This window comes from Streptomyces sp. SID8374 (genome assembly GCF_009865135.1).
In the GTDB taxonomy this organism is placed as follows: Bacteria; Actinomycetota; Actinomycetes; order Streptomycetales; family Streptomycetaceae; genus Streptomyces.
Map to the genome: position 1 here is coordinate 1,261,235 of NZ_WWGH01000002.1, position 57,671 is coordinate 1,318,905.

A 57,671-nucleotide genomic window follows, 5' to 3' on the forward strand; every position below is an offset into this window, starting at 1 on the left:
GAAGCCCGGCGTCGGCTACGGGGCCGCGCCCCTGCCGGTCCTCGGCCTGCGGGCCGACGAGGCCGCCGTACTGACGAAGGCGCTCGGCAAGGGGAAGGCCGAGGTCTCCTGGAAGGCCACCGCCGTCAGCCCGTTCGTCTACAACCTGTCCTTCCCGGAGAAGGGGCAGGTCACCTCGGACCGCACCTACAAGGTCCGGGACAGGAAGCTCGGTTCGGTCGTCTCCACCCATGAATCCATGGGCGTGGCCGCCGACTTCGTCGATACGCTCCTGGTCTCCCGGCCCTACGGCGCGACGTTCGGCGCGTCCGGCACGGACGTGGTCGCCGCACCGGGCAGGCGCACCGAGTTCTACACGGCGGGCGACACCGTCTGGCAGAAGATGCTCTCGTCCAGCTTCCCGTGGGGCGAGCTGATGACGGGCAAACCCCGTACGTACCAGGCCGGTCGGACCGCGACCGAGGCGTGGTACCGGGGCCTCATCGTCCCCGGCGCCCCACGGGACGCGGAGGGCGGGGAACTGCTCGCCGGTGAGCGGCAGGACAACGTGATCGGTGTCGCACCGGCGTTCATGACCGACACCGAACACATCGGTCAGCAGGGCTCGTTCGGCGACATCGGCAACGTAGAGCTCAGCCGGAACGGCGAATCCGTCGGGAGCAGCGGCTACCCGTTCGGCGCCTTCACCGTGCCCGCCGAGGACGCCGCGTACGAACTCACCCTGACCACCGCGAAGATCGGCTCGCCCGCCGCCGTCTGGAAGCGGTCCACCCAGACCGAGACCACCTGGAAGTTCCGTTCCGAGCGGAAGCCGGAGGTCGAGTCGCAGGGGCTCCCGCTGCTCTTCCCGCGCTACGACGTTCCCGCCGACGGGATGAAGACCGTCCCCGCGCAGGACGGTCAGCGCATGGGCCTCACCGCCACCGGCCACGCGGGCTACACGCCCGGCAGGCTGACCAGGGCCGCGGTCTCCTTCTCGTACGACGGTGGCGAGACCTGGCACGCGGCCGCCACGGCCCAGCAGGGCGGCCGGTGGACGGCGACCGTGGACCACGCCGGGGCGGCGGGGCGGACGGTCACGCTGAGGACCGAACTCACGGACGCGCACGGCAACTCCGTCGTGCAGACCGTGAACGACGCCTACGCCGTACGGTGATCCACCGATCCGACCAGCCGCTGAACCGGTGATCCGCTGATCACACCGACCGGTCCGCCGGGCGTCCTTCCCGTGGGGGGTGGGGCCGCCCGGCGGACCTCATTTCCGGGCCACTTTTTCCGGATGCCCCGTTTTCGGGCGGGGTCCGCGGTGGACAATAAGGGCATGAGTCAGCAGGGGGAGAAGCCCGCCGCCCATGAGGACGACTGGTGGCGGAAGCTGTACGACGACACCGCGCCGGACGCCGGTCCGAGCAGCGCGCCCGACAGCCTCGACGACCGCTTCGACTCCGTGTCGGACACGGTGAGCCAGGCGGTGGGCCACCAGCGGGAGACCGCTGGCGCCACCACCGACCGGGACGCGTACGCGGGGCCGGCTCCGGAGCGGAGACCGGAGCCGGTGCCGCGGGTGGAGGAGGAGCTGAAACCGGACTCGGAGGAGGAACTGCCTCCGGCGTCGCAGCCGGAGCTGAACCCGCAGCCGGAGCTGGACCCTCAGGCGGAGCGGAGACCGGACGCGCACCCGGACCTGCGGTCGGAGCTGAAGCCGCCCCCGCAGCCGGCCCCGCCGCGGGAGCGGAAACCGGACCCCCGTACGGCCTGGGACCCCTACCGACAGCCCGAGTCCTACGAGGAGCCGGAGAAGAGGCCGGAGCCGGAGGCGCGCCCCGTCGCCGTCCCCGGTCCCCGTAACACCGTCTTCCCCGCCCCCTGGGAAGCCCCTGCCGCCCCGCCCGGCCCCCGCACCTTCGCCGCGCCGAAGCCGCCCGAGCCCGAGCCGCCGCCCGCCCCGCCGGTCGCCGAACCCGGCCCCGCCCCCGACCCCAGCGCCCTGCACGAGCTGCCCCCGGACTGGGCCGCGAGCGACGCACCGGCCGACGGGGGCGGCGGGGCCCGGCCCCTCGTCGGCCATCTTGGGGACCGGCCGCCCACCTATGACGCCGAGCCCGCCGCCCTGCCCGCCGCCACCTCGGAGAACCTGGACACCCTGGTCCCCGACACCGTGCTGGACGGCGCGCGGTACGGGGCGTACACCCTGCGGGCCGCCTCCGTGCGGGGCGACTCCGCCCGGTTCCGGGGCGAGCCCCGGCGCGACGCGCTGCTCACCGCCCGGTTCGGGGCGGGCGAGAGCGCCCTCGTGCTCGTCGCCGTGGCCGGGGGCGTACGGGGTGGGGAAGGGGCGCATCTCGCGGCGGCCGACGCCTGCCGGTGGATCGGCGGGGCTGTGGCCCGCAGCCACGCCCGGCTCTCCGAGGACATAAGGGCGGGCCGCCGGGCCGACCTCAAGTCGGGGCTGCACCGGCTCACCGACCGTACCTACGGCAAGCTGCGGGCCCGCGCCGCCGAACTCGGCCTCGAACCGGGGGAGTACACCACCAGCCTGCGGTGCCTGTTGCTCTCCGCCGACCCCGACTGCCGCACCCGGGTCTTCTTCGGCGTCGGCAGCGGCGGCCTCTTCCGGCTCCGCGACGGGCTCTGGCAGGACCTGGAGCCGGTGATTCCGGAGGAGTCCGCCTCATCCGGCGACGGCGTGAGCGAGGAAGGGCCGGAGGGCGACCGGCTGACCATGGACCTCCAGATCACCACGCCCCCGTCCCCGTACAGCGACGGCCCCGCCCCGCCGCCCGCCGAGCTCTTCCGCTTCCGGGCCTCCGTGGCCCGCCCGGGCGACACACTGATGCTCTGTAGCAACGGGTTCGCCGAGCCGATGCGCGGTGAACCGGAGCTTCCCGACGAGCTGGCCGAGCGCTGGGGCCCGCCGGGGCCGCCCGGGCTGCCCGCCTTCCTCGCCGACACCCAGCTCCGGATCAAGGGGTACGCCGACGACCGCACGTGCGCGGCCGTCTGGGAGGCGTAACCGCGCACGTCGTGGGTTGATGGACTCCGGAGGCCGTACGTCCGGCCGATGTTTCGGCCTCCGGAGTCCGGACAACCGACAGTGCACGGAGCACGGGGCAAGGGAAGGGCGCACACCCATGGCCAAGCAGAACGTGGCGGAGCAGTTCGTCGACATCCTCGCCAGGGCGGGCGTCAAGCGCCTGTACGGCGTCGTCGGCGACAGCCTGAACCCCGTCGTGGACGCCATTCGGCGTAACTCGGCCATCGACTGGATCCATGTCCGGCACGAGGAGACCGCCGCCTTCGCGGCCGGGGCCGAGGCGCAGATCACCGGGAACCTGGCGGCCTGCGCCGGCTCCTGCGGGCCGGGCAACCTGCACCTCATCAACGGCCTGTACGACGCGCACCGCTCCATGGCCCCGGTCCTCGCCCTCGCCTCGCACATCCCCTCCAGCGAGATCGGGCTCGGCTACTTCCAGGAGACCCATCCGGAGCTGCTCTTCCAGGAGTGCAGCCACTACAACGAGATGATCTCCAACCCGGAGCAGATGCCGCGCCTCCTCCAGACGGCCATCCAGCACGCCATCGGCCAGGGCGGCGTCAGCGTCGTGACGATGCCGGGCGACATCGCCTCCAAGACCGCCCCCGAGAAGACCGTCGAACACGCCCTCGTCACCTCACGGCCCACCGTGCGCCCCGGGGACGACGAGATCGACAAGTTCTGCCGAATGGTGGACGAGGCCAAACGGGTGACGCTGTTCTGCGGCAGCGGCACGGCCGGTGCGCACGCCGAGGTGATGCAGTTCGCCGAGAAGGTGAAGTCCCCGGTCGGGCACGCGCTGCGCGGCAAGGAGTTCATCCAGTACGACAACCCGTACGACGTCGGCATGAGCGGGCTGCTCGGCTACGGCGCCGCCTACGAGGCGACCAACGAGTGCGACCTGCTGATCCTCCTCGGCACGGACTTCCCGTACAACGCGTTCCTTCCGGACGATGTGAAGATCGTCCAGGTCGATGTCCGCCCCGAACACCTGGGGCGCCGCTCCAAGCTGGACCTCGCGGTGTGGGGTGACGTACGGGAGACGCTGCGCTGTCTGACGCCCCGCGTGCAGCCCAAGACCGACCGCAAGTTCCTCGACCGGATGCTGAAGAAGCATGCCGACGCACTGGAGGGGGTCGTCAAGGCGTACACCCGCAAGGTCGAGAAGCACACCCCGATCCACCCCGAGTACGTCGCCTCCGTGCTGGACGACATGGCCGACGAGGACGCCGTGTTCACCGTCGACACCGGGATGAACAACGTCTGGGCCGCCCGCTATCTGACGCCCAACGGCAAGCGCCGGGTGATCGGTTCGTTCTCCCACGGTTCGATGGCCAACGCGCTGCCGCAGGCGATCGGCGCCCAGTTCACCGACCGGAACCGGCAGGTCGTCGCGATGTCGGGCGACGGCGGATTCTCCATGCTGATGGGCGACTTCCTCACCCTCGTCCAGTACGACCTGCCGGTGAAGGTGGTCCTGTTCAACAACTCCTCGCTGGGCATGGTGGAGTTGGAGATGATGGTCGGCGGACTCCCGGCCTACGGCACCACCAACAAGAACCCGGACTTCGCCGCCGTGGCCCGCGCCTGCGGGGCGTACGGGGTGCGGGTCGAGAAGCCCAAGCAGCTGGAGGGCGCGCTGAAGGATGCCTTCAAGCACAAGGGGCCCGCGCTCGTCGATGTGGTGACCGACCCCAACGCGCTCTCCATCCCGCCGAAGATCAAGGCCGACATGGTCACCGGCTTCGCCCTCTCGGCGAGCAAGGTCGTGCTGGACGGCGGAGTGGGCCGGATGCTCCAGATGGCCCGCTCCAACCTCCGTAACGTGCCCCGCCCTTGAGGGTCGTGGCACTCAGGCCGGGGTGAGCCGTACCGTCAGGATCTGGAACGGCCGCAGCTCCAGGACCAGGCCCCGGTCGTCGGTGACCGCCGGGTGCAGCGGCTCCTCCAGCAGGTCGGTGATCTGCGCCCGGATCACGGGGAAGGCCACGCTGAGCCGGGCATCCGCCCGGCCGCCCGCCGACTCGTAGAGCCGTACGATCACATCCCCGCTGCGGTCCTCCGCGAGCTTGACCGCTTCCACCGTCACGGCGGGATGCCCGGTCTCCACGAGCGACGGCACGGCCGGGGCCACCGCCGCCCGCAGCGGCAGGTTGAGCGCGAGCCCCTCCCGTACCGCGTCGGTCACCTCCGCACCGGGCGCCAGTGCGTAGCGGAAGCGGTGCGTGCCCAGGTCGGTGTGCGGGTCCGGGCTGTGCGGGGCGCGCAGCAGGGTGAGGCGGACGGTGGTGCCCACACCGCCGGCGTGGAGCGGGGCGCGCGTCACATCGTGGCCGTACGTCGAGTCGTTGAGCAGCGCGATGCCGTAGCCGGGCTCGGCGACCCGCAGCCAGCGGTGTGCGCAGATCTCGTAACGGGCCGCGTCCCAGCTGGTGTTGGTGTGGGTCGGGCGGTGGACATGGCCGAACTGGATCTCTGCGGTGGACCGTTCGGCGTGCACGTCCAGCGGGAAGGCCGCCTTGAGCACCTTCTCCGACTCCTGCCAGTCCACCTCGGTGTCGATGTCGAGTTGCCGGCTCCCCGCCGTGAGCCGCAACTCCTGTACGAGGGTGGACTTCCCGAACGTCCGCACCACCCGCACCGCCGCCCGCAGCGGGCCCTCCTCGATCGGCGCCACCGTATCGGCGCCGGTCAGATCGGTGCGGGTGCGGCGGTAGTGCCGGTCGAGGTCCCAGGCGTCCCAGTGGTTGGGGTGGTCCGGGTGCAGCTGGAGGAGGTTGGCCCGCCCGCCCGGGACCAGCACCTCGCGCCCCGCCGCCAGGTCCCGCACCCCCGACACCAGCCCGTCCCGGTCCACGGTGACCCGCAGCAGCCCGTTGTCCAGCACGATGCCGCCGCCCTCGGCCACGGCCACCGTCACCGGACGCTCCGGCACCGCCGCCCCGTCCAGCAGCCCCGCCCCGAGCCCCGGACTCCTGGCGAGCACCGCCGCCCGGCCCTCGCCCAGCTCCTGGACATGGGCCCCGGACGGCAGCACCCCGGCCGCCTCCGCGTCCAGCTCCATCACCTGACTGCGCTCGTACGGCGAGGAGTTGAGCGCCACCATCCCCTCGGCCGCACCCAGCGAGGTCACCGCCTCGGCGACCAGCTCCGCCAGCTCGGCCCGCACCTCCTCGTAGGTGTCGCGCGCCTCGCGGTGCACCCAGGCGATCGACGAGCCGGGCAGGATGTCGTGGAACTGGTGGAGCAGCACGGTCTTCCAGATGCGGTCCAGCCGCTCGTACGGGTAGCGGTAGGAGGAGGGCGAGCGCAGGGCCGCTGCCGTCGCCCACAACTCGGCCTCGCGCAGGAGGTGTTCGCTGCGGCGGTTGCCCTGCTTGGTCTTCGCCTGCGTGGTGTACGTCGCCCGGTGCAGCTCCAGGTAGAGCTCGCCCGACCAGACGGGAGCCTGCTCCCCGTACTCCTCCTCGGCCGCCGCGAAGAAGGCCGAGGGCTTCTCGATCTCCACCCGGGGCGAGCCCTCCAGATCCCGCAGCCTGCGGGCCCGCTCCACCATCTCCCGGGTCGGGCCGCCCCCTCCGTCGCCCCAGCCGAACGGGACCAGCGAACGGGTGGCCCGGCCCTTCTCGGCGAAGTTCCGCTCGGCGCGGGCCAGTTCGCGGGCGTGCAGCTGTGCGTTGTACGTGTCGACCGGCGGGAAGTGGGTGAAGACCCGGGTGCCGTCGATGCCCTCCCACCAGAAGGAGTGGTGCGGCATCCTGTTGTCCTGGTTCCACGACAGCTTCTGGGTGAGGAACCACCGCACCCCCGCCAGCCGGGCCAGTTGAGGGAAGGCGGCGGTATAGCCGAAGGAGTCCGGCAGCCAGATCTCCTCCGTATCGACCCCCAGCTCCTCCCGGAAGAACCTCTTGCCGTGCACGAGTTGGCGGGCCAGCGCCTCCCCGCCCGGCATGTTGGCGTCCGACTCCACCCACATCGACCCGACCGGCGCCCACTGCCCCGCCGCCACCGCCTCCTTGATCCGCTCCCAGATGTGCGGCTGGTGCTCCTTGACCCAGGCGTACTGCTGGGCCTGCGAGCAGGCGAAGACCAGCTCCGGGTAGTCCTTGGCGAGGGCGGTGACATTGGCGAACGTACGGGACGCCTTGCGGACGCTCTCGCGCAGCGGCCAGAGCCAGGCCGAGTCGATGTGGGCGTGCCCGGCCGCCGAGATCCGGTGGGCGCTCGCGGAGGCGGGGCGGGTCAGCACCTCGGTGAGCGCGGCCCGCCCGGCGGCCGCCGTACCGGAGACATCGTGCAGGTCAAGGGCGTCCAGCAGCGCTTCGAGGGCGCGCAGGATCTCGTGGCGGCGCGAGCGGTCGGCGGGCAGCTCCCGCATCAGCTCGGAGAGCACCTCGATGTCCAGGACGAGATGCCAGACCTCCTCGTCCAGCACCGCGAGGTCGGCGGAGGCGAAGCGGTACAGCGGCCGGTCGCCCGCCGTCCGGATGTCACCGAGCGGCGTCGGCTCGAAGCCGTGCTCCAGGACGGCCGGGTTGGCGGCCGCCTCCAGGAGCAGACCGACCGGTTCGCCGCCCGCCGCCGGGTGGGCGACGGTGAGGTGGCGGTTGCGGGGATGAACACCCTTGAGGGGGACGCCCAGATGGTCGTACAGCATGCCTTCCGCCTGGAACCCGGGCCCCTGACCGGTGAACCCCGGGTCGATGACCACCTCCACCCGGCGCCCCGCCCACTCCTCCGGGACCGCCCCCGTGAGCCGGAACCAGCTGGTGGACCACGGCTTCCCCCACTCCGTACCGGCCGTGAACGGCTCGTACGCCGCTTCCAGGGCCTCGGCCACCGGCACGGGCTCGCCCGGCGCATGCCAGACGGACAGGGCCAGCGGGGCGCGGGCGGCGTACTGCGCGGGGCGGATGAACTGGTGCAGGGCCCGTTCCAGACGGCCCTCCACCAGGGTGCGGTCGTCGTGCATCTCGGCTCCTCCGGGGCTCCGCCTGGTTGCTGCTGTGGCCCAGGATCATTCCCCCGGCACCGCCCGGAGCACCCCTGGAAGCGTGTGCGGGGCCAGTCTCCCCGTGCGCCCCCCGCTGCCTCGGCCCGCGCTCTTCTCTCCGGCCCTGCCAAGCGTGACGGTGTGCGTACAGGGGCATGCATCCCGTGAGGCCGTTCGACGGACGGCCGGGACGAAGGAGGTCGGATCGCGGTGCGGGCGGGGGACATGGTGAAGCGTCAGAAGAGGGCCCAGGCCGGCGAGGGACGCGGCCCCCGGGGGCGGAGACCGGGCGTTGCGCCGCAGCAGCCGGCCCGGATGCACCGCAGGGTGGGCCATACGGAACGGTCGGCGGTGGGAGAAGTCCGGCGTGAACTGCGGGAGTTCCTCCGACATCGCTCCGGCCCCGAACAGATCGAGGCGGCGGAGCTGCTGCTGAGCGAGCTGGTGACCAACGCGCTGATCCACACCCGGCACGGGGCCGTGGTCACCGCGACGGCGACCCCCGTGGCCTTACGGGTGGAGGTCCAGGACTTTGAAGCGGACCTGCCCGCGCCGTACGTACCGAACGCCGACGACGGTACGCACGGCAGGGGGCTGATCCTGGTGCGGAGCATGGCCGACGCCTGGGGGGTCGAGGCGCGGGCCCTGGGCAAGGTGGTCTGGTTCGAGCTGCGCGGCGGAGGGGGCTGACCGGCCGCCCTCGGGGGTGGCGCGACCGCCCCCCCCAGGAGTTGGCCGGACCGGCTCCCTCAGAGGGATGCCCGACCGGCCTCCTTCCGGGGGCGGCCGGAACGCGTCCTCAGCCGAACTGCTGCTCCAGATCCTTCAGTTTCTGTTCCAGCGAGTCGAGTCGGGGGAGTGCCTGGGTGTCGTCCTCGGCGGTGAGGTCGACCGTCCGTGCGTCACTTCCCGGGTTCGAAGGGCCGAGGCTCTTCGAGCTCGAACCGTCCGCCGGCTGGGTCGGGCCGACGGCTTGCAGGGATGGCCGGGGTCGCAGAGGCAGCTGACCCGGCTCTGCTATGGCGGGCTCCGCGACGGGCGGCGCCGCGCCGCCCGACGCCGGGGCGAGGGCCGGGACGTCCACCTGGTGGCCGGCCCGGTCGCCGCGTCCCCAGACCCGGTTCTGCCGGTTCAGGGCCTTGATGCGGGCCCGGTCCAGCTTCTCCTGGTCGCGTCGGCGCAGCCGGTCCTGCTCCCGCTCCTTGCGGTCCTCCCGCACCTCGTCCACCGCCTCGTCCAGCGTGCGGACGCCTTCCAGGAGCATCAGCGACCAGGCGCCGAAGGTCTCCCGGGGCGCCCGCAGCCAGCGGACGATCCGGATCTGCGGCAACGGACGGGGCACCAGGCCCTGTTCGCGCAGCGCGGCCCGGCGGGTCTGCTTCAGCGCGCGGTCGAAGAGCACCGCGGCCGACAGGGACATGCCCGCGAAGAAGTGCGGCGCACCCGCGTGGTCCATGCCGCGCGGGGCGTGCACCCAGTTGAACCAGGCGGCGGCCCCGGCGAACGTCCACACCAGCAGCCGGGAGCCGAGCGCCGCGTCTCCGTGGCTCGCCTCCCGTACGGCCAGCACGGAACAGAACATCGCGGCGCCGTCCAGTCCGAACGGGACCAGGTACTCCCAGCCGCCGGTGAGGTTCAGGTTCTGCCGGCCGAAGCCGACGAGCCCGTGGAAGGAGAGCGCGGCGGCGACGGCCGCGCAGCAGAACAGCAGGACGTAACTGGCGGTGGCGTACAGCGCTTCCTTGCGCCTGCGGCGCTCCTCGCTGCGTTCCCAGGAGTCGTCGGCCGCGGCCTTGCCGGCGGCACGCTTGCCGCGTGCGACCACCGTCACCGCCGCCATGACTCCCACGAGCAGCACGGCGCCCGGAAGCAGCCAGTCAAGCGATATGTCGGTCAGTCTCATGCGCGGTCCCTTGCGTCACGTAGGGCGTTTCGTGCGCCATCGTGACGGAATTCCCGTCCCGCTCCGCGGGTTTCGGGACAAGAGCACGCCATGGGGGTGGGAGAGGCTATCGATGGGTGGAATCTTCTCGAACGGCCGCGCGGTTCAACCGAGTTGCGTTCGATTCCACATCATCCGGACGGGCGGTGTGGATCAGGAAGCGGCGGCGAGCTTCCGCACCCGGTCCGCGTCACAGGTACGCGGGCAGGTGACACACGTGTCCTCGGGACGCAGCGTGTAGAAGAGGCAGCAGCTCGCCCGGTCCCGGGTCGGCAGCGACTGCCCCTCGGGTCCGGTCAGCTCACGGAAGCCCGCGGTGCCGACGTACGGCTTCGTGGTGCCGGGGAGCAGCAGCTCCAGCTCGGCCATCGCGCGGCGCTCCTCGCCGAGCAGGTGCGCGACGTACCAGAGGCCCTCGACGATCTCGTCCGTCGCCATCCCCCACAGCGCCCGCTTCCCCCGCCGCATGCGCGGCCCGAACCCCGTCAGCACCGGCTCCAGGTGCTCGGTGAGGGCGGCCAGGACCTCGGCCCGCAGCGCCTCCTCGTCGGCCACCACCCGGGCGCCGGGCAGGGCGGCCGCCGGGTCGTCCGGCAGGCAGGCGAACTCGCGGACCCGCACGGTCATGTGCCCCAGCGCCCGCTGGAAGGCGACGTCCTCGACCGGGATGCGCGGCACCCGCCGTTGCAGGAACCAGGGCACGGTCACCAGCAGGCAGGCGGGCCAGGCGTACCGGTGGAGGCCGAAGCTGGCCACCACGTCGGGGCGGGCCTGCTGTCCGTAGTCCCGCAGCACCTGGGCGTTGTCCCAGGCCAGGAAGGTGTCCACGGCGGCTCCGCCGGCGGCCAGCTCGGCCGCGCCGACCCAGCCGGCGCCGGACGGGGCGCTCGCGCCCTCGTCGAGGACCTCGGCGCGCAGCCCGGGGAAGACCTCGGTCAGACGGGCGTACGCGGCGGTCACAGGGGACGTCGCGGCGCCGGTGAGCAGCGGAGTGAGGGTCATGCAGGGACCACCGAATCGGGATCGTTTGCAGGTAAGGCTTACCTTACCCGACGCGATCGATGTTTGAACTGCGGCCTCCTCCCTCTATCGTGCACGGGGGGCCGGGCCCGCGCGAGCCGGCCCGCGCGACACCCTCTAGGAGGTCCGGGTGGAGGAGAGCAGCGCGCGTGAGGGCGTACGGCCGCCGTACCTGCCCGGCGCGTACGCGGGCGCCCCGGCGGCCGGCCGGGTGCCCGAACAGGTGCGCGGCGACCGTCCGCAGGACATGGCCGCGGTCCGGGGCGAGCACACCCACAGCGAGCCGCCCGCCCCGCGTGTGGTCCGGCACTCCGTCCGGGGCCAGATCCTCCAGGCCCTGCGCGCCGCTCTCGTCGACGGCGAGCTGACCCCCGGCCAGGTCTACTCCGCCCCCGCGCTCGGCGCCCGCTTCGGGGTCTCCGCCACCCCGGTGCGCGAGGCGATGCAGCAGCTGGCCACCGAGGGCGCCGTCGAGGTGGTGCCGAACCGGGGCTTCCGGGTCAGCGAGCGCGGGCCCCGTGAGCTGGCGGAGCTGGCCGAGGTACGTGCCCTGATCGAGGTACCGGTGATGCTGCGACTGGCCCGCACCGTTCCGGCGGAGCGGTGGAGCGCGCTGCGTCCGCTGGCCGACGCGACGGTCACGGCGGCGGCAGTGGGCGACCGGGCGAGCTACGCCGAGTCCGACCGGGCCTTCCACCGCGCGGTCCTCGCCCTGGCGGGCAACGAGCAGCTGGTGGCGGTCGCCGACGAGCTGCACCGCCGCTCGCAGTGGCCGCTGGTCGCGGGCCCCGCCACGCGCCGGGCCGACCTGCTGGCGGACGCCGCCGAGCACACCGCGCTGCTGGACGCCCTGACCGCCCAGGACCTGGCCGTCGTCCAGGCCCTCGTACGGGAGCACTTCACGGGCGCGGAGGGCTGACGGGCCGCGCGGGGGTGCGCCCGCGTGCGCGGTCCGGCGCCGTCCGGCCTCGCCACCGGGCCTGCGGGCGACGGCCCCGGCGTACGCTGTTCGGCCGCGCGCCCCGGCCTGCCGGTGACGGCCGCCCGCGTACGCGGTCCGGCCTCGCGACCCGGCGTACGCCGTCCGGCCGGTCACCCGGACGGGCCGTGCTTACGCCGTCAGGTCGGCCACCCCGATGCGCTGGGTGTACGCCGTCCGGCCGATCACCTCGACGAGCCGGGGCGCCCCCGGCGCCGTCCTCAGCTCGCCGCCGCCGGCCGGGGCCCCGGGACCCCGAGGTGCGGCGCCAGCCAGGTCGGCACGCCGCCGAGCAGCCGGAACAGCCGGCCCGCCTCCGCGCGCAGCCTGGCCGCCTCCGGTTCGGGCTCCGCCTCCGCCAGCGAGATCAGCGCCGGGGCCGTACCGACCAGATAGCCCAGCTCCTCCCGGATCCGCAGCGACTCCGCGAACCCGTGCCGGGCCTCGGCCAGCTCGCCCTCCTGGAGCGCCAGGGCGGCCAGGTGGCGCCAGGTGAAGGAGAGCAGCAGCTCGTCGCCGCGTGCGGCCGCCCCGGCGTGCGCCCGGCGGTACGCGGCGCGCGCCGACTGCGGGGAGTCCGCGATGTTCTGGGCGATCAGCCCGCGCCGGAAGTCCAGCAGCGGCCGTCCGGGTGCGGTGGGCGCCAGCAGTGCCGCCGCCCGGCTCAGCGCCACGCTCGCCTCGTCGGCCCGGTCCCGTACGCCCAGCAGGGTCGAGGCGTAGGCGAGGTGGCCCCGCTCGCAGGCCGCCCCGCCCCGCTCCTCGTCGGTGCGGGCCAGCGCCTCCGCACTCCGCAGCGCGTCCTCGGCGTCGGTCCAGCCCTCGCCGGTGTAGAGGCACCGTTCGGTCAGCAGGGCGGTGCGCTGGATGGCCGCCGCCGGGTCGTTCGCCGCGTGCGGCTCCAGCAGGGCGGCGGCATCGGTCCAGCAGGCGCGGGACCGCAGCCGCCATACCGCTGTCTGGAGCGGCGGATCGTCATCTGCTGTCGTTCCGGAACCAGACATGGCGGTATCCGCCACATTGCCCTCCCCGAGCGCGCCATTGTGCTGTTGAGTCTGGCCGCATCTCAGCACGGATCGGCACGCCGGGCCAAGGGGTCCGACCGATGTCAGGTGAAGGAATTCACAAACGGGGGGAGCTCACCGGAGCTCGGTGGGGCGCACGGGTCAGCTCATACGCAGCGCGAGGAAGAAGTCGAGTTTGTCCTCAAGCCGCGAAAGGTCACGGCCCGTCAACTGCTCGATCCGGCCGACGCGGTAGCGCAGTGTGTTGACGTGGAGGTGCGGCCGGGCCGCGCACCGCGTCCAGGAGCCGTCGCAGTCCAGGAAGGCTTCCAGCGTCTCGATGAGCTCCGCGCGGTGGCGCCGGTCGTAGTCGCGCAGCGGGTCCAGCAGCCGGGCGGTGAAGGCGCGGCGGACGTCGTCGGGGACGAACGGCAGCAGCAGCACGTGCGAGGCCAGCTCGTGGTGGCCGGCCGCGCAGACCCGCCCGGGGCGGGCCGCCGCCACCCGGCGGGCGTGCCGGGCCTCCTCCAGGGCGCCGCGCAGCCCCTCGGCCGAGTGCACGGCCGCGCTGACACCCAGTGTCAGCCGCCCGTCGTCGGCGAGGCCCGCCGAGAGCGGTTCGCGTACGGCGGCGAGCAGCGCGTCGGCGTGCAGCGCGGGGTCCTGTGCCGCCGGGGCCTCCCCGGACCCGGTCTCCGGCCCGGCCGCGTTGTCGGTGGGGTCCTCTACCGTCTCGGGGAGGGGGGCGGGCACGGCCGGGAGCGGTACGAGGGCGATGGCCTCGTCGCCCGTGTGGGCGACGGCGATGCGGTCGGCCGAGTCGGGGCCGCTGACCGCCGGGTCGACGAGGATCTCCTCCAGCAGGGCCTGGGCGACCGGGCCGCCCGCGAGCTCGCCCGGGACGCCCGCCGGGCCCGCCGCGCCGTCGGCCGCCCAGTCGACCCGGGCCACCACGACCTGCCACTGCGGGGCGACGCCGAGGCCCGGCAGGAGCACCGGGGCGGCGACCCGGAGCCGGGCGGCGATCTCGGCCGGGGCGGCGCCGGCCTGGACCAGCTCCAGGACCTCCTGGGCGAGCCGTCGGCGTACCGTACGGGCCGCGTCGCGGCGATCGCGCTCCACCGCGATCAGCTGGGTGACGCCCTGGAGCAGGTCCAGGCGGGCGGCGGGCCAGTCCGAGGCGTCCGCCTCGACGGCGAGCAGCCAGTCGGAGAGCACCGACTCCCGGACGTCACGGGTGGCCGGGACCGCACCCCGGCCGGTGTTCCGGATCGGGAAGAGGGAATACGTCGTACCGGCGACGGCCGCCCGGTACGGTCCCCGGCGGCCCGTGCGGGTCGCGGCCAGGTGGTGCCCGGCCAGGGCCGCGCCCAGCGGACCGGGCAGCGGGGCGCCGGCCCCGGCGATCCGGCGGCCGGTGGGGGAGAGGACCCAGGCGTGAAGGTCCAGGTCGGAGGTGAGGAGGTCGAGGACCACCTCGGGGCCGCCGCCCGCCGGGCCCGAGGTCATCAGCCGCCGGTGCCGGTCCACCACGGCCGCCAGATCGCCCGCCCGCTCGCCGGAGACCTGGCGTACGACATGCTCGGTGATCGTTGCGAACGCGACGGTCTCGTGCACCGCGAAGAGCGGCAGCCGGTGCTGGACGCACGCCTCCACCAGGTCGGCCGGGATGTCGCCGAGCTCCGCCTCGCCCGCCGCGAGCCCGGCCACCCCGGCGCCCGCCAGGATCCGGACGAACGGCTCGGAGTCGCTCGCGTCCCGGCGCCAGGCCAGCCCCGTCAGCACCAGCTCGCCGCCGGAGAGGTAGCGGCTGGGGTCGCGCAGGTCGGTCGTCATGACGCCCCGGACCGTGCGGTCCAGCTCGTCCTCGCCGCCGAGCAGCCGCAGGCCCAGCGCGTCGGTCTCCAGCAGTGCGCGCAGCCGCATCTCGTCGCCGCCGATCTCTCTAGGGGTGGGAACAGGTGGGTGAAGGGGTACGTCGGGTGGGGGACCACAGGGGTGAACGGGTACCTGTGAATTACGGCGAGGTTACTGATCCCCGCCATTCGTTCGAATCTACAAGACGAGGACGGAGACCAGCCAACTCCTTCAGTGTTTCGGTGACTGCACCCACCGGGTCCTGGCTTGTGTACTGGGCCACACACCACGTGAACACCACATGAACGAGCCAGTCGAGGGCCGGCCGTCCCCAGCCCCGGTGAACGACCCGATTGAGAAGAAGAGAGCCACTCATGGACTTCCTTCGCCCCGCCAGCTGGGAGGAGGCGCTCGCCGCCAAGGCCGAGCACCCCACGGCTGTGCCCATCGCGGGCGGCACGGATGTGATGGTCGAGATCAACTTCGACCACCGGCGGCCCGAGTACCTCCTGGACCTGAACCGCATCGGTGAGCTGTCCGAGTGGGAGGTGGGCCAGGAGAGCGTGAGGCTCGGCGCCTCCGTCCCGTACAGCGCCATCATGGAGCACCTGCGCACCGAGCTGCCGGGCCTGGCGCTCGCCTCGCACACCGTCGCCTCCCCGCAGATCCGCAACCGCGGCGGGGTCGGAGGCAACCTGGGCACCGCGTCACCCGCAGGGGACGCCCACCCGGCGCTGCTCGCCGCGGGGGCCGAGGTGGAGGCCGAATCCGTACGCGGAACGCGGCTGATTCCCATCGACGCTTTCTACACAGGCGTCAAGCGCAACGCCCTGGAGCCGGACGAGCTGATCCGCGCCGTACACATCAAGAAGGCCGACGGGCCCCAGCAGTATTCGAAGGTCGGCACCCGCAACGCGATGGTCATCGCCGTCTGCGCCTTCGGCATCGCCCTGCACCCCGAGACCCGCACCGTGCGCACCGGCATCGGCTCCGCCGCCCCGACGCCCGTCCGGGCCAAGGAGGCGGAGGCCTTCCTGAACGCCGCGCTCGAAGAGGGCGGGTTCTGGGAGAGCGGCAAGATCATCACCCCCGCCGTCGCCAAGCAGTTCGCCGCGCTCGCCTCGGGCGCCTGCAACCCGATCGACGACGTACGGGGCACGGCGAAGTACCGCAGGCACGCGGTCGGCATCATGGCCCGCCGCACGCTCGGCTGGACCTGGGAGCAGTACCGCGGCGCGGGCCGCACGCTGGAAGGAGCTGCGTAACCATGCGAGTCAATTTCACGGTCAACGGCCGTCCGCAAGAAGCCGACGACGTATGGGAGGGCGAGTCCCTTCTCTACGTGCTGCGTGAGCGTATGGGGCTGCCCGGTTCCAAGAACGCCTGCGAGCAGGGTGAGTGCGGGTCCTGCACGGTCCGCCTGGACGGTGTCCCGGTCTGTTCCTGCCTGGTCGCCGCCGGCCAGGTCGAGGGCCGCGAGGTCGTCACCGTCGAGGGCCTGGCCGACTACGCCAAGCACCGCGAGGACGCCCACCCCGGCGGCGGCTGCGCCTCCGGCGGCTGCGGCACCACCCTGGACGCCGCCAAGCGCTGGCAGTCCAAGCCCACCGACGGCCAGACCGGCGAGGCCGTCCAGCTCTCCCCGATCCAGCAGGCGTTCATCGACGCCGGAGCCGTGCAGTGCGGCTTCTGCACCCCCGGCCTGCTGGTCGCCGCCGACGAACTGCTGGAGAACACCCCCTCGCCGTCCGACCAGGACATCCGCGAGGCGCTCTCCGGCAACCTGTGCCGCTGCACCGGTTACGAGAAGATCCTCGACGCGGTCCGCCTCGCGGCCGCCCGCCAGGAAGAGGCGGTCCAGTCATGACGACGCGCCCCGAAGCCACGACGCAGCCCAAGGCCTCGACGCCGGTCAAGGCCCAGACCGTACCGGCCGGAACCCCCACCAAGATCACCCAGGGCTCGCCCACCAAGGGCGGCATCGGCGAGTCCACGCTCCGTCCCGACGGCACCCTGAAGGTCACCGGGGAGTTCGCGTACTCCTCCGACATGTGGCACGAGGACATGCTGTGGGGCCAGACGCTGCGCTCCACCGTCGCGCACGCCGAGATCGTCTCCATCGACACCTCCGAGGCGCTGGCGACCTCCGGCGTCTACGCGGTGATGACCTACGACGACCTCCCGGCCGAGATGAAGAACTACGGCCTGGAGATCCAGGACACCCCGGTCCTCGCCCACGGCAAGGTCCGCCACCACGGCGAGCCGGTCGCCATCGTGGCCGCCGACCACCCGGAGACCGCACGCCGCGCCGCCGCCAAGATCAAGATCGAGTACCGGGAGCTGCCCCTCATCACCGACGAGGCGTCGGCGACCGCTCCCGACGCCGTACTCGTGCACGAGGGCCGCGACGACCACCACATCGGCCATGTCCCGCACCCCAACATCGTGCACCGCCAGCCGATCATCCGGGGCGACGCCGACGAGGCCGCCGAGCGCGCCGACGTCATCGTCACCGGCGAGTACGTCTTCGGCATGCAGGACCAGGCCTTCCTCGGCCCCGAGTCCGGTCTCGCCGTGCCCTCCGAGGACGGCGGGGTGGAGCTGTACGTCGCCACCCAGTGGCTGCACTCGGACCTCGGCCAGATCGCCCCCGTCCTCGGCCTCCCCGAGGACAAGGTCCGCATGACGCTCTCCGGCGTCGGCGGGGCCTTCGGCGGCCGCGAGGACATCTCGATGCAGATCCACGCCTGCCTGCTGGCGCTCCGCACCGGCAAGCCGGTCAAGATCGTCTACAACCGGTTCGAGTCCTTCTTCGGCCATGTCCACCGCCACCCGGCCAAGCTCCACTACGAGCACGGCGCCACCAAGGACGGCAAGCTCACGCACATGAAGTGCCGCATCGTCCTGGACGGCGGGGCCTACGCCTCCGCCTCCCCGGCGGTCGTCGGCAACGCCTCCTCGCTCTCGGTCGGCCCGTACAAGATCGAGGATGTCGACATCGAGGCGGTCGCCCTCTACACCAACAACCCGCCCTGCGGCGCGATGCGCGGCTTCGGCGCGGTCCAGGCGTGCTTCGCCTACGAGGCGCAGATGGACAAGCTGGCCGCGAAGCTGGACATGGACCCGGTGGAGTTCCGCCAGCTCAACGCCATGGAGCAGGGCACCCTGCTGCCCACCGGACAGCCCTGTGACTCGCCGGCCCCGGTCGCCGAGCTGCTGCGCCGCGTCAAGTCCCGGCCGCTGCCGCCCGAGCAGGAGTGGCTGTCGGCGGGCAGCGAAGGCACCTCCGTCGACATCCGGGCGCTGCCCGGCGGGCTCTCCAACACCACCCACGGCGAAGGAGTCGTCCGGGGGGTCGGCTACGCGGTCGGCCTGAAGAACGTCGGCTTCTCCGAGGGCTTCGACGACTACTCCACCGCCCGCGTCCGGATGGAGGTCATCAACGGCGAGCCGGTCGCCACCGTGCACACCGCGATGGCCGAGGTCGGCCAGGGCGGCGTCACCGTCCACGCCCAGATCGCCCGTACCGAACTCGGGGTCAACCAGGTCACCATCCACCCCGCCGACACCCGCGTCGGCTCCGCCGGATCCACCTCCGCCTCCCGCCAGACGTACGTCACCGGCGGCGCGGTCAAGAACTCCTGCGAAGCCGTACGGGAGAAGGTCCTGGAGCTCGGCCGCACCAAGTTCGGCACCTACCACCCGGCCTGGGCCACCGCCGAACTCCTCCTGGAGGGCGGCAAGGTCGTCACCGACGGCGGCGAGGTGCTGGCGGACGTGGCCGACGTCCTGGAGGACGAGGCGATCGACATCGAGTTGGAGTGGCGCCACCGGCCCACCGAGGCGTTCGACCTGCGCACCGGACAGGGCAACGGCCACGTCCAGTATTCGTTCGCCGCGCACCGCGCGGTCGTGGAGGTCGACACCGAGCTCGGCCTGGTCAAGGTCATCGAACTGGCCTGCGCCCAGGACGTCGGCAAGGCGCTCAACCCGCTCTCCGTCCTCGGCCAGATCCAGGGCGGCACGCTCCAGGGCATGGGCGTCGCGGTGATGGAGGAGATCATCGTCGACCCGAAGACCGCGAAGGTGCGCAACCCCTCCTTCACGGACTACCTCCTCCCCACGATCCTCGACACGCCGACCATCCCCGTCGACGTGCTCGAACTCGCCGACGAGCACGCCCCGTACGGGCTGCGCGGCATCGGCGAGGCCCCCACCCTGTCGTCCACCCCGGCCGTCCTCGCGGCGATCCGGAACGCGACGGGCCTGGAGCTCAACAGGACCCCGGTACGCCCCGAGCACCTCACCGGGACCTGAGAACCGGTCCCTGAGACCGGGGTCCTGAGAACCGGGGTCCTGAGACCGGGGCCCTGAGAACCGGGGCCGGGTGACCCCCGGCCCCGCCGCCTCCGAGCGGTCCCCCCCCGAACTCTCCGGGCGGTGCGCCGAGCCGAGAACGTCACACTTTTCCGCATCCCGCACCGCCCGGAGGCACCAAGCACCGCACCGCTCGCGGTTCTTCGCCGTGCCCGACCAGCACGGCAGCGCCTCACGGATCATCCGTGCCGCCGGCACATCCGTATCTGCTTCAACAGTTCGTCCCGGCCGTCCCCGGGTCGTGCAGCCGACGCAGTCATCCCAAATCCCGCATTCAGGAATCTCCAAGCGGGTGCCCCTGTGAACCTTGGGAGTCAGGCATCATGACCCAGCAGTCAGTGGAACCGAAGACCAGTCCGGAGGCCGCGGGCCCCGGCTCGCGCGTCCCCGCCGGGAGATCATGGCTCGACCGGTACTTCCACATATCCGAACGAGGCTCCACGGTCGCGCGTGAAGTGCGCGGCGGCGTCACGACCTTCATGGCCATGGCGTACATCCTCCTGCTCAACCCGCTGATCCTCGGCGGGGAGGACGTCAACGGCAACCTCCTCGGCCAGAGCGGCCTGATCACCGCGACCGCCTTCGCGGCAGCCGCCACGACCCTGCTCATGGGCTTCGTCGGCAAGGTGCCCCTGGCGCTCGCCGCCGGACTCAGCGTCTCCGGTGTGCTCGCCTCGCAGGTCGCACCCAACATGACCTGGCCGCAGGCCATGGGCATGTGTGTGATCTACGGTGTGGTGATCTGCCTCCTGGTGGTCACCGGCCTCCGCGAGATGATCATGAACGCGATCCCGCTCGCGCTCAAACACGGCATCACCATGGGCATCGGGCTCTTCATCGCCCTCATCGGCCTCTACAAGGCCGGATTCGTCCACCAGGGCACGGCCACCCCCGTCTCCCTCGGCCCCGCCGGTGAACTCGCCGGCTGGCCCGTACTGATCTTCTGCGTGACCCTGCTCCTCATCTTCATGCTCCAGGCGCGCAACATCCCCGGCGCGATCCTGATCGGCATCATCGTCGGCACCCTGGTCGCCATCGCCATCAACGCGATCGCCGACATCGACCCCAAGGCGTGGAGCAGCGGCCCGCCCGCCCTGGAGGGCAGCGCGGTCTCCGCCCCCGACTTCTCGCTCTTCGGCAACGTCGAGTTCGGCGGCTGGGGCGACGTCGGTGTGATGACCGTCGGCATGATCGTCTTCACCCTGGTGCTGGCCGGCTTCTTCGACGCGATGGCCACCATCATCGGCGTCGGCACCGAGGCCAAGCTCGCCGACGAGAAGGGCCGCATGCCGGGCCTGTCCAAGGCGCTGTTCATCGACGGCGCCGGCGGCGTCATCGGCGGTGTCGCCTCGGGCTCCGGCCAGACGGTCTTCGTCGAGTCGGCCACCGGCGTCGGGGAAGGGGCCCGGACCGGGCTCGCCTCCGCCGTCACCGGCCTCTTCTTCGCGGCCTGCCTCTTCTTCACCCCGCTCACCGCGATCGTGCCGACCGAGGTGGCCTCCGCCGCCCTCGTCGTCATCGGCGCGATGATGATGCAGAACGCCCGGCACGTGGACTGGAGCGACCGCTCCGTCGCCATCCCGGTCTTCCTGACCGTGGTCCTGATGCCCTTCACGTACACCATCACCACCGGTGTCGCCGCGGGTGTCATCGCGTACTCGGCCATCAAGCTCGCCCAGGGCAGGGCCCGCGAGGTCGGGGCCTTCATGTGGGGGCTGACGGTGATCTTCCTCGTCTTCTTCGCCCTCAACCCGATCGAGAGCTGGCTCGGCGTCCACTGAGGCCGGCCGACCTTCCCCTCCCTCACTTAAGGAGACACGCCATGCTGGACATCGCCGAAGAGCTTCACCGGTGGGTCTCGCAGGGACGCGAGTTCGCCGTCGCCACCGTGGTGGCGGTCGGCGGCAGCGCGCCCCGGCAGCCGGGTGCCGCCCTCGCCGTCGACGCCCACGGAACGGCCATCGGCTCGGTCTCCGGCGGATGTGTGGAGGGCGCGGTCTACGAGCTGTGCCAACAGGCCCTGGAGGACGGGAACTCCGTCCGCGAGCGCTTCGGCTACAGCGACGAGGACGCCTTCGCGGTCGGTCTGACCTGCGGCGGCGTCATCGACATCCTGGTCACACCGGTACGGGCGGACGACCCCGCCCGCCCGGTGTTCGCCGCGGCGCTCGCGGCCGCCGCGGAGGGGGCGGCGGCCGCCCTGGCCCGGGTCACGGAGGGCCCCGGGGAACTGCTCGGACTCCCGCTCCTGGTCCGGCCCGACGGAAGTTACGAGGGCGGGCTCGGCGGCCACCCGGCGCTGGACCGGACCGCCGCGGCCGAGACCCGCGCCCTGCTGGACGCGGGCCGCACCGGGCCGCTCGCCATCGGCGCGGAGGGCTCCCGCTGCGGCCGGCCGATCCAGCTCCTGGTCGAGTCCAGCGTGCCCCCGCCCCGCATGATCGTGTTCGGCGCGATCGACTTCGCCTCCGCCCTCGTCCGGGCCGGGAAGTTCCTCGGCTACCAGGTCACCGTCTGCGACGCCCGCCCCGTCTTCGCCACCGCCGCCCGCTTCCCCGAGGCCGACGAGATCGTCGTCGACTGGCCCCACCGCTACCTAGCGGGGACCGACACCGACGCCCGTACGGTGCTCTGCGTCCTCACCCACGACGCCAAGTTCGACGTACCCCTGCTGGAGGCCGCCCTGCGCCTCCCGGTCGCCTACGTCGGCGCGATGGGCTCCCGCCGCACCCACCTGGACCGCAACGACCGCCTCCGCGAGGTCGGCCTCACCGACCGCGAACTGGCCCGCCTGCACTCGCCGATCGGCCTCGACCTCGGAGCCCGTACGCCGGAGGAGACGGCCCTGTCCATCGCCGCCGAGATCGTCGCCGTCCGGCGCGGCGGCAGCGGCGTACCGCTCACCGGGGCCCACACCCCCATCCACCACGACAGCAGCGGCCAGCCGCTGGCATCGGTGGCCTGAGCCGCCCGGTCCGCGCCGGCCGGTTCTCGGGACGGGGTGCACGTGAATACCGGGGCACGCGGATGCGGTTGGATGAGCGCATGAGCGTTCACGACGTTGCCCGCAGGCTGCCGGGCATATCCCCCCTCAACGACCTCTGCCGCTCCCTGGCGATGCTGGATGCCGTGCTGTGCCCCGAATGGGACCACCGCTGGCACAGCTTCGACGCGCACTGGTCGCCCACGGAGGCCATGGCCTCGATGCGCGACGGTTCGGGTGGTGAATACTCCCTGGTCTTCTCCGCCGCCGGTGTCTACGCCCGCGGCTTCGACCACGAGTCGCCGATGAGCCCCTACGTCGACGACGCGCCCTGGCCCGGCGTCCTCGACGAGGTCCCGGACGTCTTCCGGCCGTACGTGGACGAGCCCTCGTTCACCGACGAGTTCGGCCTCCCGGTGGTCACCGCCTGCCTCTGGCGCGAGAGCACCGACGAGCGCTGGCGGGCGGGGACCATCGAGTTCCCGGAGGACGGGGAGGACTCCGACGGTGCCGACTGGCTCTTCCAGCTGCTCGTCACGGGCACCCCGGAGTCGTACCAGGAGTGGGCGGAGGACTACTTCGAGGTCCCGGTGGACCTCGAAGCCGTACGCCACATCTACGCGCTCCGGCCGCTGACCGACGAGGTCGTCGCCGCGCTCAACCCCGAGCGGGTGGCGGCCGAACTGACCGAGGACATCAAGGAGATCGGGTACCCGGTCGGCAGCGGCACGGAGTGATCCGGGGCCGGTGCCGGTGTGTGGGGGCCTGCCCCCGGTCCACACCGGCACACGGTCGCCTCCTGTCCGCTCAGCGCCCTGCCTGCAACGCCCCCCACGTGGCCGGGCCCACCTTGCCGTCGACGCTCAGGCCGCGGCTGGTCTGGTAGTTGCGCACCGCCGTCTCCGTCGTCGGGCCGAAGCTGCCGTCGACGCCCACCGTGGTGCCGAGCGCCGCCGTCAGGGAGCGCTGGAGGCGCTTCACCGCGTCGCCGGAGCTGCCGCGGGCGAGGGCGGGGGTGGTGCCGGCGGAGAGCAGGGCCGTCCAGGTCTTCGGGCCGACCGCGCCGTCGGCGGTGAGGGAGCGGGCCCGCTGGAACGCCTGGGTGGCGCTCTTGGTGGTGGGGCCGAAGATGCCGTCCGCTGTGCCCGCCGCGTACCCCTGGGCGTTGAGCAGCTGCTGGACCGCCTTCACCTGCGGGCCCGACGAGCCCGACTGCTGGAGGGTGTACGAGGGGAAGGTCAGGCTGTCACCGGGGGTGCCGGGGCTGCCCCCGACCAGCTGCATGTAGTAGTTCCAGTCCCAGTTGGGCCCCGGGTCGGTGTGGGTGGCGCCCGGCGCCTCGCTGTGGCCGATGATGTGCGACCGGTTCTTCGGGATGCTGTACCGCGCGGCGAGGTGCTTGGTGAGCGCGGCGGAGGAGCGGTACATCGCCTCCGTGTACCAGGCCGGGTTGTCGACGTAGCCCTCGTGCTCGATCCCCACGGACGAGGAGTTGACGCTGCCGGCGTGCCAGGCGGTGTCCTTCTCCAGCACCGACTGGGTGACCTCGCCGTCGGAGGAGCGGATCGTGTAGTGCGCGCTGACCTTCGAGGCCGGGTTCTGGTACCAGCTGATGGAGCCCGCGTACGAGCCCTGCGTGGTGTGGATGATCACCTTGTCGACCGTGGCCTTGCGGCCGACGACGAAGTTCCCGGAGTACGCGGGGACCCAGAGGCCCGAGGGGTAGTCGGGGCTCTGCGCGTAGGCCCCGGCGGCGGAGACCTCGTCCTTGACCGGGGAGACCGGGCGGGAGGGGACCCGGACCTTCTCGCCGCCGGGCGCCGTCGCGTCCAGCCCCTGGGCGAGGAACGTGAACACCGTGTCCGCGTAGAGCGCCGCCGCCGGGCCCTCGGCCTCGCTGTACCGGGCGACCGCCGGGTACCAGGCGTTCACGTCGCGCCGCTCCGCGCGGTCCAGGCCGAGGCGGTCGGCGTGGTCGCGCAGGACGGCGGCGCCGCCGAGGATGTTCGCGGCGGTGTCCCGGCGCAGCCGGTCGGCCGGTTCGCCGGTCAGCGCGGCGGCCTTCTCCAGGGAGCGGTTCTCCGGGTTGCTCGCCAGGTGCATCACGCCGTAGCCGTTCGCCTGGCTGGGCTGCCCCGCGTGGCCGTCGAGGCGGCTCTCGCCGTAGCCGACGGCGGCCAGCAGATCGCGCGGTACGCCGTACTCCCGCGCCGCCCGGTCGAAGGCGCGGTTCAGCGGTTCGGCGGCGGGCTGGGCGGGGGCGGCGGACGCGGGCTGGCCGGTGGCGACCAGGGCCGTGACCGTGAGGGCCGCCAGGACGGACGCGCGCGCCCGGGTGCGGGCCGCGACGGGGCTTCTGGGCATGGGTGCTCCTGCTCTGTGGGGAATCTGTGGGGAAATCCGCGGGAGGAGAAGAGAGAAGCCCTCGGCCCGGGGTGGCGGACCGAGGGGCTGCGAGCGCACCCAGGCTAGCGAGGTGAGAAGGGCATGACAATGATGGCCGGGTCGCGGCGTGTCGCGCAACTGGCCTGAAAAGTAAGGAAGTTGACGGGCAATTAGGGCCTGTCGGGTGACGGGGTGAATCACCCGACAGGGGGTGTGATGGGCCGATCGGCCCCGCCTTCGCTACCAGCGGTTCCGGTGGATCACGTCCGCCACCGGGCGGCGCCGCACCGGACCGAAGTTGCCCTGCGGCCACCCCACCGGAACTGCGGCGAAGGTCGCCATGTCCTCCGGGATGCCCAGCTCCTGCTTCCACTCCTGCTCCAGGAACAGGTGCCAGATGGTGATGTTGGCCGCGAGCCCGAGGCCCCGGGCGGCGAGCAGCAGGTTCTGGACGCCCGGATAGACGCAGGAGCCCTCGGCCAGCGCCTGGAACCGGCTCTGGGAGGCCATCATCCGCTCACTCGCCTCCGGGCCCAGCGCCCGCGCGGAGGCGGCCAGCCCCTCCTCGTCGAGGCGCGGCTCCGGGAAGCGGTAGCACGGCACGATCAGCACCGGCGTATCGGCGAAGTGGTCTCGCTGGTACTCGATCGCCGCCACCATCCGCCCGTACGCCGCCTCGTCCATGCCCTCGGGCGCGTACTTCCCGGTCGTCGCGAGGTAGGAGTCCACGCAACGCTTCCACAGCGGCGCGAGGCGGGCCATCACCTGGCGGTCCGTCACCACGACGTACTCGTAACACTGCATGTTGCCGCCGCTGGGTCCCCACACGGCGGCCTGTATGAGCTGATCGACCGTCTCGTCCGGGACCGCGTCCGGCTTGAGGCGGCGCATGGCGCGCATGGTGGACATGGTGTCGAAGAGAGCGGGGCCGCCGACGGCGGACGGGCCGGCCTGAACCGTTTCGATGGTCATGATCGCGGAGTCTAGGCAGAACTCCCGGCTCAGGGCAGGGGGTGCTCTCCTCCGGTTCGGTCCGGGGCCGCGGTGTTCCTTCACCTTCGGAGGCCGCGTGTTCCCCCGGCTCAGGGGCCGCGCCACAGGTTGGCGAACGCCGAGTTCTCGATGGTCCGCCGCTGGCGTACCGCCTCCAGCTCCATCACCGCGTCGTGGACGGCACTCACCACGGCCGTCACCGCGTCGTCGTCCAGGCCGGATTCCTCGTCGGACGGCCCGCCCTCGACACCCACCGCCGAGGCGAGCGCGGCCAGGACCGGTTCCCGCCGCTCCCAGCGCTCGGCCGCCCCGCGACGGGCGGGGGTGTCGGCCGGTGCCACGCGCTTCGAGCCGAAGGAGAGCCGGCCGCTCCGCTCCCGGGTCAGCTCACCGTCCTCCTCCAACGCGGCCTGGTAGGCGGCCGAGAGGTCCTTCCCCCGGCGCCACAGCCAGTCCTCGATCCGCTCGTGGGGCTGCTCCCGGGTGAGCTGCGCCGCCGCTTCGCCCAAGAGCCGGTCCTGCGGCGCCGACGGCCCGCCCGGCACGATCCGGTCCTCGTCCACGGTGATGGCACCCGCGCCGATCAGATCGATCAGCTCGGCCCCCGCGAGTGCGAGCGACAGGTCGCCCTGCCCCACGGAACGCTCCGGCCTCGGATCCATGGCGATGATGAACAGGTCTTTCGCCGTCGTCATGAACGGCTCCTCTCGGAACGTCGACGGTGCGCCGACAGGGGATCGGTCGATCAATATCACGCCGCCCGGACGGCCGGGCCCCGGTCAGGTCCTGGTCAGCCGGACCACCGGGATGTCCCGCTCGGTGCCCGCCTGGTACTGCGCGTAGCGCGGGAACAGCTCCACCAGGCCCGGCCAGACCCGGGCCTTCTCCTCGGCCGGGAGGGTCGACGCGACGGCCGGGAAGCGCTCGGTCCCCACGCGGAGCCCGACCTCGGGGTTGGCCTGAAGGTTCAGGTACCAGAGCGGCGGGCGGTCCGAGCCGCCGTTGGAGGCCACGATCAGATAGTCCTCGCCGTCCCGCCCGTACATCAGCACCGTCCGCCGCACGACCCCGCTGCGCCGCCCCACGTAGTCCATCAGCAGACAGGGCACTCCGAGCTGCGTCGTGCCCTTCGTGCCGCCGGACGACTCGTACAGCTCCGCCTGCCGGGCCACCCATCCGGTGGGGCTGACCTCGACCTCCGCCGCGCCGTCCGCTTCCGCCGCCATGGGCCTCTCCTTCACCTCGTACGGTCCGTCCCTCCATCCTGCACCCCCGCCCGGCCGTACCGGCGGATTCGTACACCTGGACAGAGCTCCCACCGCACGGGGGAACGCGGGCCGGGAACCCCTCGGTGAAGGCGTATAAAGGGTCCTTCCGGAGCAGCCGGCGTCCCCCGATGGCCCCTCCCCACCTCACCCCCAACCGCGCGGCCGGCGTCACCGCGTCACTGAGCCCAGGAGCGCCAATGACCACCTCGGAAGAGATCAGCGCCCTGCTGGTAGCGAAGTTCGGAACCGACCCCGAGGCACTGCGCCCCGACGTTCCGCTGCACCGGCTGCGGCTGGACTCCCTCGCCCTGGAGGAGCTGCGGCTGCTCATCGAGGACCGGCTGGACGTCGACCTGGAGGACGTCGCGCTCACCTCGCGCGACACCCTCGGCCGGCTGATCGAGGTCGTCCACGTCAAGGCGACCGCATGAGCGCGCCGGCGGCCCCCGCGCCCTACCGCCGTACGCCGCTCGCCCCGTTCGCCGCCGCCGTCACCGGGGTCGGCCTGGTCACCGCGGCCGGAACGGGCGCCCGGGCGGCCTGGCACGGCGTCACCGAGGGGCTCGCCCCCTCCGTCGGCCCCCGGCCCGAACTCGGCGGCCTGCCCTGCGACTTCTTCTACTCCGTCACCGACTGCGACCCGCGCGAGGTGCTCGGGGTGGCCGCCCAGCGGCTGATGGACCGCTTCGCCCAGCTCGCCGTCATCGCCGCCCGCGAGGCGATCGCGGACGCCGGTCTCGACCCGGCCCTCTGGGACAGCGGCCGCGTCGGCATCGTCATCGGCTCCGCCCACGGCGGGCTGCCCTTCTACGACGAGCAGTACGCCGTCCTCGCCGCGCGCGGCGCCCGCCGGGTCTCCCCGAAGCTCGCCCCCCTCAGCGTGGTCAACGGCGCGGCCAGCAGCGTCAGTCTGGACCTCGGCGTGCAGGGCCCCAGCCAGGCCGTCTCGACCGCCTGCTCCTCCGGCACCGTCGCCATCGGCACCGCCCACCAGATGCTCCGCTCCGGGGCCTGCGACATCGTCATCGCGGGCGGCGCCGAATCCACCTGCACCCGGCTCCTGCTGGCCAGCGCGTGCAGCCTCAAGGCCGTCTCCACCCGCCGCGAGGACCCCGCGGCCGCCTGCCGCCCCTTCGACACCCACCGCGACGGCTTCGTCGTCGGCGAGGGCGCGGGCCTCCTCGTCCTGGAGCACCCCGAGCACGCCCGCGCGCGCGGCGCCACCGTCCGCGCCCATGTGAGCGGTTACGGAGCCTCCAGCGACGCCCACTCCGCCGTCGCCCCGGACCCCGAAGGGCTCGGCATCGAACGCGCCCTGCGCACCGCCCTCGCCGACGCCGGGCTCTCCCCGGCCGACGTCGGGCATGTCAACGCCCACGGCACCTCGACGCTCTCCAACGACCTCATCGAGGCGGCCATGCTCCGCCGCGTCCTCGGCGAAAGCCCCCTGGTCACCTCCACCAAGGCGATGACCGGGCACACCCTCGGCGCGGCCGGCGGCATCGAGGCCGCGCTGACCGTGCTCGCCCTCCAGCACCAACTGGTCCCGCCCACCGTCAACTTGGACGCCCCTGATCCGCAGATCCAGATGGACGTCGTCGCCAAGGAGGCCCGCAGCGCCTCCTTCGACTGCGCGGTGAAGACCTCGCTCGGCTTCGGCGGCCACAACGCGGCACTCGTCCTCACCAGGGCCTGAGCGGAAGGGAGTTGGGGAACACATGCCAGAGGAGATCATCCGTACGCTGTCGGTGGACGGAGTGCGTTACAGCTACCGCGTCCTGCCGTACGCCTCCGACAGCGGGGCCCCCGTCACCGAACCCGCGCTCGTCCTCGGCGGCGCCCTCCAGGGCATGTACGGCTGGCCCCAGATGGACGACCACCTCGGCCCGGCCACCGACGTGGTCACCGCCGACCTGCCCGGCATGGGCTCCGCCGACCCGCTGCCGCCCGGCCCCAGCGCCGACCTCCTGCGCCGGGCCGTCCTGGCCATCGCCGACGACCTGGGCGCCCCCCGGCTGAACCTCTTCGGCTTCTCGTACGGCACCGCCATCGCCTTCGGCTTCGCCCAGCGCCATCCCGAGCGGGTGGCGCGGCTCGCCCTCGGCGGCGTACCGGTCCATATCGACGCCGCCCAGGTGGCGTGCTGGGAGCGGGCGCGGGAGGTGCTGGCGGGCGGGGACCGCGAGGGCTTCGCGGCGCTGGCCGCCGACGCGCTGATGTGCCTCGATCCCGAACGGACCGTACATCGGCGGGAGTTGGCCCGCCGCTATGTGCGCCGCTCGTTCCTGCACGCGCTCACCCACTCGCCGCACGCGACCGATTCGCTCTACCGGGCGCTGGCCGACCGGCCGGACTTCTCCGGCGGGCTGAGCGGCGTACCGGCGCTGGTCTTCGCGGGGGAGCACGACACGGTCACCTCGCCCGAGCGGCAGCGGGAGTTCGCGGCGACGATCGAGGGCAGCCGGTTCCTCACCATCGACGAGTCCGACCACTGGGTGGTCCTGGAGCGGGCCGTCGAGGTGGCGGAGCTGGTGTCAGGCTTCTTCACGGAGACCGAGACGCAGACGCGGCCCGGAGCCGCCCCCGTCACCCTGCCCCGGCAGGCGGGTGCCCCGGTGGGCCGGGCCTGACGGTCCGGCCCACCGGGCCCCGGCCTCAGAACCAGAAGCCGCCGGTCTTCACCCGCACCACCTGCGGGTCGTGGTCGCTCGCCTGGTCGGCGAACTCCGCGTTGATGTGGACCACGTCGTAGTCGAAGAGCCGGATCGCCGGGCTCGTCAGGATGTGGTCCAGGGTCTGCGAGTTGCCGTCGAAGACATAGCTGTACCGCTCGGATGCGGGCAGCGTCGTGATCAGCGGCTTGAGCACCTTGCCCTTGGTCAGCGCCGTGAACGTCGGGGAGAACTCGAAGTCGTTGAAGTCCCCGAGCGCCACCACCTGCGCCGACTTGTCCGCCTTCAGCAGCGAGGTGACGAAGGCGTTCACCTCGGCGGCCTGCTGGATGCGCTTGGCCTCCGACGAGCGGTTCGGCTCCTGGAAGCGGCCGTGCAGCGGCTGGTCCCCGCCCTTGGAGCCGAAGTGGTTGCCGATGACGAAGACCGGCTTGCCCCGGAAGGTGAACTCGCCCACCAGCGGCTTGCGGCTGGCCTCCCACGCCGGGCTCGCCGGGTTGATCCGGCCGGGCGATGCGGAGAGCCTGACGCCCTTCCAGGTCTTCACCGCCTGGACCGCGGTGGTGGCGTCGCCGCCCGGCCGGTCGGCGAAGGAGACCCGCTTGGCGTTGTAGAGGAAGACGTTGCGGATGTTGCCGCCGGGCTCGCCGCCGTCCTTGTTGTTCTCGGGGGCGATGTAGCGCCAGGCGTAGCGCGGGCCGCCCTTCGCGACGATCGCGTCCGTGAACCGCTTCAGCGTCGCCTCGGAGCCCACCGTGCCGTCGTTGACCGGCCCGTTGTCGTCCTGGATCTCCTCCAGCGAGACGATGTCGGGGGAGGAGAGGTTCTTCGCGATGCCCTCGGCCAGCGTGTCGAACTTGTCCTGCGGGTCGAGGGCGTCCAGGTTCTCCACGTTGTACGTGGCGACCGCCAGCTCGTCCCTCTTCTGCTTGCGGGTCACCTCGCGCCGCAGCTTCTTGTCGACGTGCGTGCCCAGCTCGGTGGCCTGGAGGTTGTAGCCGCCGTAGGAGGCGTAGTCGAGTACGCCGGTGGTGCGGCCCTTGATCACGTCACCCACGTTCGCCGTGGGGACCGGCTGCGCCGGGTCCAGCGACATCACCTTGAGGCGGCCGGTGTTCTGGTCCTCGTACGAGGCGTAGAGCGTGCCGCCGCGCCGGGTCGGGTTCTCCTTCGGCTTGACCGTCACCCAGATCTCGTCGTACGCCGTCGTCGCCCCGGTCACGCGGGTGTCGGCGATCTGGACGCGGACGCCCTCCAGCGACTCGTACAGGTCCAGGGCGTAGCGCTTGGGCTCCAGGGGCAGCGCGTCGATGGAGCCGCCGCCCGCCGAGGGCACGTAACGGCCGGGCACCGAGCGGGCGTCGAGGACGACCGGCGCGGGCAGCGCGTTGCCGGAGGAGAGCACGGTGGTGCGGGGCGCGGTGATCTGGGTGACCGACTGGGTGCCGGTGCCGGGGTAGTACTCGCCCACCTTGCCGCTCACCAGGACCGAGTCCCCGACCTGTACGGCCGGTGCGGCGGAGCCGGTGTAGACGAACAGGCCCTCGCTGGTGCGCGGGTCGCCGTCGGGCGCGGTGTCCTGGATCCAGAAGCCGCGCGAACCCGAGGTCCGTACGCCGGTGACGACGCCCGGCACGCCGGTGACCGCCGTGCCGTCCAGCGGGGAGACACGGGTGGTGCCCTGGATGTCGTGGATGCGCACGGTGCCGGGCTCGGTCGGGCCGGGCTCCTCCGGCTCCTGGCCGCCGCCGGACGTCTCACCCGCCGTGTTGACGGGGGTCGGGGCGCCGGCGGAGAAGTCGGCCGCGTTGTCGTCGGTGTCGGCGAGCGAGGCGGCCCGGGAGACGGAGGCGGTGGCCGAGGGGGTGGGGGCCGGGCCGCTGCCCTCCCGGACGACGGCGGAGCCGTAGCCGACCAGGTCCACGATCCGGGGCTCGGCCGCGCAGTCCGCCGCCGTCTTGCAGGTGAGCGGCGTGGTGCCGGAGACCAGCGCCACGGTGCCGCTCCCGGCGGCCATGGCGACGGTGCCGGTCGCGTCCGGGGTGGGCAGGGCGACGGTGCCGCCGGTGCCCGCGGCCTGGGCGATGAGGTAGCGGCCGCCGGGGGCGATCGCACCCGTGAGCGCGGAGACCTGCCACTGCGAACCGGCCGACGGAGCGCCCGGCAGGTACTGCACGCTGAAGCCGCCGACCTCGAACGGGGTGGAGCCGGCGTTGGCCAGCTCCACGAAGTCCCGGGTCAGCGTGGCGCCGGAGTTGCCCCCGCCGCCGTACACCTCGGAGATCACGGCGGTGGTGGACGGGGCCGCCTGGGCGGCGGGCAGGGCGGTCACCGCGAGCGTGACGGCGACGGCGCCGGTCAGCAGGACGGAACCGGATCTGGATATCTGCACGGGAGGTGCCCCCAACGTAGGTCTGAGGGCCAAAAACTATGCGCGTAGATGGGACATGACAAGGCGTTGGAGGTTAATTCCCCGCATCGTGCGGATGAGCGCCCGGTGCGGCGCGGTGGGGGGTGCATCCGCACCGGACGCGGTACAGGGGGCCGCCCCGGCCCTGTCGGCGGCGGGCGGGGCGGCTCCGGCTCACTGGCGGATGCGCTCGCGGATCCAGACCCCGGCCTCCTTGAGGACCCCGGTCCCGGTCCAGTTGGAGCCGTTGCAGGTGCCGGTCTTGAAGACGGCACCGGAGCGGTGGTCGTCGGAGTAGTTCCAGTTGGTCCAGGAGATCTTCTTGCGCTTCATCAGGTCGAGGTAGCGCTGCGACATCGCGAAGTCGTTCGCGCCCTCACCCGCGTAGTTCTGCGTCCCGAACTCCGTGACGAAGACGGGGAGTCTGTCGGAGGCCCGGTCCAGGGAGTTCAGGTACTCCTCGCGGTGCGACGCGGCGTAGAAGTGGAAGGTGTACATGATGTTCGAGGCGCGGACCGGGTTGTTCACCACCTCCGACTCGTTCGAGCCCTCCGAGACCCCGAACGAGGACCAGGCGCGCGTCCCGACCAGGACCACCGCGTCGGGGTCCTGCGCCCGGATCACCGGGATGATCTGCTCGGAGTACGACTTGATCGCCGACCAGCTCACCCCCGAGGGCTCGTTGGCGATCTCGTAGAGCACGCCCGGGTGGTCCTTGTACTTCTTCGCCATCGCGGTGAAGAAGGTCTTGGCCCGAGCGAGGTTCGCGTTCGGGTCGCCCGGGGTGAGCATGTGCCAGTCGATGACCGCGTACATGCCGCGCGCGTGCGCCGCGTCGATGAACTTCTGCGCCCGGGCGGTGAACCCGGCCGGGTCGGTCTCGTACCCGCCCTCCTGTACGTAGGTGGAGACGCGCAGCACGTCGGCGCGCCAGTCGGTGGCCAGGGCGTTGAGCGAGCCGTCGGTGACGCACTGGGCGTACCACTGGGTGCCGTGGGTGCTCATGCCGTTGAGGGCGACCGCCTGGCCCGATGCGTTGCAGAGCTGGCGGCCGCAGACGCGGAGCTGGCCGTTGGCGGCGAGCGGTGTGGCGGCGGTGGGAGCGGCGGCGGGGGCCGGGGCGGCCCCGGCGCGGACGGGGGCCAGGAGCGCGGTGACCACGCCGAGCGCGGAGGCGGCGAGCAGGGCCTTCCGGGTGAATCTGCGCCGGCCTGCCGTGGGGGTGGGCCCGGTGGGGGGAGTGGGGCGCTGGTACATGGTGGTGCTCCCTTCGGATGGGGGTGGGAGACGCCATGGCGGCAGGACTGAAAGTAAAGCTTCCTTCCAATTGACGTCAACAGTGTTGGGAAACTTTCCTGTCTATTGAGGGGCAAGAGTGGAAGGGGCCCCGAAGAGCCCCTTGCTCCCTGCCTGTTGCCGTCGCCGCCCCGGCCCGCTCCTCAGCCCTGCGGCAGCGGGTACACCGCCAGCGAGAACGAGTGGCCCGCCGGATCCCCGTACACCCGGACATCGCGCGGACCGCTGTTGCTGTCACCGGTGTCGACGGGCCGCGCCCCGAGCGAGACCGCCTCGCGCTCGGCCTCGTCGATGTCGTCGCTGCTCACCAGGATCCGCAGGTGGGCCTGTTGGGAGTCCTCCGGCCGGGGCCAGCTCGGAGGTGCGTAGCCGTGGTCCCGGCGGATCGCCAGCCGGACGCCGTCGTTGCCGACGATCTCCACGAAGTCGGGGTCGGAGCCGATCCGTATCTCCGCATCCAGCAGACCGGCGTAGAACTCCGCCAGCTCCATGGGTTCGGCGCAGTCAAGGACGAGGACGCTCGTTTTCTCCACAGTCATGCGGGAACTGGTACCCCCGGCCGTCCCGGACACGCCGTGCCCCGGATGTCCGGATGAGGAAACACCCGGCCCGACCTAAGGTGCGAACCATGGCAGAGAGCGCGGCGCGACGCGGCCCGGGCGGACGCGACGCCGCCCCCGGCGAACCCGACCCCCGGCGGTGGAAGGCGCTGGCGGTCTGCCTGGTGGCCGGGTTCATGACCCTGCTGGACGTCTCCATCGTCAACGTGGCCCTCCCGTCCATCAGGGAAGGGCTGAACACCCCGGAGTCCGACCTCCAGTGGGTGCTCTCCGGCTACGCCCTCGCCTTCGGCCTCTTCCTGATCCCGTCGGGGCGCCTGGGCGACGCGCGCGGCCGACGGGCCGTCTTCATGGCGGGGCTCGCCCTCTTCACCCTGGCCTCCGCCGCCTGCGGAGCCGCCCAGTCCAGTACGTGGCTGGTCATCGCCCGGCTGGTCCAAGGCATCGCGGGCGGTCTGATCTCGCCGCAGATCTCCGCGCTGATCCAGCAGATGTTCTCCGGGCGCGAGCGCGGCCGCGCCTTCGGCATGTTCGGCACGGTCGTCGGGATCTCCACCGCCGTGGGCCCGCTGCTCGGCGGTCTGCTCATCCAGGCGGCGGGCCCCGACCACGGCTGGCGCTGGGTCTTCTACGTCAACCTCCCGCTCGGCGTCGTCTGCCTCCTGCTGGCCCGCCGCCTCCTCCCGGACACCCCCTCCGCGGGCCGGGTCCGGCCGCGCGACCTGGACCCGGTCGGCGTCCTGCTCCTGGGCGCCGGTGTGCTGGCCCTGCTGCTGCCGTTCGTCCAGGCCCAGCAGTGGCCCGGCAACGGCAAGTGGCTCCTGGTCGTGCTCGCCGCCGCGCTGCTCGGCGCCTTCGTCGCCTGGGAGGCGCGGTGCACGGGCGGCCCCACCCACCCGGTCCTCGACCTCTCGCTGTTCCGGCTGCGCTCGTACTGGCTGGGATGCCTGCTGATCCTGCTCTACTTCGCCGGGTTCACCTCGATCTTCTTCGTCACGACCCTCTACCTCCAGTCCGGGCTGGACTACTCCGCCCTCCAGGCCGGACTCGCCATCACCCCCTTCGCCCTCGGCTCGGGTGCCGCCGCGTCGATCGGCGGCCGGCTCGTCGGACGGTTCGGCCGCCCGCTGGTGGTGGCCGGGCTCACGATGGTCGCCCTCGGCCTCGCGGGCACCGCGCTCGCCGTCCACCTGGTCCCGGGCAGCGGGGCGGGCTGGGCGATGGCCGCACCCCTGCTCCTCGCCGGGCTCGGCAGCGGCCTGGTGATCGCCCCGAACCAGACGCTGACCCTGGCCGAGGTCCCCGTACACCGGGCCGGGAGCGCCGGAGGCACCCTCCAGACCGGGCAGCGGGTCGGCTCGGCGGTCGGGATCGCCGCCGTGGGCGCGGTGTTCTTCGCCCAGGTCGGCCCGGAGGGCTGGGCGGACGCCTACGACCACGGGCTGATCGTCTCGGTCGCCTTCGTACTGGCCGCACTGATCGTGGCGCTGGCCGATGTCGGAGCCGACCGGCGGGGCAGACGACGTGAAGAGAGCAACTCCACCGACCCATCGAGGAGCGCGGCATGAGCGACACAGCAGGCAAGAGCGACGGCAACACCTCCTACGGCCACAAGCCGTTCAAGAGGTCCCGCAGCCACTTCGCCGACCGCATCACCGCCGACGGCCGCGACGGCCGGCCCGTCGAGGCGGGCCGCTACCGGCTCGTCGTCAGCCGGGCCTGCCCCTGGGCCAGCCGCTCCCTGGTCTCCCGGCGCCTCCTCGGCCTGGAGGACGCCCTGCCCCTGGCCGTCACCGACCCCATCCAGGACGACCGCAGCTGGCGCTTCACCCTGGACCCCGGCGGCAAGGACCCGGTGCTCGGCATCCGCTATCTGAGCGAGGCGTACGACGCCCGGGAGCACGACTACCCCGGCGGCGTCAGCGTCCCCGCGATCGTCGACGTACCGAGCGGACAGCTGGTCACCAACGACTACCAGCAGATCACCCTCGACCTCGCCACCGAGTGGACCGCCCTGCACCGCCCCGGCGCCCCCGACCTCTACCCCGAGCCGCTGCGCGCGGAGATCGACGAGGTCATGGAGGGCATCTACCGGGACATCAACAACGGGGTCTACAAGGCCGGGTTCGCCAGCGGCCAGAAGGAGTACGACGAGGCGTACGAGGCCCTCTTCGCCCGCCTCGACCAGGTCTCCGCCCGCCTCGCCGACCGCCGCTACCTGGTCGGCGACACCATCACCGAGGCCGACATCCGCCTCTTCACCACCCTGGTCCGCTTCGACGCGGTCTACCACGGCCACTTCAAGTGCAACCGTACGAAGATCACCGAGGACCCCGTCCTGTGGGCGTACGTCCGCGACCTCTACCAGACCCCCGGCTTCGGGGACACGGTCGACTTCGACCACATCAAGCGCCACTACTACCAGGTGCACACGGGCATCAACCCGACCGGCATCGTCCCCCTCGGCCCCGACCTCTCCGGCTGGACCACCCCGCACCACCGCGAACAGCTCGGCGGCCGCCCGTTCGGCGACGGCACCCCGCCGGGGCCCGTACGGGAGGACGAGCGGGTCACCCCGGCCGACCAGGTCTGATCCGCGGCCCTCTCAGCGCACCCGGGGCGGTGGCGGCTGCGGGCCGAGCGTGTCGGTCGCCAGGGACGAGCGGGCCAGCACCACACAGCCCGCACCGATCAGCCCCAGCCCGGCCAGCTCGGGCAGCAGCCACCAGCCGGTGCGCAGCTGCTCCTCGAAGAGCGTCACCCCGTACAGGATGCTGATCAGCGCGTCCCCGAGCGTCAGCATCGGCTGGACCGCCACCAGGCTGCCCGCCTGGAGGGCGTTCTGGAGCAGGAAGAGGGCGCCGACCCCGGCGGCCGCCGTCGCGTAGAGCTGCCAGGACGCCAGCAGCGCGACGGCCCCGCCGCCGGGGCCCAGGTGCGCCATCGCGTCCTTCATCAGCGCCGCCGTCAGCGCGTACCCGCAGGCGGCGGCCAGCCCCAGCAGCGCCGCCCGGGCGTTGCCCCGCACCCGCAGCGCGGCGACGATCAGCACCGCCTCGAACGCCCCGGTCAGCAGCAGCGTCGGGACCCAGTCCGCACCCCGCACGGCGTCGGTGCCGTCGACCGGCGCGGCCGACGCGAGCCCGATCGCCAGGCCGACGGTGACAGCGGCGACGCCGTACCAGACCGTGCGCGGCGCCCGGACCCGCATCATCCATCCGGCCAGCAGCAGCGTCGCGGGCAGTTCGATGACGAAGATCGGCTGGACCACCGAGATCGGCCCGGTCGCCAGCGCCACCGCCTGGCAGACGGCGGCCACGATCACCAGGAGGATCCCGGCCAGCCACACCTTCTGCCGCACCAGATGGCCGATGAGGGAGAGGTGCATCGCCTTGCTGTCGGGCACCTTCATCGCCGCCCGGCGCTGGAGCACCGAGGCGGAGCCGTTGCTCAGGGCGGTCAGGACGGCGAAGAGGACACTGATCACCGGTTCATCATGGGGCGGGCGGGGGAGGGGCGCGCGGGGCGTGGGGCCGGTGGGCGTAACCGCCGTACGCCCGTAGCGGGCGGTTGCGGACCGTACCTGTACTGCGAGCTCGCGGACCGCCCTGTACCTCGGAGCTTGCGGACCGTACCTGTCCGCATGCGCCGCTAGCGTACGGAGCATGGCCGCGAAGAAGCACCCCGCCGTCCTCTCCACCCGGGCGCTGAACCGGGCGACCCTGGACCGCCAGCTCCTGCTGCGCCGGTCCACGATGTCCGCCAAGGACGCGGTCGCCCATCTCGTCGGGCTCCAGGCGCAGAACACCAAGCCGCCGTACTTCCAGCTCTACTCACGGCTGGCCGGGTTCGACCCGCGCGAGCTGTCCGCCCTCATGGAGTCCCGTGAAGTGGTCCGGATCGTCACCCTCCGCTCCACCCTCCACACCCATACGGCGGAGGACGCCCTGACCCTGCGGCCGCTGGTGCAGGCGGCGCGCGACCGGGAGCTGAAGGCGTTCCGGCGCGGGCTGGCCGGGGTGGACCTGGACCGGCTCGCCGCCGTCAGCAGGGAGCTGGTGGAGGAGCGGCCCCGCCCGGTCAAGGAGCTGCGCGAGGAGCTGCTCGGCCACTGGCCCGACGCCGACCCGCTCGCGCTCACGGTGGCCGCCCGGTGTCTGCTGCCGCTGGTCCAGGTCACCCCGCGCGGGCTGTGGGAGCGGAGCGGGCAGGTGGCGCTGACCACGGCGGAGCACTGGCTCGGCCGGTCCTCCGAACCGGTCCCGGCGCCGGACGCCACTGTCCTGCGCTACCTCGACGCCTTCGGCCCCGCCTCGGTCAAGGACATGCAGCGCTGGGCGGGGCTGACCCGGCTGCGCGAGGTCTTCGACCGGCTGCGGCCCCGGCTCCGCACCTTCCGCGACGAGAACGGCACCGAACTCTTCGATCTCCCCGACGCCCCGCGCCCCGACCCGGACACCCCGGCCCCGCCGCGCTTCCTGCCCGAGTTCGACAACGTGCTCCTGGGCCACGACGACCGCTCGCGCGTGATCGCGGAGGTGAACAAGGGCCGCAACGGGGTGGGCAACCAGGCGTACGGGACCGTGCTGGTCGACGGGTTCTTCGAGGCCGTCTGGCGGGTCGAACGCGACGGGGACACGGCGGCGCTGACCGTGCAGCCGCTGCGCACCCTGCGGCGGGGCGAGCGCGCGGAGATCGGCGAGGAGGGGGAGCGGATGCTGTCGGTGATGACGGACGCGGCCTCGTACGACGTACGGTTCGGCACGTTCCTGGACTTCGGGGAGTGACGCCCCCCGGTTCTACGGCAGCAGCCCCGCCCGGCGCGCCGCCACCACCGCCTCCAGCCGGGTGTGCGCCCCCAGCTTGCGCATGGCCGAGCGCAGGTATCCCTTCACGGTCTCGGGGCGCAGTCCCAGCTGACGGGCGGCCGCCGCGTTCGTGGCGCCCGCCGCCACGCACGCCATGACGTCCACCTCGCGCGGGGCGAGCCGCACCTCCATGGCCGCCGCCGGGGCCCGCGCCCCGGACGCCGAGGCGAGGCGCCCGCAGACGGCCAGCAGCTCGTCGCGGAGCGCCGGGTCGACCACCCTCGGCACCAGCGCGCGCAGCTCCCGATGGGCCTCGCGCACGTCCTCCCACGCGCCCGGAGCCGTACCGGGACCGGCCGCCACCTGCTCCCGGGTCAGGGCCAGCAGCTCCCGGACCTCGTCGCGCACCGCGAGCGCCTGCTCCACGTCACGGGCCGCCGCCACCGCCGCGTCGAACGTGCGGTCCCCGAGGCTCACCGGCGTACGCAGCGCCCCGTACAGCACGCCCCGCACCGTCCGCCGTACGACGACGGGCACCGCGACCACCGAGCGCAGCCCCTCCGCCGCCACCGCCGTGTCGTACTCGTGGCTGATGTGGCGCGAGGCCGGGTAGTCCGTCACCGCGCAGGGCCGGGCCAGCGCGATGGCCTTGCCGCCGAGGCCGCTCCCGGCCGAGATGACCAGGCCCCGCAGCGCGCTGGTCTGCGCCCCGTTCAGCTCGGCGATCCGTGCGTGGCGGGCGTCCGACAGCAGCCCGCCGAACGCGACGGGCAGCCCGCTCGTGCGGCGCAGCCCCGCCAGCGCCGTCTGCATCTCGACCGCATCGACCGGTTCCGGCACTCCGACGCCTTCCCGCCCGGCCCGCGCCGACCCCCGTCCGGGGGAGCGGACCACCCCCATCCGGGGGTGGTGAGACCTGGGTCACTGTTTACATCATGTTAAGCGACCTGTCCGGTCCGCAATGAGGAGGGCACATGCCGGCAACGAGTGCGACGGAGACGTTCCGGGCCGCCCGGGACTTCCTGCTGGAGCACCGCGAGGAGTACGAGCGCGCCTACGCCGGATTCCGCTGGCCCCGGGCCGCCCACTTCAACTGGGCGCTGGACTGGTTCGACGTCATCGCCGAGGACAACGACCGCACCGCCCTGCACATCGTGGAGGAGGACGGCCGGCGTACCGAGGTCTCCTTCGCGGCCATGTCCGAGCGCTCCGACCGGGCCGCCAACTGGCTGAAGAAACAGGGGGTCCGGGAAGGCGACCGCATCCTCGTGATGCTCGGCAACCAGGTGGAGCTGTGGGAGACCGCGCTCGCCGCGATGAAGCTGCGCGCCGTGATCATCCCCGCCACCCCGCTGCTCGGCCCCGCCGACCTGCGCGACCGGGTGGAGCGCGGGCGGGTGCGCCATGTGCTGGTGCGGGACGCGGACACCGGGAAGTTCGACGAGGTGCCGGGCTCCTACACCAGGATCGCGGTGGGCGAGGAGGTGGCGGGCTGGCGGCCGTACGCCGAAGTGGCCGACGCCCCGGCCGACTTCACGCCCGACCGGGAGACGGACGCCGACGAGCCGCTGATGCTGTACTTCACCTCCGGCACCACCGCCCGGCCGAAGCTGGTCGAACACACCCATGTGTCCTACCCCGTCGGCCACTTGTCGACGATGTACTGGATCGGGCTGCGCCCCGGCGACGTCCACCTCAACATCTCCTCGCCCGGCTGGGCCAAGCACGCCTGGTCCAACCTCTTCGCCCCGTGGACCGCCGAGGCCACCGTCTTCATCTTCAACTACACCCGCTTCGACGCCTCCCGGCTGATGGCCGAGATGGACCGCTCGGGCATCACCAGCTTCTGCGCCCCGCCCACGGTCTGGCGCATGCTCATCCAGGCTGACCTGTCGCAGCTGAAGGTCCCGCCGCGCGAGGTCGTCGCGGCGGGGGAGCCGCTGAACCCCGAGGTCATCGAGACGGTCCGGCGCGAGTGGGGCGTCACCATCCGGGACGGTTTCGGCCAGACGGAGACCGCCGTCCAGGTCGCCAACACCCCCGGCCAGCTCCTCAAGTCCGGCTCCATGGGCCGGCCTTGCCCCGGCTTCACCGTCGTCCTGCTGGACCCGGTCACGGGTCAGCCGGGCGTGAGCGAGGGCGAGATCGCACTCGACCTCTCCGACCACCCCGTGGGCCTGATGACCGGCTACCACGGCGACCCGGACCGTACGGCCGAGGCGATGGCGGGCGGCTACTACCGCACGGGCGACATCGGGGCGCGCGACGAGGACGGCTACATCACCTACGTGGGGCGGAGCGACGACGTCTTCAAGTCATCCGACTACAAGATCTCGCCCTTCGAGCTGGAGAGCGCCCTCCTGGAACACGAAGCGGTCGCCGAGGCCGCCGTCGTGCCCGCCCCCGACCCGCTGCGGCTCTCCGTCCCGAAGGCGTACGTCGTGCTGGCCGAGGGCTGGGAGCCCGGCCCGGAGACGGCGAAGGTCCTCTTCGAGCACTCGCGGGCGGTCCTCGCCCCGTACAAACGCCTGCGCAGGCTGGAGTTCGCCGAACTGCCCAAGACCGTCTCCGGCAAGATCCGCCGCATCGAACTGCGGGAGCGCACCGCCCTGGGCGCCGGCACCGAGTTCGACGAGGGGGACCTGAAATGAGCACCTTGTCCTACGCGCACGGCACCGGCACCACCGCCCTGCTCGGCGACACCATCGGCCGCAACCTGGACCGGGCGATCGCCGCCCACGGGGACCGGGAGGCGCTGGTCGACGTCGTCTCCGGCCGCCGCTGGACGTACACGGAGCTCGGCGCCGACGTCGACGAACTGGCCCGCGCCCTGATGGCGTCGGGGGTGGAGAAGGGCGACCGGGTCGGCATCTGGGCGGTCAACTGCCCCGAGTGGGTGCTGATCCAGTACGCCACCGCCCGCATCGGTGCCGTCATGGTCACCATCAACCCCGCCTACCGCGCCCACGAGCTGGAGTTCGTCCTCAACCAGGCCGGCATCCGCCTGCTGGTCGCCTCCCTAGCCCACCGCACCAGCGACTACCGCGCCCTCATCGGCCAGGTCCGCGCCAACTGCCCCTCCCTGCGGGCCGTCCACTACATCGGCGACCCGTCCTGGACCGAACTGACCGCCACCGCCCCGGCCGTCAGCCCGGCCCAACTGGCGGCGCGCGAGGCCGAGCTGTCCTGCGACGACCCCATCAACATCCAGTACACCTCGGGCACCACCGGCTTCCCCAAGGGCGCCACCCTCTCCCACCACAACATCCTCAACAACGGCTATTTCGTGGGGGAGATGATCGCCTACACGGAGGCCGACCGGGTCTGTCTGCCGGTCCCCTTCTACCACTGCTTCGGCATGGTCATGGGCAACCTCGCCATCACCTCGCACGGCGCCTGCATCGTGATCCCGGGCCCGTCCTTCGAGCCCGCCGCCGTGCTGGCCGCCGTCCAGCAGGAGCGCTGCACCTCGCTCTACGGCGTGCCCACCATGTTCATCGCCGAGCTGAACCTGCCGGACTTCGCCTCGTACGACCTCTCCTCGCTCCGCACCGGGATCATGGCCGGATCACCCTGCCCGGTCGAGGTGATGAAGCGGGTGGTCGCCGAGATGCACATGGACGAGGTGTCCATCTGTTACGGCATGACGGAGACCTCGCCCGTCTCCACCCAGACCCGCCGCGACGACGACCTGGAGCGCCGCACCGGCACGGTGGGCCGCGCGCTGCCGCACATCGAGGTCAAGGTGGTCGACCCGGTGACCGGGGTGACCGTGGAGCGCGGCAGCGCGGGTGAACTCTGCACCCGGGGCTACAGCGTGATGCTCGGCTACTGGGACCAGCCCGACCGCACCGCCGAAGTCATCGACGCGGGCCGCTGGATGCACACCGGGGACCTCGCGGTGATGCGCGAGGACGGCTACCTCCAGGTCGTCGGCCGGATCAAGGACATGATCATCCGGGGCGGCGAGAACGTGTACCCGAGGGAGATCGAGGAGTTCCTGCACGGCCACCCGAAGATCGCCGACGTCCAGGTGGTCGGCGTGCCGGACGAGCGGTACGGGGAGGAGATCCTGGCCTGTGTCATCCCCCGGGACCCGGCCGATCCGCCGAGCCTGGAGGAGATCACCGCGTACTGCCGGGAGCGGCTCGCCCACTACAAGATCCCGCGCAGGCTGCGGGTCCTGGACGCCTTCCCGATGACGGTGAGCGGGAAGGTCCGCAAGATCGAGTTGCGCGAGACGTACGCCGGCTGAGGCCCCCGGCAGCCGCGACCGGGGACGACGGGGCGGCCGGCGTCCCGGTCAGGCGGCTTCGATGATGTCCGAGCCGTCCGACCGGGTCGCCGCCGCCCACTCGATGAGCAGCACCTCGTACGTCGCGGACTCGCAGGCGGACCAGTCCTGGCCCGCCCGGGAGTCGACGAGCGCGCGGATGGCCTCGTTCGCCCGGGCGGCGGACACGACGGCGGGCTGAGCGGTATGACGTGGAGTTAAATCCATGCCCTCAGCTTACGGGGCGCCACTGACAGCGACCGACGTCGACGCCGCTTCCGCCGCCGACGGCAGGTCGGGCGGCAGGTCGCGCCGCATGCAGACCCGGGGCCAGCGGTCCAGACCGTGCTGCGCCTCCTCCCCCCGGATCCTGCGCAGCCCCTCGGTCAGTTCCCCCTCGTGCGGCACCCGGAAGCCGATGCGCGCGTAGTACGGGGCGTTCCACGGCACATCGGTGAACGTCGTCAGGGTGAGCGCGGTGAGCCCCTGTCCGACGGCGAGTGCGGCGAGGTGGGAGATCAGGGTGCGGCCGATGCCCCGGCGGGCCGCCACCGGGTCCACCGAGATCTGTTCGATGTGCAGGGCCCCGTCGACGGGGTCGGCGATCGCATAGGCGAGCGGCCGGTCGCCGGTGGCGGAGAGGGGATCGGTGGCCACCCAGCACCGTCCGGCCCGCCGGTAGCTCTCCAGCAGGTCCAGAGGGGGCGGATCGTCGTCGGCCACGGATGTCATGCCGAGGGTGCGGAAGGGTTCCCCTGCGGCGCGCTCGATGTCCTGGAGAAGGCGGAGATCGGAGCGTCTGGCGGAGCGGATACGCATGTACTCAGTGTGCCGCGCCGGGCGGGGCACCGGTATGGGGCGGCTCGAAAACGCCCCCTCCGGGGACGGTCCGGCGTCCGGGCGCCGGTGCTCAGGCGCCGGTGCTGACCAGCTCGTCGGCCGGACTGTTCACCGGCTGCGGCGCCCCGGAGAGGTCCATGACGAAGAGCGGAAGACCGATACCGTCCGCCCTGGCCCGCGCCTCGGCCTCGTACCCCGTGAGCGAGAAGAAGACCCCGGTCGCCGAGGCTCCCAGGGCGTTCAGCCAGAGGCACTCCACCGCGCGCAGCTCCACCGGCCGGGTCGTGGCGTCGACCTGGGCGACCAGCCCGGTGGCCCGCAGATCGATCCCGCCCGCGGTGCGCACCCGGGGCCGGGCCACCTCGCGGTAGCCGAGCCAGGTGAGGTAGAGGGCGGCCGCGCTCACCGCGTCGTGGCCGGTACGGATCGTCCGCGGCCGGAACGAGGGGCGGGGGTGGGCGGCGGTGCGCGGCAGCGGGATGTGCGCCGGGGCGACCGGGCCGGGCGGCGGGGCGGGCTCGTCCACCGGCCGCACCGGTATCCGCAGCAGGGCCCCGCACGGGCAGCAGAGCTCCGGCTGGGGCCACTGGTCGCGCCGGTCGCAGTCGGTGCAGCGGACGGTGACCCAGTCCTCGTCCCACGTACGCCGTGTGACCTGGACGGCCGGGGCGCCGGGCACCAGCGGCGGGGCGGTGGGCGCTCCGCACGGGCACGGGTAGGCCGGTGCGACATACGCGTGGTCCCGGTTGCAGAGCGGGCACCGGACCGGCACGGATTTCACGATCGTCTCCCTCCGGCACTTCACGCGTGGAACGGCTGCGCTCCGTGCCTCCCTCGTCACCCCATAGTCCACCAGGAGCGAGGTTCCGGGGAGGGAATCGGCGCACTTCGTGCCGAACGGCGCCGGGGTGCGGTGCGGGCGTCGGCTCTTGACGGCGACAGCGCCGCGTTTTAGATTGCTTCCGTATAGCAGAACTGAATTTCCGCGATACGGAATTGGTGCTCTCAGGTGGCGCGACAGAGCCCGACTCCACCAATCCCGAGCAGGAGCACTCAATGCCTCGTATGACCGCTGCCCGTGCGGCAGTCGAGATCCTCAAGCGCGAAGGCGTCAGCAACGCGTTCGGTGTGCCGGGTGCGGCGATCAACCCCTTCTACGCGGCCCTCAAGGCCTCCGGCGGGGTCCAGCACACGCTGGCCCGGCACGTCGAGGGCGCCTCCCACATGGCGGAGGGCTACACCCGGGCCAAGGCCGGCAACATCGGCGTCTGCATCGGTACGTCGGGCCCGGCGGGCACCGACATGATCACCGGTCTGTACTCCGCCATCGCCGACTCCATCCCGATCCTGTGCATCACCGGCCAGGCCCCGACCGCCGTCCTGCACAAGGAGGACTTCCAGGCCGTCGACATCGCCTCGATCGCCAAGCCGGTCACCAAGGCGGCGACCACCGTCCTGGAGGCCGCCCAGGTCCCCGGCGTCTTCCAGCAGGCCTTCCATCTGATGCGCACCGGCCGCCCCGGCCCGGTCCTCATCGACCTGCCGATCGACGTCCAGCTCACCGAGATCGAGTTCGACCCCGAGCTGTACGAGCCCCTCCCGGTGCACAAGCCCGCCGCCTCCCGCAAGCAGATCGAGCGGGCCGTGGAGCTGCTGAACGCCTCGGAGCGCCCGCTGCTCGTTGCAGGCGGCGGCATCATCAACGCCGACGCCTCCGAGCTGCTGGTGGAGTTCGCCGAGCTGACCGGCGTCCCCGTCATCCCCACCCTGATGGGCTGGGGCATCCTCCCCGACGACCACGAGCTGAACGCGGGCATGGTCGGCCTCCAGACCTCCCACCGCTACGGCAACGCCAACTTCCTGGAGTCCGACTTCGTCCTCGGCATCGGCAACCGCTGGGCCAACCGCCACACCGGCAAGCTGGACGTCTACACCCAGGGCCGCACCTTCGTCCACGTCGACATCGAGCCCACCCAGCTCGGCAAGATCTTCGCCCCCGACCTGGGCATCGCCTCCGACGCCAAGGCCGCGCTGGAGCTCTTCGTCGAGGTGGCGCGCGAGCTGAAGGCGGCGGGCAAGCTCAAGGACCGCTCCGCCTGGGCCGCCTCCACCCAGGAGCGCAAGGCCACCCTCCAGCGCCGCACCCACTTCGACAACGTGCCGCTCAAGCCGCAGCGCGTCTACGAGGAGATGAACCGGGCGTTCGGCCCCGAGACCCGTTACGTCACCACCATCGGGCTCTCCCAGATCGCGGGCGCCCAGATGCTGCACGTCTACAAGCCGCGCCACTGGATCAACTGCGGCCAGGCGGGCCCCCTCGGCTGGACGATCCCGGCCGCGCTGGGTGTCGCCACCGCCGACCCGGAGGGCACGGTCGTCGCCCTCTCCGGCGACTACGACTTCCAGTTCATGCTGGAGGAGCTGGCCGTCGGCGCGCAGCACCGCATCCCCTACGTCCACGTCCTGGTGAACAACTCCTACCTGGGCCTCATCCGCCAGGCGCAGCGCAACTTCGACATCGACTTCCAGGTCAACCTGGAGTTCGAGAACCTCAACTCCCCGGAGCTGGGCGTCTACGGCGTCGACCACGTCAAGGTCGTCGAGGGCCTGGGCTGCAAGGCCATCCGGGTCACCGAGCCGGACCAGCTGCTGCCCGCCTTCGAGGAGGCGAAGAAGCTCGCCGCCGAGTTCCGGGTCCCCGTCGTCGTCGAAGCGATCCTGGAGCGGGTCACCAACATCGCGATGAGCGGCACCGACATCGCCTCGGTCAACGAGTTCGAGGACATCGCCACGGACCCGTCCCACGCCCCCACCGCGATCCGCCCGCTGACGGTGTCCTGACCCTCCGTCAATTCTCCCTGGGCCAGGCCCCCGTCCCGGATTCCTCTCCGGGGCGGGGGCCTCCCCCTGTACGGAGGTACGCTCACCCCGGGGGCCTCACCGGTGGCCGAAGGGCGGGGAGCGGACCATGGCCGACTACCACCACGGCGAACTCGCCGTGCAGCACCGGGCCGGACTGCGCGACCCGGCGGCCGGATCGCTCCGCGCCATCCGCGACGCCGTGCCCGACGCGGCCGCGGTCTTCCTCGCCCGCCAGCCGATGATCGTCGTCGGTGCGGCCGACGCCTCCGGGCGGCTCTGGAGCACCCTGCTCACCGGCGAGCCCGGCCTCCTCGGCGTACCGGACCCGAAGACCCTGACGATCGGCGCCCTGCCCGCCGCCGACGACCCGCTCGGCGCGGTGCTCCGGGAGAGCGGCACCCGGGTCGGCGCGATCGCCATCGAACCGGCGACCCGCCGCCGTATCCGCCTCAACGGCACCTCGGTGCCCGAGGGCGACGGCGTACGGGTCGCTCTCGACCAGGTGATCGGCAACTGCCCCAAGTACCTCCAGAGACGGGAGTACGCCCTGCTCCCGCCCGACCGGGCCGGCCGGCGCACGGCGGTCCGCCGGGGGGACGCGCTGACCACCGTCCAGCAGCTCACCCTCGCCACCTCCGACAGCTTCTTCATCGCCACCGCCTCACCGGACGGCGACGCGGACGCCTCGCACCGGGGCGGCAACCCCGGCTTCCTCCAGATGCTCTCGCCCACCCGGCTCCGCTGGCCCGACTACGCGGGCAACGCCATGTTCCTCACCCTGGGCAACCTCGAACTCCACCCGCAGGCAGGGCTGTTGGTACCCGACTGGGAGACCGGCGACCTCCTCCAGCTCTCCGGCACCGCCCACACCGTCTGGGACGGGGCGCAGGCCGCGGCCGTACCGGGGGCGCAGCGCACCGTGGAGTTCGGGATCGAGGCCGTCCAGGAGACCCGGGACGCGGTACGGCTGCGCTGGAGCGATCCGGACTTCTCCCGGTTCAACCCGCCGGTGGCACCCGGGTAGTCAGCAGCACGGGCAGCCCTGGACGGCCTCGGTCATCACGCCCACGACCTCGGCCTTCTGCTCCAGCAGCCCGGCGACGACGGCCTCCAGACCTTTGCGGTGGTCGTCCCGGGAGGTGAGCCCCGCCCACCGTCTGCCGACCGCGTTGAGGCGGGGGAAGTCCACCGAGTCCAGGAATTCCAGGGCGTGTTCACGGTACTCCGGGCGCTCCGGCCGGGCCCGTACGCGCTCCCGGCCGGCCCGGATGGCGAGTTCGCCCGTGGTGTAGTGCCAGATCACGCGGAACGCGTACACGGCGTCCTCCAGCGTCATCCCGCACCCGACCGCCGCGTCGACGATGTTCTCCACGACCCACAGCGAGGACTCGCTGACGAAGTCGTCGAAGGAGAGCACCTCCACGATCCACGGGCACTCCGCGAGGAGGTCGTGCAGCACCTGGGCGGCGGCGAGGAGGCGGGCGCGCGGCTCGCCCGGCAGCACCGGACGCGGATAGCGCCTGGCGTGCGCGTCGAGAAGCAGCAGGAGGAGCTCGTCCTTGTCCTGTACGTGGTGGTAGAGGGCCATGGCCGTACTGGACATCTCCCGGGCCAGCCGGCGCATGGAGAGGCGCTCGGGACCCTCCGTGTCGAGAATGCGCTGCGCGGCGACGAGTATCGCCTCCTGCGAGAGGCGGGGCGGGCGGCCGGTTCGGCCGGAGCGGTGTCCGCCGGACTCCATACATCCCTCTTTCTTCGCGAGGCAACCTGCGAACCGGCCTTGTCGGGCCTGTTGTTCCGGCCACTCGGGCGAATCCGCGTCCTGGGCAGGGAAGGCGGCGGCATATGCCGCCGGGTGAATTCTTGGAGGGAGAAAGCTTGACAGAAGAGTGCTGCACATAAACTGGACGGCCGGGAATAAGCGGTCCACCGCAGTGAAGTGCGCGGACGCGTCGGGATCACCTCGCGTACCGCCACAGGCCGGACGCCCAGGCCGAGTTGGGCTGTGTCGGCAGTGTGAAATGGCGTCAGTGACAACCCAAAATCGTCCCGCTACTGTTATCTTACGCGTACGTCTCATGGATACAGGAATGGCCGGAAGAGAGGCGCCTGAAGTGGTCATCGACGGCGAGGCCGTGTTGATCGTTGAGGCAGGTACGGGTCGCGAAAGGAAACGGGTGGCCCGCAATCCTGTCGGGTGTCCGAATTCCACCCGATGTCATTCACCCCGCCGGGGAACCGCCGGGGAAGCGTCCACGCGTAGCGCGCTGCTGCGGGCGTGTCCGGGCCACTGGCCCTGAGCCGCGCGTGCCCGGACCCCGGGCGCGACCACTCCGAGCCGTCCAGCTCCACCACCCGGCCCGCCCTTTCCCGGAGGGCGCACGGGCCGGACCGACCGGTCCCGGACCACCCCGTGGAGCCGGTGCACCGCCGCGGCGCCTCGCGGGGCGCCCCGCCGGGACCCGGCGCGAGCCGTGCCCGGACACCACCAGCCGGCCGCCGTACCGACGCGGTGCGGTGCGCGCTCATCACGATCACAGGAGGCGACCGAGTGTTGGCCACGTCGGGGGAACCGTTGCGCATACAGCTCTTAGGTCCGGTACGGGTATGGCGGCAGGGCCAGGAGGTGCCTCTGGGGCCGCCCAAGCAGCGCGCGGTGCTCGCCCTGCTCGCCAGCAGGGCGGGTGAGGTGGTCGGCGTCGACAACATCGTCGACGGGCTCTGGGCGGGCGACATCCCGCAGACCGCGACCAACGGGGTCCACACCTATGTGGCCGGGCTGCGGCGGGCACTGGAGCCCGGGCGCAGCAGACGGGAGGCGGGGGCGATCCTCACCTCGGTCTCCGGCGGCTACTGCCTGCGGATGGACCCGGAGCAGGTGGACGCCACGCTCTTCACCCGTCGCCACGCGCGGGCCCGCAGGGAGCGGACCGGGGGGAGCCCGGACGAGGCCGTGCGGTGGTACGAGGAGGCCCTCGCGCTCTGGCACGGCGACGCGTACTCCGGCATCCCGGGGCCGTTCGCCGCCGTGGAGCGGACCCGGCTGCGGGACCTGCGGCTGACCGCCGTCGAGGAGTGGGCCGCCGACATGCTGGAGGCGGGGCGCCACGCGGAGGCGGTCGCCGAACTCTCCACCGCCGTGGGTGAGGAGCCGCTGCGCGAGAAGCTGCGCTGGCTGCTGATGCTCACCCTCTACCGCAGCGGACGCCAGGCGCACGCGCTGGCCGTCTACACCGAGACGCGGCAGCTGCTCAGCCGGGAGCTGGGCATCGAGCCGGGCGCCGAACTGCGCAGCCTGCACCAGCAGATCCTGGCCGGCCACCCCACGCTGCGCCGGGAGGCGGAGGGGGCGGCGCCCCGCCCCGTGCGAAGACCCCCGAGAGGCACCCCCGACCTCTCAAGACCCGTGCAACTTCCCCCATTGGCACGGGGATTCGTCGGACGGACCGAGGAACTGGACCGTCTGGAGGGGCTGTTGGACGACGAGCGCAGCGGGTACGGGGCGAGCACCCCCATCGCCGTCGTCGACGGACCCCCGGGCGTCGGAAAGACGGCGTTCGTGCTGGAGCTGGCCCACCGGCTGCTGGACCGCTTCCCGGACGGCCAGCTCTACGTCGACCTGTGCGGCACCGGCCGCCAGGGCCGGCCGCTGAACGCCTCGGACGCACTGGAACAACTCCTGGCGAGCCTCGGTGTCGAGAGCTCCCGGATGCCCGCCGATGTGGCCGGCCGCACCACCCTCTACCGCAGTCTGCTGCACGGCCGCCGCATGCTCGTGGTCCTCGACGAGGCCCTCAGCGCCGACCAGTTGAGGCCCCTCATACCGCGCGGCTCCTCCTGCGTCCTGGCCACCAGCAGGCAGCGGTTCAGCGGGCTGGCCGCCCGCGACGGCGCCCATGTGCTCACGATGGGACCCCTGGCCGACCATGACGCGGCGATCCTGCTCACCAGCCTCTGCGGGGGCCGCCTCCGGGGACAGGAGGCGGCCGCGGTGCGGCTGGTGCGGCTGTGCGGCGGTCTGCCGCTGGCCCTGCGGATCGCGGCCGAGGAGCTGGCGGCCAACCCCACCGTCCCGCTCTCCGCCATCGTCGAGAGGTTCGCCGCCGCCTGCGCGGAGCGCGAGTCGCCCAGGAACCGTGAGGCGGCCCTGATCCGCCTGGTCGAGTGGGAGTCCGGGACCGGCCGGGAGACGCCCGGCCACGTACAGGTGGACATGGGCGACGTCCGCACCGTCGTCCTGCGGTAGCCGGCAGCCGAGGGGGCGGACACGGTCCACCGCATCCGCCCCGCCACAGAGACGTCAGGCCGGAAGCTCCTCCGGCCCCGTCGGCATCGTGCGCAGCTTCCCGACCGGCGACAGGAAGATCGGCACGAGCATCGCCGCCGACAGCACCCCCGCCACCCACAGCGCAGCGTGCAGCCCCAGCACCCCGGCCAGCAGCCCGCCGACCGGCCCGCCGAGCGCCCCGCCGCCGTACAGCAGCATCCGCATCGCGGCCGTCATCCGGCCCATCAGCGGCTGCGGGGTGATGCTCTGCCGCAGGCTCACGATGATCACGTTGGAGATGCTGGAGCCGAAGTATTCGAGGAAGAACGAGGCGACGAACAGCCCCACCAGCAGCCACGAGGGGCCGCCCGCCGCCGGGATCAGCAGCGGGCCCAGGAAGATGATGGAGACCGAGACCCGGTAGGCCGTGCCCACCGAGAGGCGGCGCACCACCATCCCGGCGATCAGCGCCCCGAGCAGGCCGCCCACCGCCGCCGCGCCCATCACGAAGCCGACGGTCGCCGCCGACAGCTCCTTGTCCCGCACCGCGTACAGCAGGAACAGCGACTGCACCATGGTCAGGAAGAAGTTGCAGGAGCAGCCGACCAGCCCGATCGCGCGCAGCCACCGGTTGCCGAACACCCAGCGCAGCCCCTCCGCCAGCTCCGCGCGCAGCCGCCGCTTCTCGGTGCGCGCGGGCGGCTCCGGCTCCGGCGCCCGGACCAGCAGCAGCGAGATCACCGACAGGGCGTACGAGAAGGCGTTGGCGGCCATCGCCGCGGGCGCCGAGAAGGCGGTGACCAGCGTGCCCGCGATCCCGGGGCCCGCCACATCGGCCGACGACAGGGTGGCGTTGAGCTTGGTGTTGGCCTCCAGCAGACTGCGCTTGTCCTTCACCAGCACCGGTACGTAACTCATCCAGCTGACGTCGAAGAGCACCGCCGCCGTGCCGACCCCGAACGCCAGCACGTACAGCAGGGGCAGGGTCAGCAGCCCGAAGTGGTACAGCAGCGGCACCAGGCCGATGAGGACCATCCGCACGATGTTGGCGCCCAGCATCACCGGGCGCTTGCGCACCCGGTCCACCCAGACGCCGAAGACGAGCGCGAGCGCCAGGAACGGCACCAGCTGGGCGAAGCGGAGCATGCCGAGCTGCTCGGGCCCGACCTGGAAGACCAGGACCGCGGTGAGCGGCAGGGCGAGGTTGGCTATCTGGGTGCCGTACAGGGAGAGGCCCTCGCCCACCCAGAACACCATGAAGTCCCGGTTGTGCCACAGGCTCCGGGGTGGCGGGGGCTCGGCCTCCTTCGCGGTGGCGGTGTCCGCGTCCTTGCGGCTGCTGTCCTCGCTCACCCCGAAGCTCCCCTGCGCAGTGCCTGGTTGACGATCTCCGCGATGGCCACGAGCCCCGGTTCCCGCCAGATGGAGTGGTGGTCGCCCGGCACGGTGTGCTGGTCGAGTCTGCTCGCGTACGGCTCCCAGAGCAGCAGGTGCGGCTCCGACTCCTCGGCCCTGACCAGGGTGGTCGGCCCGTCGTGGACCCCGTCGATGACGTGGTCCACCATCGCGTGGGCATGCGCCCGGAACAGGGTGAACCGCTCCAGCAGGAACTCCGCGTCGAACTCCTCCGGTACGGTCCCCGAGTCCGCGATGGCCTCCAGCCGCTCCTGCGGGCCCGCCTCCGGGCCGAGCTTCGCCAGCGCCCGGTCCAGCTGCGGCGCCCCGCCGCTCACCAGCCCCAGGAAGTCATGGAGGAAGTACCGCACCAGCGCGGGCCCCGGCGGGAAGGGCTGGGTGCCGGGCAGCGCCGCGTCGATGACGACCAGCAGCGGCACCTCCTCCCCCTCGGCGGCCAGCAGCCGGGCCATCTCGAAGGCCACGACACCGCCCAGGGACCAGCCGAGCAGCTGGTAGGGCCCGTGCGGGCGGGCCGCCCGGAGCGTGGCCGTATGCACCTCGGCCAACTCCCGGATCGACTGGGCCGGTTCGTCGATCCCGTCGAACCCGGGGGCCTCGAAGCCGAACACGGGGGAGCCGGGGTCGAGGCGCGCGGCCAGGTCGGTGTAGCAGTACGGCGAACCGGAGACCGGGTGGACGCAGTACACGGGCGGCAGGCCGCCGCCCGTGCGGAGCGGGACCAGGCTGTCGGTGGGGATGCCGGTCACCGGTTCCCGCCTCCGTCGTTCGGCGGGGCGGAGCTGAGCAGCTGGTCGATGGCGGCGGCGACACCGCTGACGGTGCCACCGCCGTGGAGCAGACGTACGTTCACCTTGATCCCGAAGTGTTTGCTGAGCCGGCTGACCGCCCGCATGGCCTGGAGCGAATCCCCGCCGGCGGCGATGAAGGAGCTGTTCGCCCCGATCTTGGGGGCCGACAGCACGGTGGCGAAGATGTCGGCAACCGCCTTCTCCGTGGGGGAGTTCGGCGCCACGTAGGAGGCCTCCCCGTCCTGGGGCGGCGGCGGTGCGGGCAGCGCCTTGCGGTCGGTCTTGCCGTTGGCGGAGAGCGGCAGCCGGTCCAGGACGAGGACGACGCCCGGCACCATGAACTGCGGGAGCGAGCCCGCCAGATGCGCGCTGATCACCCGGGGCCGGACCGTCCGGCCCGGTCGCGGCACGACGTACCCGACCAGCCGCAGATCACCGGCCGCGTCCCTGCGGGTGGCGACGACGGCCTCCTTCACCGCCTCATGGGACCTCAACGCCGCCTCGATCTCGCCGAGTTCGATGCGGTGGCCGTTCACCTTGACCTGGAAGTCGGAGCGGCCGAGCAGTTCGATCAGCCCGTCCGGGCCGTACCGGGCCACATCGCCCGTCCGGTAGAGCCGCTCCCCGCTGACCTCGCCGTGGGACCAGTCGAAGAACCGCTCCCCGGTCAGCTCGGGCCGGTCGAGATAGCCGGTGGCCAACCCGATCCCTGCCAGGTGCAGTTCACCGGCGACGCCCGGCGGCACCGGCTGGAGTTCGGCGTCCAGGATGTACGTGCGCTGGTTGGCCATCGGACGCCCGTACGGGATGCTCGTCCACCCGGGATCGACCTCGCCCACCTCGTACAGCGTGGAGTGGATCGAGGACTCGGTGGCCCCGCCCAGCGCCACGAACCGGAGCCCGGGAGCGGCCCGGCGCGTCCGGTCCGGCAGCGAGAGCGGCACCCAGTCGCCGCCCAGCAGGGCCAGGCGCAGGGCGTGGAGAGGCGGGGCGCCGCTCTGCTCCAGCTGATCGACGACCAGTTCGAGGAGGGCGGGCGCCGAGTTCCAGACCGTGATCCGGTGCGTGGCCAGCAGATCGGCCCAGTGCTGCGGGTCCTTGGCGAGCGCGGGCTCCGGCAGCACCACCGTGCCCCCGGCCGCCGTCAGCCCGAGGAACTCGTAGACGGACATGTCGAAGCTGGGCGACGACAGCGCGAGGACGCGGTCCCCCGGTCCCACGGAGTAGCGGGAGTTGAGGTCCGCGATGTTGTTCATCACCCCTTGGTGGCGCAGCGCGATCGGCTTGGGCGCGCCGGTCGACCCCGAGGTGTGGATGACGTACGCGAGATTCCCGGGCGCCACCCCGCTGCTGACGTTCCCGGCCGGGGCGCCGGCCCACTGCTCCGCGTCCCGGTCCAGCTCCACGATCCGCGGCCCGGCCCCGGCGAGCCGCGACGCGAGCCCGCTCCGCGAGACGATCACCGCACACGAGGTGCCGGTGACCATCGCCGCGATCCGCTGCTCCGGATAGTCCGGGTCCAACGGCACATAGGCGGAGCCCGACTTGAGGACGCCCAGCACCGCCACGAGCAGGTCGGGCGACCGGTCCAGGCAGATGCCCACCCGGCCGCCGACGCCCGCACCGAGCCCGCGCAGATGGCGCGCCAGCCGGTTCGCCGCCGCGTTGACCTCGCCGTACGTCCACTCCTCCGTGCCCCGGATCAGTGCGAGGGCCCCGGGGTCGGCGGCCGCCTGCTCCTCGAACGCCTCGTGCAGGCAGCGGTCGTGGGGGAGTTCGGCCGCCGTGTCGTTCCACTCGACCAGGGTGCGGCGCAGCTCGCCGTCGGTGAGGAGCCGCAGCCGGGAGACGGCGGTGTCCGGGCGGTCGAGGGCGTCCTCCACCAGCGTACGGAAGTGGGTGAGCAGGCGCAGGACGGTCTCCTGGTCGAACAGGGTCGCGTCGTAACGGAGTTGGACGATGCGATGGGGGTAGGCCCCGCCGCTGCGTTCCTGGAGCACCAGCTCGAAGTCGGTCGGCGGCTTCTCGCCGTCCGCCACCGGCTCGCGGCGCTCCAGGACGGAGCGTGAGAGGTCCGCCGGTGTCGTCCCCTCGTCGATGGTGCAGCTCAGCCGGAAGGAGCCCACGCTTGGGGTACGGACGCGGAAGCCGAACTCCTCCTGGCCGGTGTACCGGTGGAGCAGCGCGGCGAACCCGGCGAGCAGCAGCTCCTCCGGGGCCGCCCCGGCCGCCTTGTCCAGCACCACCCGCTGCCGGGCGGTGCACCCGGCGGGCTCGCTCCGGCGCGGCCGGTCGGTGGGCAGCAGGGCGGGGGGCGCCGAGCCGTCCCGGTGCCGGGGCGTCACGCCACTCCTCCCGCCCGCGCGCCGGAAGCCGCCGGAGCGGGCACTCCTGCGCCGGAGGCCGCCGGAGCGGGAGCCCCCAGCGGCAGCGGATGGCGGGCGCACAGCTCCGCCACCCCCGTCCGGACCGCGTCCCGCTCCCCGGCGTCGAGGACGTACTCCCGCTCGCCCCGGACGGTCGTTGCCTCCAGTACCCGGTGCAGCAGCGCGGCACAGCTGCGCATCCCGGCCGGGCCCATGCCGCGCTGGGCCAGGATGTTGGTGCCCAGCCGCAGCCCGCTGGTGACCAGCGGTGGCCGCGTGTCGTCCGGGACCCGGTTCCGGTTGGCGAGGATGCCGCACTCCTCCAGGGCCCGTTCCGCGACCACCCCGGTCATGGGGCGGCCGGTCAGGTCGATCAGCACCATGTGGTTGTCGGTGCCGCCGGTCAGGACCCGGTGGCCCAGCGCCGACAGGGCGTCCGCGAGGGCCGCCGCGTTGTCGACGACCAGGCGCATCGTCTCCTTGAAGGCGGGCTCCGCGACCAGCGCGAGGGCCCGGGCCTTCGCCGCGATGGCCGCCGGGTTCGGCGTGCCCTGCGACAGCGGGAAGACGGCCCGCTGCATCAGCCGCGACAGCGGGGTGCGGCCGTCCGGGCCGGGCGTCGCGTGCTCCCGCCCGATCAGGATCAGCCCGCCGCGCGGCCCGCCGAGCTGCTTGTACGTACTGGTCGTCGTCGCGTGCGCCAGATCCACCGGCGTCGGATGCTCCCCGGCCGCCACCAGCCCCGCGATGTGCGAGATGTCCGCCACCAGGTACGCGCCCACCGAGTCCGCGATCGCCCGGAAGCGCGCGAAGTCCAGCGTACGGGGGTGGGCACTGGCCCCCGCGATGAGCACGCTCGGCCGGTGCAGCTCGGCCAGCGCCGCCACCTGCGCGTAGTCGATCCGGCCCTCGCCGTCCAGGCCGTAGTGCACGGCCTTGTAGTGCATCCCGGTCACCGAGGCCGGGGAGCCGTGGGTGAGGTGCCCCCCGGAGTCCAGGTCCAGGGCGAGAATCGTCCCGCCGGGGCGGACCAGCGCGGCCAGCACCGCCTGGTTGGCCGAGGAGCAGGAGTGCGGCTGCACATTGGCGTACACCGCGCCGAAGGCCTGCTTGGCCCGCTCCACGGCGAGCCGCTCCACCAGGTCGAACTGCGCCGCCCCCGGGTGGTAGCGGGCCCCCGGGTACCCCTCGGCCGTGACATTGGAGAGCGCCGATCCGGCGGCCGCCAGCACCGAGGGGTCCGCGATGCTGGTGGAGGCCACCATCGCGAGCGTCGCGTGCTGCTGCACCACCTCGGCGTCCAGCAGCCGCGCCAGCTCGGGGTCGGCCACGCTCAGCGCGGCCGCCCCCCGCTGGGCCAACTCCGCCTGCGAGAAGACGGGTTCAGGCACGGGTCGCCGCCTTTCCGGCCTTCGCCACCAGCTCGTCGATCGCCGTCGCGAGCGCGCCGACCGTGGCACCGCCGTACAGCAGCCGGACGTTGACCTTCACCTTGAAGTGCTTGTTCAGGCGGCTCACCGCCCGCATCGCCTGGAGCGAGTTCCCGCCCAGCTCGAAGAAGCTGGCACCGGTCCCGACGCGCTCCTGGGCCAGCACGGTCCCGAAGACCTCGACGACCTTCTCCTCGGTCGGGGTGACGGGCGCGATGTACGAGTCCGCCGCACCGCCCGCGCTGACCGGGGCGGGCAGCGCCGCCCGGTTGATCTTGCGGGCCGGGGTCAGCGGGAACTCCTCCAGCTCCACCCAGGCGGTCGGCACCATGTACTCGGGCATCGTCCGCCCCAGGTGGTCCCGCAGCTCCGCCACCGTGGGCGAGGTGTCGCCGAGGACCGTGTAGTAGCCGACGAGCTGCTTCTCCCCGTCGTCCTCGCGCAGCAGCACCAGCGCCATCCGGACCTTGGGGTGGGTCAGCAGCCCCGACTCGATCTCGCCGAGTTCGATGCGCAGACCGCGCAGCTTCACCTGGTTGTCCAGGCGCCCGATGAAGTCGATCTGGAGGTCGGGCGTCCACCGCACCAGGTCGCCCGTGCGGTAGACGCGCCCCTCGCCGAGGAACGGGTCCGGCACGAACTTCTCGTCCGTCAGCTCCGGCAGGTTGAGGTAGCCGCGCGAGAGCCCCTCGTCCCCGCCGATCAGCAGCTCACCCGGGACACCGACCGGCACCAGGTTGAACTCCTTGTCGACCACATAGTGCAGCCGGCTGAACTCCGGGCGCCCGATCGGCGGCGAGGACTTCCACTCGCGGTGCTCGCACAGATACTCCGTGGTCGCCACC

General features: G+C 72.5%; 45 protein-coding genes (2 of these 45 running past the window's edge). 22 read left to right on the forward strand and 23 right to left on the reverse strand.

Annotation, left to right across the window (positions count from 1 at the left end; translation table 11 throughout):
- The 3 genes from GTY67_RS29025 to GTY67_RS29035 form a co-directional block, all read left to right on the forward strand.
- A protein-coding gene (locus tag GTY67_RS29025) for a S8 family serine peptidase (protein WP_161280916.1) crosses the window boundary here: on the forward strand, nt 1–1,156 show its 3' portion. The gene continues 2,609 nt to the left of window position 1, outside the view; the window shows 1,156 of its 3,765 coding nt (coding positions 2,610–3,765); its start codon lies beyond the left edge, outside the window; it ends in the stop codon at nt 1,154–1,156.
- A 165-nt stretch (nt 1,157–1,321) separates the two neighbouring features.
- Nucleotides 1,322–3,013 carry a protein phosphatase 2C domain-containing protein gene (locus GTY67_RS29030; protein ID WP_161280918.1) on the forward strand — a complete coding sequence of 564 codons (1,692 nt, stop codon included), beginning with the start codon at nt 1,322–1,324 and terminating at the stop codon, nt 3,011–3,013.
- A gap of 118 nt (nt 3,014–3,131) precedes the next feature.
- Nucleotides 3,132–4,874, forward strand: a complete 1,743-nt coding sequence (locus GTY67_RS29035) for a pyruvate dehydrogenase (protein WP_093686526.1) — start codon at nt 3,132–3,134, stop codon at nt 4,872–4,874.
- Between the two features lie 12 nt (nt 4,875–4,886).
- Here GTY67_RS29035 and GTY67_RS29040 read toward each other — a convergent pair whose 3' ends face one another.
- Complete coding sequence (locus GTY67_RS29040) at nt 4,887–8,006, reverse strand: glycoside hydrolase family 38 C-terminal domain-containing protein (RefSeq protein WP_161280920.1); 3,120 nt, start codon at nt 8,004–8,006, stop codon at nt 4,887–4,889.
- A 348-nt stretch (nt 8,007–8,354) separates the two neighbouring features.
- On the opposite strand from GTY67_RS29040, the gene GTY67_RS29045 reads away from it, so the two are divergent.
- On the forward strand, nt 8,355–8,717 hold the full coding sequence (locus tag GTY67_RS29045; RefSeq protein ID WP_093686641.1) for an ATP-binding protein: 363 nt from the start codon (nt 8,355–8,357) through the stop codon (nt 8,715–8,717).
- A 109-nt stretch (nt 8,718–8,826) separates the two neighbouring features.
- On the opposite strand, the gene GTY67_RS29050 is transcribed toward GTY67_RS29045, so the two are convergent.
- Complete coding sequence (locus GTY67_RS29050) at nt 8,827–9,930, reverse strand: DUF2637 domain-containing protein (protein WP_161280922.1); 1,104 nt, start codon at nt 9,928–9,930, stop codon at nt 8,827–8,829.
- 192 nt (nt 9,931–10,122) lie between these two features.
- Nucleotides 10,123–10,971, reverse strand: coding sequence for a (2Fe-2S)-binding protein (locus GTY67_RS29055; protein ID WP_161280924.1), 849 nt, complete (start codon nt 10,969–10,971; stop codon nt 10,123–10,125).
- A 148-nt stretch (nt 10,972–11,119) separates the two neighbouring features.
- On the opposite strand from GTY67_RS29055, the gene GTY67_RS29060 reads away from it, so the two are divergent.
- Nucleotides 11,120–11,908, forward strand: coding sequence for a GntR family transcriptional regulator (locus tag GTY67_RS29060; protein ID WP_093686530.1), 789 nt, complete (start codon nt 11,120–11,122; stop codon nt 11,906–11,908).
- Nucleotides 11,909–12,189: 281 nt separating this feature from the next.
- On the opposite strand, the gene GTY67_RS29065 is transcribed toward GTY67_RS29060, so the two are convergent.
- Entirely contained in the window at nt 12,190–12,972 is a 783-nt protein-coding gene (locus tag GTY67_RS29065) for a hypothetical protein (protein ID WP_202462386.1), read from the reverse strand.
- 162 nt (nt 12,973–13,134) lie between these two features.
- Nucleotides 13,135–14,898: a PucR family transcriptional regulator ligand-binding domain-containing protein gene (locus tag GTY67_RS29070; RefSeq protein WP_161280927.1), complete on the reverse strand. Its 1,764-nt coding sequence runs from the start codon at nt 14,896–14,898 to the stop codon at nt 13,135–13,137.
- A gap of 305 nt (nt 14,899–15,203) precedes the next feature.
- Between GTY67_RS29070 and GTY67_RS29075 the strand changes: the two genes are divergently transcribed.
- The 6 genes from GTY67_RS29075 to GTY67_RS29100 all read left to right on the forward strand — a co-directional run bounded on the left by GTY67_RS29075 (nt 15,204) and on the right by GTY67_RS29100 (nt 22,926).
- Entirely contained in the window at nt 15,204–16,094 is an 891-nt protein-coding gene (locus GTY67_RS29075; protein ID WP_161280929.1) for a xanthine dehydrogenase family protein subunit M, read from the forward strand.
- A gap of 2 nt (nt 16,095–16,096) precedes the next feature.
- The gene (locus GTY67_RS29080; RefSeq protein WP_093686534.1) at nt 16,097–16,696 is read left to right on the forward strand and encodes a (2Fe-2S)-binding protein; all 600 of its coding nucleotides are present in this window, start codon (nt 16,097–16,099) and stop codon (nt 16,694–16,696) included.
- On the forward strand, nt 16,693–19,146 hold the full coding sequence (locus tag GTY67_RS29085) for a molybdopterin cofactor-binding domain-containing protein (RefSeq protein ID WP_161280931.1): 2,454 nt from the start codon (nt 16,693–16,695) through the stop codon (nt 19,144–19,146). Before GTY67_RS29080 ends, GTY67_RS29085 begins: the two co-directional genes overlap by 4 nt.
- Nucleotides 19,147–19,529: 383 nt before the next feature.
- On the forward strand, nt 19,530–20,987 hold the full coding sequence (locus GTY67_RS29090; RefSeq protein ID WP_161280933.1) for an NCS2 family permease: 1,458 nt from the start codon (nt 19,530–19,532) through the stop codon (nt 20,985–20,987).
- Nucleotides 20,988–21,028: 41 nt separating this feature from the next.
- Nucleotides 21,029–22,171: an XdhC/CoxI family protein gene (locus GTY67_RS29095; RefSeq protein ID WP_161280935.1), complete on the forward strand. Its 1,143-nt coding sequence runs from the start codon at nt 21,029–21,031 to the stop codon at nt 22,169–22,171.
- Between the two features lie 80 nt (nt 22,172–22,251).
- Nucleotides 22,252–22,926: a hypothetical protein gene (locus tag GTY67_RS29100; RefSeq protein ID WP_202462387.1), complete on the forward strand. Its 675-nt coding sequence runs from the start codon at nt 22,252–22,254 to the stop codon at nt 22,924–22,926.
- A gap of 70 nt (nt 22,927–22,996) precedes the next feature.
- Here GTY67_RS29100 and GTY67_RS29105 read toward each other — a convergent pair whose 3' ends face one another.
- The 4 genes from GTY67_RS29105 to GTY67_RS29120 form a co-directional block, all read right to left on the reverse strand.
- Nucleotides 22,997–24,553: a peptidoglycan-binding protein gene (locus GTY67_RS29105; RefSeq protein ID WP_161280938.1), complete on the reverse strand. Its 1,557-nt coding sequence runs from the start codon at nt 24,551–24,553 to the stop codon at nt 22,997–22,999.
- A 261-nt stretch (nt 24,554–24,814) separates the two neighbouring features.
- The gene (locus tag GTY67_RS29110) at nt 24,815–25,546 is read right to left on the reverse strand and encodes a nitroreductase family protein (protein ID WP_161280940.1); all 732 of its coding nucleotides are present in this window, start codon (nt 25,544–25,546) and stop codon (nt 24,815–24,817) included.
- A gap of 110 nt (nt 25,547–25,656) precedes the next feature.
- A complete protein-coding gene (locus GTY67_RS29115; protein WP_161280941.1) occupies nt 25,657–26,262 on the reverse strand; it encodes a GPP34 family phosphoprotein in 606 nt (201 codons plus the stop codon).
- Nucleotides 26,263–26,346: 84 nt separating this feature from the next.
- Nucleotides 26,347–26,793, reverse strand: a complete 447-nt coding sequence (locus GTY67_RS29120; protein ID WP_093686542.1) for a nitroreductase family deazaflavin-dependent oxidoreductase — start codon at nt 26,791–26,793, stop codon at nt 26,347–26,349.
- Between the two features lie 239 nt (nt 26,794–27,032).
- Here GTY67_RS29120 and GTY67_RS29125 point away from each other — a divergent pair, with 239 nt between their 5' ends.
- Genes GTY67_RS29125 through GTY67_RS29135 form a run of 3 tightly spaced genes read left to right on the forward strand, consistent with a single transcriptional unit; the run spans nt 27,033 to nt 29,465 of the window.
- Nucleotides 27,033–27,266 carry an acyl carrier protein gene (locus GTY67_RS29125; protein WP_093686543.1) on the forward strand — a complete coding sequence of 78 codons (234 nt, stop codon included), beginning with the start codon at nt 27,033–27,035 and terminating at the stop codon, nt 27,264–27,266.
- Entirely contained in the window at nt 27,263–28,531 is a 1,269-nt protein-coding gene (locus tag GTY67_RS29130; RefSeq protein WP_161280943.1) for a beta-ketoacyl-[acyl-carrier-protein] synthase family protein, read from the forward strand. The genes GTY67_RS29125 and GTY67_RS29130 overlap by 4 nt, the downstream gene beginning before the upstream one ends.
- Before the next feature lie 22 nt (nt 28,532–28,553).
- Complete coding sequence (locus GTY67_RS29135; RefSeq protein ID WP_161280944.1) at nt 28,554–29,465, forward strand: alpha/beta fold hydrolase; 912 nt, start codon at nt 28,554–28,556, stop codon at nt 29,463–29,465.
- A 25-nt stretch (nt 29,466–29,490) separates the two neighbouring features.
- On the opposite strand, the gene GTY67_RS29140 is transcribed toward GTY67_RS29135, so the two are convergent.
- The 3 genes from GTY67_RS29140 to GTY67_RS29150 all read right to left on the reverse strand — a co-directional run bounded on the left by GTY67_RS29140 (nt 29,491) and on the right by GTY67_RS29150 (nt 33,752).
- Entirely contained in the window at nt 29,491–31,899 is a 2,409-nt protein-coding gene (locus tag GTY67_RS29140; RefSeq protein ID WP_161280946.1) for an endonuclease/exonuclease/phosphatase family protein, read from the reverse strand.
- A gap of 192 nt (nt 31,900–32,091) precedes the next feature.
- A complete protein-coding gene (locus GTY67_RS29145; protein ID WP_161280948.1) occupies nt 32,092–33,174 on the reverse strand; it encodes a glycoside hydrolase family 5 protein in 1,083 nt (360 codons plus the stop codon).
- A 182-nt stretch (nt 33,175–33,356) separates the two neighbouring features.
- Nucleotides 33,357–33,752: a VOC family protein gene (locus GTY67_RS29150; RefSeq protein WP_093686548.1), complete on the reverse strand. Its 396-nt coding sequence runs from the start codon at nt 33,750–33,752 to the stop codon at nt 33,357–33,359.
- Nucleotides 33,753–33,841: 89 nt separating this feature from the next.
- Here GTY67_RS29150 and GTY67_RS29155 point away from each other — a divergent pair, with 89 nt between their 5' ends.
- Together GTY67_RS29155 and GTY67_RS29160 are read left to right on the forward strand one after the other, a co-directional pair.
- Nucleotides 33,842–35,341 (forward strand): MFS transporter, encoded by a 1,500-nt coding sequence (locus GTY67_RS29155; protein ID WP_093686549.1) that lies wholly within the window; start codon nt 33,842–33,844, stop codon nt 35,339–35,341.
- Nucleotides 35,338–36,366 (forward strand): glutathione S-transferase C-terminal domain-containing protein, encoded by a 1,029-nt coding sequence (locus GTY67_RS29160; protein WP_161280950.1) that lies wholly within the window; start codon nt 35,338–35,340, stop codon nt 36,364–36,366. The genes GTY67_RS29155 and GTY67_RS29160 overlap by 4 nt, the downstream gene beginning before the upstream one ends.
- Nucleotides 36,367–36,378: 12 nt before the next feature.
- Here the strand turns inward: GTY67_RS29160 and GTY67_RS29165 are convergent, their stop codons facing one another.
- Entirely contained in the window at nt 36,379–37,260 is an 882-nt protein-coding gene (locus GTY67_RS29165; protein WP_161280952.1) for a DMT family transporter, read from the reverse strand.
- 178 nt (nt 37,261–37,438) lie between these two features.
- On the opposite strand from GTY67_RS29165, the gene GTY67_RS29170 reads away from it, so the two are divergent.
- Complete coding sequence (locus GTY67_RS29170) at nt 37,439–38,560, forward strand: winged helix DNA-binding domain-containing protein (RefSeq protein WP_161280953.1); 1,122 nt, start codon at nt 37,439–37,441, stop codon at nt 38,558–38,560.
- A gap of 12 nt (nt 38,561–38,572) precedes the next feature.
- Here the strand turns inward: GTY67_RS29170 and GTY67_RS29175 are convergent, their stop codons facing one another.
- Complete coding sequence (locus GTY67_RS29175) at nt 38,573–39,421, reverse strand: helix-turn-helix transcriptional regulator (protein WP_093686553.1); 849 nt, start codon at nt 39,419–39,421, stop codon at nt 38,573–38,575.
- A gap of 134 nt (nt 39,422–39,555) precedes the next feature.
- On the opposite strand from GTY67_RS29175, the gene GTY67_RS29180 reads away from it, so the two are divergent.
- Together GTY67_RS29180 and GTY67_RS29185 are read left to right on the forward strand one after the other, a co-directional pair.
- Nucleotides 39,556–41,232, forward strand: coding sequence for an AMP-binding protein (locus GTY67_RS29180; protein ID WP_093686554.1), 1,677 nt, complete (start codon nt 39,556–39,558; stop codon nt 41,230–41,232).
- The gene (locus GTY67_RS29185; RefSeq protein ID WP_161280955.1) at nt 41,229–42,836 is read left to right on the forward strand and encodes an AMP-binding protein; all 1,608 of its coding nucleotides are present in this window, start codon (nt 41,229–41,231) and stop codon (nt 42,834–42,836) included. The genes GTY67_RS29180 and GTY67_RS29185 overlap by 4 nt, the downstream gene beginning before the upstream one ends.
- A gap of 48 nt (nt 42,837–42,884) precedes the next feature.
- Here the strand turns inward: GTY67_RS29185 and GTY67_RS29190 are convergent, their stop codons facing one another.
- The 3 genes from GTY67_RS29190 to GTY67_RS29200 all read right to left on the reverse strand — a co-directional run bounded on the left by GTY67_RS29190 (nt 42,885) and on the right by GTY67_RS29200 (nt 44,475).
- Nucleotides 42,885–43,082 (reverse strand): hypothetical protein, encoded by a 198-nt coding sequence (locus GTY67_RS29190; RefSeq protein ID WP_093686556.1) that lies wholly within the window; start codon nt 43,080–43,082, stop codon nt 42,885–42,887.
- 9 nt (nt 43,083–43,091) lie between these two features.
- Nucleotides 43,092–43,673: a GNAT family N-acetyltransferase gene (locus tag GTY67_RS29195; RefSeq protein WP_161280957.1), complete on the reverse strand. Its 582-nt coding sequence runs from the start codon at nt 43,671–43,673 to the stop codon at nt 43,092–43,094.
- Between the two features lie 91 nt (nt 43,674–43,764).
- Nucleotides 43,765–44,475, reverse strand: a complete 711-nt coding sequence (locus GTY67_RS29200; protein WP_161280959.1) for a hypothetical protein — start codon at nt 44,473–44,475, stop codon at nt 43,765–43,767.
- 275 nt (nt 44,476–44,750) lie between these two features.
- Between GTY67_RS29200 and gcl the strand changes: the two genes are divergently transcribed.
- Both gcl and GTY67_RS29210 read left to right on the forward strand, forming a co-directional pair.
- Nucleotides 44,751–46,535 carry a glyoxylate carboligase gene (gcl, locus tag GTY67_RS29205; protein ID WP_161280960.1) on the forward strand — a complete coding sequence of 595 codons (1,785 nt, stop codon included), beginning with the start codon at nt 44,751–44,753 and terminating at the stop codon, nt 46,533–46,535.
- A gap of 127 nt (nt 46,536–46,662) precedes the next feature.
- Nucleotides 46,663–47,580: a pyridoxamine 5'-phosphate oxidase family protein gene (locus tag GTY67_RS29210; protein WP_161280962.1), complete on the forward strand. Its 918-nt coding sequence runs from the start codon at nt 46,663–46,665 to the stop codon at nt 47,578–47,580.
- Here the strand turns inward: GTY67_RS29210 and GTY67_RS29215 are convergent, their stop codons facing one another.
- Nucleotides 47,581–48,297 (reverse strand): TetR/AcrR family transcriptional regulator C-terminal domain-containing protein, encoded by a 717-nt coding sequence (locus GTY67_RS29215; protein WP_161280964.1) that lies wholly within the window; start codon nt 48,295–48,297, stop codon nt 47,581–47,583.
- Between the two features lie 885 nt (nt 48,298–49,182).
- Here GTY67_RS29215 and GTY67_RS29220 point away from each other — a divergent pair.
- Nucleotides 49,183–50,802, forward strand: coding sequence for a BTAD domain-containing putative transcriptional regulator (locus GTY67_RS29220; protein WP_343238783.1), 1,620 nt, complete (start codon nt 49,183–49,185; stop codon nt 50,800–50,802).
- 54 nt (nt 50,803–50,856) lie between these two features.
- Here GTY67_RS29220 and GTY67_RS29225 read toward each other — a convergent pair whose 3' ends face one another.
- The 5 genes in view from GTY67_RS29225 to GTY67_RS29245 are tightly spaced (each overlapping or abutting the next) and all read right to left on the reverse strand, a layout consistent with a single transcriptional unit that may run on beyond the window.
- Nucleotides 50,857–52,176, reverse strand: a complete 1,320-nt coding sequence (locus GTY67_RS29225) for an MFS transporter (RefSeq protein WP_161280966.1) — start codon at nt 52,174–52,176, stop codon at nt 50,857–50,859.
- Nucleotides 52,173–52,988 (reverse strand): alpha/beta fold hydrolase, encoded by an 816-nt coding sequence (locus tag GTY67_RS29230; RefSeq protein WP_093686563.1) that lies wholly within the window; start codon nt 52,986–52,988, stop codon nt 52,173–52,175. Before GTY67_RS29230 ends, GTY67_RS29225 begins: the two co-directional genes overlap by 4 nt.
- Nucleotides 52,985–55,375, reverse strand: coding sequence for a non-ribosomal peptide synthetase (locus GTY67_RS29235; protein WP_161280968.1), 2,391 nt, complete (start codon nt 55,373–55,375; stop codon nt 52,985–52,987). The genes GTY67_RS29230 and GTY67_RS29235 overlap by 4 nt, the downstream gene beginning before the upstream one ends.
- The gene (locus tag GTY67_RS29240) at nt 55,372–56,787 is read right to left on the reverse strand and encodes a serine hydroxymethyltransferase (RefSeq protein WP_161280970.1); all 1,416 of its coding nucleotides are present in this window, start codon (nt 56,785–56,787) and stop codon (nt 55,372–55,374) included. Before GTY67_RS29240 ends, GTY67_RS29235 begins: the two co-directional genes overlap by 4 nt.
- Nucleotides 56,780–57,671 carry the final stretch of a non-ribosomal peptide synthetase gene (locus tag GTY67_RS29245; RefSeq protein ID WP_161280972.1) on the reverse strand. The gene runs 2,288 nt beyond the window's last position, so 892 of the gene's 3,180 nt are visible here — the last part of the coding sequence; its start codon lies off the right edge, out of view — the gene reads right to left on this strand; it ends in the stop codon at nt 56,780–56,782. Before GTY67_RS29245 ends, GTY67_RS29240 begins: the two co-directional genes overlap by 8 nt.

Coding starts and splice junctions, on each gene's coding strand:
- GTY67_RS29090 (WP_161280933.1), top strand. CDS start 19,530: ATGACCCAGCAGTCAGTGGAACCGAAGACCAGTCCGGAGGCCGCGGGC.
- GTY67_RS29095 (WP_161280935.1), top strand. CDS start 21,029: ATGCTGGACATCGCCGAAGAGCTTCACCGGTGGGTCTCGCAGGGACGC.
- GTY67_RS29170 (WP_161280953.1), top strand. CDS start 37,439: ATGGCCGCGAAGAAGCACCCCGCCGTCCTCTCCACCCGGGCGCTGAAC.
- GTY67_RS29145 (WP_161280948.1), bottom strand. CDS start 33,174: ATGTACCAGCGCCCCACTCCCCCCACCGGGCCCACCCCCACGGCAGGC.
- GTY67_RS29125 (WP_093686543.1), top strand. CDS start 27,033: ATGACCACCTCGGAAGAGATCAGCGCCCTGCTGGTAGCGAAGTTCGGA.
- GTY67_RS29120 (WP_093686542.1), bottom strand. CDS start 26,793: ATGGCGGCGGAAGCGGACGGCGCGGCGGAGGTCGAGGTCAGCCCCACC.
- GTY67_RS29215 (WP_161280964.1), bottom strand. CDS start 48,297: ATGGAGTCCGGCGGACACCGCTCCGGCCGAACCGGCCGCCCGCCCCGC.
- GTY67_RS29050 (WP_161280922.1), bottom strand. CDS start 9,930: ATGAGACTGACCGACATATCGCTTGACTGGCTGCTTCCGGGCGCCGTG.
- GTY67_RS29040 (WP_161280920.1), bottom strand. CDS start 8,006: ATGCACGACGACCGCACCCTGGTGGAGGGCCGTCTGGAACGGGCCCTG.
- GTY67_RS29190 (WP_093686556.1), bottom strand. CDS start 43,082: ATGGATTTAACTCCACGTCATACCGCTCAGCCCGCCGTCGTGTCCGCC.
- GTY67_RS29185 (WP_161280955.1), top strand. CDS start 41,229: ATGAGCACCTTGTCCTACGCGCACGGCACCGGCACCACCGCCCTGCTC.
- GTY67_RS29070 (WP_161280927.1), bottom strand. CDS start 14,898: ATGCGGCTGCGCGCACTGCTGGAGACCGACGCGCTGGGCCTGCGGCTG.
- GTY67_RS29195 (WP_161280957.1), bottom strand. CDS start 43,673: ATGCGTATCCGCTCCGCCAGACGCTCCGATCTCCGCCTTCTCCAGGAC.
- GTY67_RS29075 (WP_161280929.1), top strand. CDS start 15,204: ATGGACTTCCTTCGCCCCGCCAGCTGGGAGGAGGCGCTCGCCGCCAAG.
- GTY67_RS29030 (WP_161280918.1), top strand. CDS start 1,322: ATGAGTCAGCAGGGGGAGAAGCCCGCCGCCCATGAGGACGACTGGTGG.
- GTY67_RS29110 (WP_161280940.1), bottom strand. CDS start 25,546: ATGACCATCGAAACGGTTCAGGCCGGCCCGTCCGCCGTCGGCGGCCCC.
- GTY67_RS29035 (WP_093686526.1), top strand. CDS start 3,132: ATGGCCAAGCAGAACGTGGCGGAGCAGTTCGTCGACATCCTCGCCAGG.
- GTY67_RS29135 (WP_161280944.1), top strand. CDS start 28,554: ATGCCAGAGGAGATCATCCGTACGCTGTCGGTGGACGGAGTGCGTTAC.
- GTY67_RS29155 (WP_093686549.1), top strand. CDS start 33,842: ATGGCAGAGAGCGCGGCGCGACGCGGCCCGGGCGGACGCGACGCCGCC.
- GTY67_RS29085 (WP_161280931.1), top strand. CDS start 16,693: ATGACGACGCGCCCCGAAGCCACGACGCAGCCCAAGGCCTCGACGCCG.
- gcl (WP_161280960.1), top strand. CDS start 44,751: ATGCCTCGTATGACCGCTGCCCGTGCGGCAGTCGAGATCCTCAAGCGC.
- GTY67_RS29065 (WP_202462386.1), bottom strand. CDS start 12,972: ATGTCTGGTTCCGGAACGACAGCAGATGACGATCCGCCGCTCCAGACA.
- GTY67_RS29105 (WP_161280938.1), bottom strand. CDS start 24,553: ATGCCCAGAAGCCCCGTCGCGGCCCGCACCCGGGCGCGCGCGTCCGTC.
- GTY67_RS29115 (WP_161280941.1), bottom strand. CDS start 26,262: ATGACGACGGCGAAAGACCTGTTCATCATCGCCATGGATCCGAGGCCG.
- GTY67_RS29130 (WP_161280943.1), top strand. CDS start 27,263: ATGAGCGCGCCGGCGGCCCCCGCGCCCTACCGCCGTACGCCGCTCGCC.
- GTY67_RS29210 (WP_161280962.1), top strand. CDS start 46,663: ATGGCCGACTACCACCACGGCGAACTCGCCGTGCAGCACCGGGCCGGA.
- GTY67_RS29160 (WP_161280950.1), top strand. CDS start 35,338: ATGAGCGACACAGCAGGCAAGAGCGACGGCAACACCTCCTACGGCCAC.
- GTY67_RS29055 (WP_161280924.1), bottom strand. CDS start 10,971: ATGACCCTCACTCCGCTGCTCACCGGCGCCGCGACGTCCCCTGTGACC.
- GTY67_RS29150 (WP_093686548.1), bottom strand. CDS start 33,752: ATGACTGTGGAGAAAACGAGCGTCCTCGTCCTTGACTGCGCCGAACCC.
- GTY67_RS29180 (WP_093686554.1), top strand. CDS start 39,556: ATGCCGGCAACGAGTGCGACGGAGACGTTCCGGGCCGCCCGGGACTTC.
- GTY67_RS29080 (WP_093686534.1), top strand. CDS start 16,097: ATGCGAGTCAATTTCACGGTCAACGGCCGTCCGCAAGAAGCCGACGAC.
- GTY67_RS29100 (WP_202462387.1), top strand. CDS start 22,252: ATGAGCGTTCACGACGTTGCCCGCAGGCTGCCGGGCATATCCCCCCTC.